At 55.8% G+C, this 56,511-nt stretch carries 54 protein-coding genes, 1 pseudogene and 1 riboswitch (1 of these 56 only partly in view); of the genes and pseudogenes, 20 read left to right on the forward strand and 35 right to left on the reverse strand.

Going from position 1 to position 56,511, the window contains the following annotated elements; genetic code table 11:
- Window positions 1-138: 138 nt before the first annotated feature.
- Entirely contained in the window at window positions 139-1,176 is a 1,038-nt protein-coding gene (locus tag V6940_RS19100) for a S66 family peptidase (protein ID WP_333496928.1), read from the reverse strand.
- Between the two features lie 77 nt (window positions 1,177-1,253).
- On the opposite strand from V6940_RS19100, the gene tam reads away from it, so the two are divergent.
- Window positions 1,254-2,018, forward strand: coding sequence for a trans-aconitate 2-methyltransferase (gene tam, locus V6940_RS19105; RefSeq protein WP_333496929.1), 765 nt, complete (start codon window positions 1,254-1,256; stop codon window positions 2,016-2,018).
- A gap of 41 nt (window positions 2,019-2,059) precedes the next feature.
- Here tam and V6940_RS19110 read toward each other — a convergent pair whose 3' ends face one another.
- The 4 genes from V6940_RS19110 to V6940_RS19125 all read right to left on the reverse strand — a co-directional run bounded on the left by V6940_RS19110 (window position 2,060) and on the right by V6940_RS19125 (window position 4,443).
- A complete protein-coding gene (locus tag V6940_RS19110) occupies window positions 2,060-2,773 on the reverse strand; it encodes an ArsR/SmtB family transcription factor (protein WP_333496930.1) in 714 nt (237 codons plus the stop codon).
- Entirely contained in the window at window positions 2,766-3,149 is a 384-nt protein-coding gene (locus V6940_RS19115) for an amino acid-binding protein (protein WP_333496931.1), read from the reverse strand. The genes V6940_RS19110 and V6940_RS19115 overlap by 8 nt, the downstream gene beginning before the upstream one ends.
- On the reverse strand, window positions 3,142-3,465 hold the full coding sequence (locus tag V6940_RS19120; protein ID WP_333496932.1) for an antibiotic biosynthesis monooxygenase family protein: 324 nt from the start codon (window positions 3,463-3,465) through the stop codon (window positions 3,142-3,144). The genes V6940_RS19115 and V6940_RS19120 overlap by 8 nt, the downstream gene beginning before the upstream one ends.
- A gap of 84 nt (window positions 3,466-3,549) precedes the next feature.
- Entirely contained in the window at window positions 3,550-4,443 is an 894-nt protein-coding gene (locus tag V6940_RS19125) for a LysR family transcriptional regulator (RefSeq protein ID WP_333496986.1), read from the reverse strand.
- A 148-nt stretch (window positions 4,444-4,591) separates the two neighbouring features.
- On the opposite strand from V6940_RS19125, the gene V6940_RS19130 reads away from it, so the two are divergent.
- Window positions 4,592-5,569: an NAD(P)H-dependent flavin oxidoreductase gene (locus V6940_RS19130; RefSeq protein ID WP_333496933.1), complete on the forward strand. Its 978-nt coding sequence runs from the start codon at window positions 4,592-4,594 to the stop codon at window positions 5,567-5,569.
- A gap of 45 nt (window positions 5,570-5,614) precedes the next feature.
- Here V6940_RS19130 and V6940_RS19135 read toward each other — a convergent pair whose 3' ends face one another.
- The 4 genes from V6940_RS19135 to V6940_RS19150 form a co-directional block, all read right to left on the reverse strand.
- Entirely contained in the window at window positions 5,615-6,019 is a 405-nt protein-coding gene (locus tag V6940_RS19135; protein WP_333496934.1) for a thioesterase family protein, read from the reverse strand.
- Complete coding sequence (locus V6940_RS19140) at window positions 6,016-6,771, reverse strand: class I SAM-dependent methyltransferase (RefSeq protein ID WP_333496935.1); 756 nt, start codon at window positions 6,769-6,771, stop codon at window positions 6,016-6,018. Before V6940_RS19140 ends, V6940_RS19135 begins: the two co-directional genes overlap by 4 nt.
- Window positions 6,768-7,238: a MarR family winged helix-turn-helix transcriptional regulator gene (locus V6940_RS19145; protein WP_333496936.1), complete on the reverse strand. Its 471-nt coding sequence runs from the start codon at window positions 7,236-7,238 to the stop codon at window positions 6,768-6,770. The genes V6940_RS19140 and V6940_RS19145 overlap by 4 nt, the downstream gene beginning before the upstream one ends.
- Before the next feature lie 65 nt (window positions 7,239-7,303).
- The gene (locus tag V6940_RS19150; protein WP_333496937.1) at window positions 7,304-8,089 is read right to left on the reverse strand and encodes a helix-turn-helix transcriptional regulator; all 786 of its coding nucleotides are present in this window, start codon (window positions 8,087-8,089) and stop codon (window positions 7,304-7,306) included.
- Window positions 8,090-8,191: 102 nt separating this feature from the next.
- Between V6940_RS19150 and V6940_RS19155 the strand changes: the two genes are divergently transcribed.
- The gene (locus tag V6940_RS19155; protein WP_333496938.1) at window positions 8,192-8,950 is read left to right on the forward strand and encodes a class I SAM-dependent methyltransferase; all 759 of its coding nucleotides are present in this window, start codon (window positions 8,192-8,194) and stop codon (window positions 8,948-8,950) included.
- Here V6940_RS19155 and V6940_RS19160 read toward each other — a convergent pair.
- The gene (locus V6940_RS19160; protein ID WP_333496939.1) at window positions 8,931-9,899 is read right to left on the reverse strand and encodes an AraC family transcriptional regulator; all 969 of its coding nucleotides are present in this window, start codon (window positions 9,897-9,899) and stop codon (window positions 8,931-8,933) included. The genes V6940_RS19155 and V6940_RS19160 overlap by 20 nt on opposite strands.
- A 63-nt stretch (window positions 9,900-9,962) precedes the next feature.
- On the opposite strand from V6940_RS19160, the gene V6940_RS19165 reads away from it, so the two are divergent.
- Window positions 9,963-10,988 carry an SDR family oxidoreductase gene (locus V6940_RS19165; RefSeq protein ID WP_333496940.1) on the forward strand — a complete coding sequence of 342 codons (1,026 nt, stop codon included), beginning with the start codon at window positions 9,963-9,965 and terminating at the stop codon, window positions 10,986-10,988.
- A gap of 149 nt (window positions 10,989-11,137) precedes the next feature.
- On the opposite strand, the gene V6940_RS19170 is transcribed toward V6940_RS19165, so the two are convergent.
- Entirely contained in the window at window positions 11,138-12,184 is a 1,047-nt protein-coding gene (locus V6940_RS19170; RefSeq protein ID WP_333496941.1) for an NAD(P)-dependent alcohol dehydrogenase, read from the reverse strand.
- Between the two features lie 296 nt (window positions 12,185-12,480).
- Between V6940_RS19170 and V6940_RS19175 the strand changes: the two genes are divergently transcribed.
- Both V6940_RS19175 and V6940_RS19180 read left to right on the forward strand, forming a co-directional pair.
- Window positions 12,481-14,175, forward strand: a complete 1,695-nt coding sequence (locus tag V6940_RS19175) for an NAD-dependent malic enzyme (protein WP_333496942.1) — start codon at window positions 12,481-12,483, stop codon at window positions 14,173-14,175.
- 407 nt (window positions 14,176-14,582) lie between these two features.
- Complete coding sequence (locus V6940_RS19180; protein WP_333496943.1) at window positions 14,583-16,295, forward strand: ATP-binding cassette domain-containing protein; 1,713 nt, start codon at window positions 14,583-14,585, stop codon at window positions 16,293-16,295.
- 77 nt (window positions 16,296-16,372) lie between these two features.
- Here V6940_RS19180 and V6940_RS19185 read toward each other — a convergent pair whose 3' ends face one another.
- A complete protein-coding gene (locus V6940_RS19185; RefSeq protein ID WP_333496944.1) occupies window positions 16,373-16,972 on the reverse strand; it encodes an inorganic diphosphatase in 600 nt (199 codons plus the stop codon).
- Between the two features lie 218 nt (window positions 16,973-17,190).
- Between V6940_RS19185 and adhP the strand changes: the two genes are divergently transcribed.
- Window positions 17,191-18,201 (forward strand): alcohol dehydrogenase AdhP, encoded by a 1,011-nt coding sequence (adhP, locus tag V6940_RS19190; protein ID WP_333496945.1) that lies wholly within the window; start codon window positions 17,191-17,193, stop codon window positions 18,199-18,201.
- Between the two features lie 30 nt (window positions 18,202-18,231).
- Here the strand turns inward: adhP and araJ are convergent, their stop codons facing one another.
- Window positions 18,232-19,404 carry an MFS transporter AraJ gene (gene araJ / locus V6940_RS19195; protein WP_333496946.1) on the reverse strand — a complete coding sequence of 391 codons (1,173 nt, stop codon included), beginning with the start codon at window positions 19,402-19,404 and terminating at the stop codon, window positions 18,232-18,234.
- Between the two features lie 254 nt (window positions 19,405-19,658).
- Here araJ and V6940_RS19200 point away from each other — a divergent pair, with 254 nt between their 5' ends.
- Both V6940_RS19200 and V6940_RS19205 read left to right on the forward strand, forming a co-directional pair.
- Window positions 19,659-19,850, forward strand: a complete 192-nt coding sequence (locus V6940_RS19200) for a hypothetical protein (protein ID WP_333496947.1) — start codon at window positions 19,659-19,661, stop codon at window positions 19,848-19,850.
- Window positions 19,850-20,173: a CcdB family protein gene (locus V6940_RS19205; protein WP_333496948.1), complete on the forward strand. Its 324-nt coding sequence runs from the start codon at window positions 19,850-19,852 to the stop codon at window positions 20,171-20,173. The genes V6940_RS19200 and V6940_RS19205 overlap by 1 nt, the downstream gene beginning before the upstream one ends.
- 85 nt (window positions 20,174-20,258) lie before the next feature.
- On the opposite strand, the gene fdnI is transcribed toward V6940_RS19205, so the two are convergent.
- The 3 genes from fdnI to fdnG are packed head-to-tail and all read right to left on the reverse strand — an operon-like array spanning window position 20,259 to window position 24,854.
- Window positions 20,259-20,915 (reverse strand): formate dehydrogenase-N subunit gamma, encoded by a 657-nt coding sequence (gene fdnI / locus V6940_RS19210; protein ID WP_035896970.1) that lies wholly within the window; start codon window positions 20,913-20,915, stop codon window positions 20,259-20,261.
- The gene (fdxH, locus tag V6940_RS19215) at window positions 20,908-21,795 is read right to left on the reverse strand and encodes a formate dehydrogenase subunit beta (RefSeq protein ID WP_333496949.1); all 888 of its coding nucleotides are present in this window, start codon (window positions 21,793-21,795) and stop codon (window positions 20,908-20,910) included. Before fdxH ends, fdnI begins: the two co-directional genes overlap by 8 nt.
- Before the next feature lie 11 nt (window positions 21,796-21,806).
- A complete protein-coding gene (fdnG, locus tag V6940_RS19220; protein ID WP_333496950.1) occupies window positions 21,807-24,854 on the reverse strand; it encodes a formate dehydrogenase-N subunit alpha in 3,048 nt (1,015 codons plus the stop codon).
- A 220-nt stretch (window positions 24,855-25,074) separates the two neighbouring features.
- On the opposite strand from fdnG, the gene yddG reads away from it, so the two are divergent.
- Window positions 25,075-25,953: an aromatic amino acid DMT transporter YddG gene (yddG, locus tag V6940_RS19225; RefSeq protein WP_333496951.1), complete on the forward strand. Its 879-nt coding sequence runs from the start codon at window positions 25,075-25,077 to the stop codon at window positions 25,951-25,953.
- Here yddG and V6940_RS19230 read toward each other — a convergent pair.
- From V6940_RS19230 to V6940_RS19260, 7 genes are all read right to left on the reverse strand, one after another.
- The gene (locus V6940_RS19230; protein WP_333496952.1) at window positions 25,950-26,723 is read right to left on the reverse strand and encodes a 1,6-dihydroxycyclohexa-2,4-diene-1-carboxylate dehydrogenase; all 774 of its coding nucleotides are present in this window, start codon (window positions 26,721-26,723) and stop codon (window positions 25,950-25,952) included. The two genes, yddG and V6940_RS19230, sit on opposite strands and share 4 nt — an antisense overlap.
- Window positions 26,724-26,732: 9 nt before the next feature.
- The gene (benC, locus tag V6940_RS19235; RefSeq protein WP_333496953.1) at window positions 26,733-27,749 is read right to left on the reverse strand and encodes a benzoate 1,2-dioxygenase electron transfer component BenC; all 1,017 of its coding nucleotides are present in this window, start codon (window positions 27,747-27,749) and stop codon (window positions 26,733-26,735) included.
- 9 nt (window positions 27,750-27,758) lie between these two features.
- Window positions 27,759-28,244, reverse strand: coding sequence for a benzoate 1,2-dioxygenase small subunit (benB, locus tag V6940_RS19240; RefSeq protein ID WP_333496954.1), 486 nt, complete (start codon window positions 28,242-28,244; stop codon window positions 27,759-27,761).
- The gene (locus V6940_RS19245) at window positions 28,244-29,626 is read right to left on the reverse strand and encodes a Rieske 2Fe-2S domain-containing protein (RefSeq protein WP_333496955.1); all 1,383 of its coding nucleotides are present in this window, start codon (window positions 29,624-29,626) and stop codon (window positions 28,244-28,246) included. The genes benB and V6940_RS19245 overlap by 1 nt, the downstream gene beginning before the upstream one ends.
- 102 nt (window positions 29,627-29,728) lie before the next feature.
- Window positions 29,729-30,655 (reverse strand): catechol 1,2-dioxygenase, encoded by a 927-nt coding sequence (catA, locus tag V6940_RS19250; RefSeq protein WP_333496956.1) that lies wholly within the window; start codon window positions 30,653-30,655, stop codon window positions 29,729-29,731.
- Window positions 30,656-30,724: 69 nt separating this feature from the next.
- Entirely contained in the window at window positions 30,725-31,015 is a 291-nt protein-coding gene (gene catC, locus V6940_RS19255) for a muconolactone Delta-isomerase (protein WP_110276564.1), read from the reverse strand.
- Between the two features lie 12 nt (window positions 31,016-31,027).
- Entirely contained in the window at window positions 31,028-32,146 is a 1,119-nt protein-coding gene (locus tag V6940_RS19260) for a muconate cycloisomerase family protein (RefSeq protein ID WP_333496957.1), read from the reverse strand.
- Window positions 32,147-32,366: 220 nt separating this feature from the next.
- Here V6940_RS19260 and V6940_RS19265 point away from each other — a divergent pair.
- Window positions 32,367-33,204 (forward strand): annotated as a pseudogene (locus tag V6940_RS19265) (IclR family transcriptional regulator domain-containing protein).
- Between the two features lie 3 nt (window positions 33,205-33,207).
- Here V6940_RS19265 and V6940_RS19270 read toward each other — a convergent pair.
- The gene (locus V6940_RS19270; RefSeq protein ID WP_333496959.1) at window positions 33,208-34,698 is read right to left on the reverse strand and encodes an MFS transporter; all 1,491 of its coding nucleotides are present in this window, start codon (window positions 34,696-34,698) and stop codon (window positions 33,208-33,210) included.
- 124 nt (window positions 34,699-34,822) lie between these two features.
- On the opposite strand from V6940_RS19270, the gene V6940_RS19275 reads away from it, so the two are divergent.
- The 7 genes from V6940_RS19275 (at window position 34,823) to V6940_RS19305 (ending at window position 45,186) form a co-directional block, all read left to right on the forward strand.
- Window positions 34,823-35,404 (forward strand): TetR family transcriptional regulator, encoded by a 582-nt coding sequence (locus tag V6940_RS19275; RefSeq protein ID WP_333496960.1) that lies wholly within the window; start codon window positions 34,823-34,825, stop codon window positions 35,402-35,404.
- Between the two features lie 176 nt (window positions 35,405-35,580).
- A complete protein-coding gene (locus tag V6940_RS19280; RefSeq protein ID WP_333496961.1) occupies window positions 35,581-36,966 on the forward strand; it encodes a NarK family nitrate/nitrite MFS transporter in 1,386 nt (461 codons plus the stop codon).
- 137 nt (window positions 36,967-37,103) lie between these two features.
- Complete coding sequence (locus V6940_RS19285; RefSeq protein ID WP_333496962.1) at window positions 37,104-40,844, forward strand: nitrate reductase subunit alpha; 3,741 nt, start codon at window positions 37,104-37,106, stop codon at window positions 40,842-40,844.
- Entirely contained in the window at window positions 40,841-42,367 is a 1,527-nt protein-coding gene (gene narH / locus V6940_RS19290) for a nitrate reductase subunit beta (protein ID WP_185666286.1), read from the forward strand. Before V6940_RS19285 ends, narH begins: the two co-directional genes overlap by 4 nt.
- Complete coding sequence (gene narW / locus V6940_RS19295) at window positions 42,367-43,062, forward strand: nitrate reductase molybdenum cofactor assembly chaperone (RefSeq protein WP_333496963.1); 696 nt, start codon at window positions 42,367-42,369, stop codon at window positions 43,060-43,062. The genes narH and narW overlap by 1 nt, the downstream gene beginning before the upstream one ends.
- On the forward strand, window positions 43,059-43,739 hold the full coding sequence (gene narI, locus V6940_RS19300; protein ID WP_333496964.1) for a respiratory nitrate reductase subunit gamma: 681 nt from the start codon (window positions 43,059-43,061) through the stop codon (window positions 43,737-43,739). Before narW ends, narI begins: the two co-directional genes overlap by 4 nt.
- A gap of 194 nt (window positions 43,740-43,933) precedes the next feature.
- Window positions 43,934-44,118, forward strand: a riboswitch (M-box (ykoK) riboswitch).
- A 54-nt stretch (window positions 44,119-44,172) separates the two neighbouring features.
- Window positions 44,173-45,186 (forward strand): magnesium transporter, encoded by a 1,014-nt coding sequence (locus V6940_RS19305; RefSeq protein ID WP_333496965.1) that lies wholly within the window; start codon window positions 44,173-44,175, stop codon window positions 45,184-45,186.
- Between the two features lie 146 nt (window positions 45,187-45,332).
- Here the strand turns inward: V6940_RS19305 and V6940_RS19310 are convergent, their stop codons facing one another.
- The 6 genes from V6940_RS19310 to V6940_RS19335 all read right to left on the reverse strand — a co-directional run bounded on the left by V6940_RS19310 (window position 45,333) and on the right by V6940_RS19335 (window position 51,125).
- Window positions 45,333-45,854: a shikimate kinase gene (locus V6940_RS19310; RefSeq protein WP_333496966.1), complete on the reverse strand. Its 522-nt coding sequence runs from the start codon at window positions 45,852-45,854 to the stop codon at window positions 45,333-45,335.
- A 41-nt stretch (window positions 45,855-45,895) separates the two neighbouring features.
- Window positions 45,896-46,687 carry an MBL fold metallo-hydrolase gene (locus V6940_RS19315; RefSeq protein ID WP_333496967.1) on the reverse strand — a complete coding sequence of 264 codons (792 nt, stop codon included), beginning with the start codon at window positions 46,685-46,687 and terminating at the stop codon, window positions 45,896-45,898.
- 102 nt (window positions 46,688-46,789) lie between these two features.
- Window positions 46,790-47,635 (reverse strand): N-hydroxyarylamine O-acetyltransferase, encoded by an 846-nt coding sequence (nhoA, locus tag V6940_RS19320; RefSeq protein ID WP_333496968.1) that lies wholly within the window; start codon window positions 47,633-47,635, stop codon window positions 46,790-46,792.
- A 78-nt stretch (window positions 47,636-47,713) separates the two neighbouring features.
- The gene (locus tag V6940_RS19325) at window positions 47,714-49,366 is read right to left on the reverse strand and encodes an ABC transporter permease (RefSeq protein WP_333496969.1); all 1,653 of its coding nucleotides are present in this window, start codon (window positions 49,364-49,366) and stop codon (window positions 47,714-47,716) included.
- A gap of 98 nt (window positions 49,367-49,464) precedes the next feature.
- Window positions 49,465-50,424: an ABC transporter substrate-binding protein gene (locus V6940_RS19330; protein WP_333496970.1), complete on the reverse strand. Its 960-nt coding sequence runs from the start codon at window positions 50,422-50,424 to the stop codon at window positions 49,465-49,467.
- Complete coding sequence (locus tag V6940_RS19335; RefSeq protein ID WP_333496987.1) at window positions 50,421-51,125, reverse strand: ABC transporter ATP-binding protein; 705 nt, start codon at window positions 51,123-51,125, stop codon at window positions 50,421-50,423. Before V6940_RS19335 ends, V6940_RS19330 begins: the two co-directional genes overlap by 4 nt.
- Before the next feature lie 209 nt (window positions 51,126-51,334).
- Here V6940_RS19335 and V6940_RS19340 point away from each other — a divergent pair, with 209 nt between their 5' ends.
- A complete protein-coding gene (locus V6940_RS19340; RefSeq protein ID WP_333496971.1) occupies window positions 51,335-51,916 on the forward strand; it encodes a flavin reductase family protein in 582 nt (193 codons plus the stop codon).
- Between the two features lie 94 nt (window positions 51,917-52,010).
- Here the strand turns inward: V6940_RS19340 and pptA are convergent, their stop codons facing one another.
- Window positions 52,011-52,238: a tautomerase PptA gene (gene pptA, locus V6940_RS19345; protein ID WP_220440057.1), complete on the reverse strand. Its 228-nt coding sequence runs from the start codon at window positions 52,236-52,238 to the stop codon at window positions 52,011-52,013.
- 71 nt (window positions 52,239-52,309) lie between these two features.
- A complete protein-coding gene (locus tag V6940_RS19350) occupies window positions 52,310-52,864 on the reverse strand; it encodes an AAA family ATPase (RefSeq protein WP_333496972.1) in 555 nt (184 codons plus the stop codon).
- Window positions 52,865-52,966: 102 nt separating this feature from the next.
- On the opposite strand from V6940_RS19350, the gene V6940_RS19355 reads away from it, so the two are divergent.
- Complete coding sequence (locus tag V6940_RS19355; protein ID WP_333496973.1) at window positions 52,967-53,857, forward strand: LysR family transcriptional regulator; 891 nt, start codon at window positions 52,967-52,969, stop codon at window positions 53,855-53,857.
- Between the two features lie 45 nt (window positions 53,858-53,902).
- Here the strand turns inward: V6940_RS19355 and paaY are convergent, their stop codons facing one another.
- The 3 genes from paaY to paaK form a co-directional block, all read right to left on the reverse strand.
- Window positions 53,903-54,499: a phenylacetic acid degradation protein PaaY gene (gene paaY / locus V6940_RS19360; RefSeq protein WP_333496974.1), complete on the reverse strand. Its 597-nt coding sequence runs from the start codon at window positions 54,497-54,499 to the stop codon at window positions 53,903-53,905.
- An 11-nt stretch (window positions 54,500-54,510) separates the two neighbouring features.
- Entirely contained in the window at window positions 54,511-55,437 is a 927-nt protein-coding gene (gene paaX, locus V6940_RS19365; protein WP_185666271.1) for a phenylacetic acid degradation operon negative regulatory protein PaaX, read from the reverse strand.
- Between the two features lie 157 nt (window positions 55,438-55,594).
- A protein-coding gene (gene paaK, locus V6940_RS19370) for a phenylacetate--CoA ligase PaaK (protein WP_185666270.1) crosses the window boundary here: on the reverse strand, window positions 55,595-56,511 show its 3' portion. It continues 400 nt past the right edge of the window; the window shows 917 of its 1,317 coding nt (coding positions 401-1,317); the start codon falls outside the window, past its right edge; it ends in the stop codon at window positions 55,595-55,597.

Below are 56,511 nucleotides of genomic sequence, written 5' to 3' on the forward strand. Positions count from 1 at the left end.
CAGCCATTTAACATGTTCAATACATTATGCGCACTAATGTAGAATCAGGCCAAATCCAGGGTTTTGCGGCTGTGATTGTGTTCCTCGAAATCCGGCTTATTTTAGCCTTACAACCACAGCCTCACCGAAAAATTCATCCTACAGCTGCTGTTTTACCAATCCACCGTTATCGCTAAACGTTACCCATGCCATCGCACCATTCACCAACGACATCTGCGGCGGCACGTGTCCGATATCAACATCGTACAGCACCGGGATGTTCACATCCCCCAATGCTGATTGCAGCGCATCGAGATAATTTTGTTGATTAGCATCGCTGGCATTCGGTCCGGCACTTCTGCCAATCATGATACCGTTAAGGTTTTTGAACCAACCCTGAAAACGTAAACTGTATAGCGCCCGCGTTAATTCGCACGGTGCCATTTCGACGTTTTCAAAATACAGAATTACGCCGTCATCGCTATGCTGTTTTTTAAACGACACCATGTCGCCGTACTCAGTACCGGCAAGCCTGGCGATAATATCGAGACAGCCACCAATTAACCGCCCGTGAAATGTTACGTTCTCGCTTTGGCCATCAAGACGCTTCCACTGCGTTAGTTGTGTCAAATTAAAGCTGGCGTCTGTTGCCGTGCCCCATTGGTTAACTTCAACCTGATACTTATCTGAGGCATATTGCGTTACCGTGCTCCCGCGTTCGGACTCCAGTATTTCCCATACTGATACCGTGGTTTTATCCAGTTCTCTGGCACCCAGCTCCATCAGATTGGGACCATGCAATGTCGCCCAACCGCACAAGGTGGTCAGCGGTAAATGTAGCGTAGAGAGATCGGAAAAGCCGCTAAACCATTTTGGTTCAATGTCCTTTAACTTGTTGAAATCAATAAGCTCTAATAGCTCCATGGCCAGTTCGCCTCCCCAGGGTGGCATCACGGCTTTCACGTCAGGATCGCAAAGAAAATGCATTAATTCGGCTGCACGCTGATGCTTATCGGCGCTTTTATTCTTATGCTGATGACGTAAACAGCGTCCCTCGATCACCTTGAATCCCTTATCCCGTAGTGCGCTAATGGCGAGATCTAACCGGGGATGCAGATATGCAGGAACGCCAGATGATGGTGCGGTAATCGCGATGATATCGCCAGAAACTAACCTGGACGGAATGCGTATTTTCATGGAATATTTCCTTATTAACACTTTAAGAACATATCCCATAAACAACATGCTCCACAACGTCGCTAAGGAAATTGATGATGTCTGACTGGAACCCAACGCTGTATCTGCAGTTTGGCGCAGAACGCTCGAGACCTGCCGCTGAACTGCTGGCTCGTGTTCAACTGAATGATGTTGCTTCCGCAATCGATCTTGGCTGTGGACCCGGCAACAGCACGGCGTTATTGCATCACCGCTGGCCGAACGCCAATATCACCGGGATTGACTCATCGCCATCGATGCTTGAAGAGGCGCGAAAGCTACTGCCTGGCTGTCATTTTATTGAAGAAGATATCCGCCACTTCCAGCCGCAAACGCCTCCAGATGTGATTTATGCCAACGCTTCACTCCAGTGGATTTCCGGTCATGATAAGCTGCTTCCGTACCTCGTTAGTCTGCTGAAAGATAAAGGATTTCTTGCTGTTCAGATGCCCTATAACTGGGATGAACCTTCCCACGTATTGATGCGTGAAGTGGCTCAGGAACAAGGGCATGCGAATCGTGGGCGCGATCCGCTGCCCAGCGCGCACGCTTATTACGACATCCTCAGCAATGCAGGCTGTGATGTCGATATCTGGCGTACGACCTACTATCACAAAATGGATTCACATCAGGCGATTATTGATTGGGTCAGCGCGACGGGGTTACGGCCGTGGATCCAGGATCTGAATGAGCACGAAAAGCAGCAGTATCTTGCGCGTTATCATCAACGCCTGCAGGAGTGTTATCCGAAACAAAACGACGGAAAAATACTGCTGGCCTTCCCGCGCCTCTTTATGGTGGCGCAGCGAAATAGCGGTAGGTAAACGTATCAGGTGATACCGGGCTTCCGGTATCACTATCCTGGTTAAATATCGTGAATCGCAAAAATTCGCGCCAGCGCCCTTCTTCCCTCGCGGGTAAAACGGACTTCACGATAACCTTCAATACGCTCAACCCAGCCATGAGATTCAAAAGCGGCCAGCAGCGCGGCGCCAGCACTGCCGCCCAAATGTGGCCGACGCTCGCTCCAGTCGAGACAGGCACATGCGGTTTTTCGTCGGGTTTTGGTTTTTAACGTCGCGCCGATCTGTTGAAAGCCAGTGAGCCCCACGGGCGAAAGCGCGGTTCCTTCTGAGGTAAGCCAGCCTTGTTCCTGCATATACGCGTAAATACTGACGGCAACCTCACCGGCCAGGTGATCGTAGCAGGTGCGCGCCTTACGTAAATGTATCGGCGTGCTGATTTTCATCGCCGGCTGTGCGCGCATGGAAACGCCCATCAGCGTCTCCAGTAACGTCGCCACCTCGCTGCTAGCCAACCGATAATAGCGGTGTCGTCCTTGTGACAAACAGCCGATAAGTCGCCCCTGCACCAGTTTTGCCAAATGCGCGCTGGCGGTGGATGGCGCAACGTCGGCCACCGCGCTTAACTCCGTTGCGGTCCAGGCTCTGCCATCCATTAGCGCACACAACATGCTAACACGCGAAGGATCGGCAATTGCAGCAGCCACTTCTGACATGGCGCTTTCAAGCACCTCGGCGTCATTCTGCACCGGGGAACTGCTGAGGGGTTTATTCATCCCATTGTCCGGTAATGTGAGCGGCAAGATCGTTATTGTCCGTCAGTAAAATTAATCTATTAGCGTGATCGCTGTACTGCACACAGATGTTAACTCCCTGCTCTGCCAGCACGCTGGTTATCTCACCCAGTTCACCAGGACGAGCCTGCTTTAACCGCCGAATCAGCGGTTTAGTCACGGCGGCTACCGGTATTCCAGCAAGCTCCAGCACCTGCCGGGCGCGCTCGCCGTCCTCAACCAGAAAATGGGCATGAGAGTGGTCGCCAATGCTAAAAAGACCACCACCTTCAAGCCCGATACCCTTTTCCCCAAGGATTGAACCTAGCCGTGCGAGCTCTCCGGGAATATTACGCATAATAACGTGGATATCATACATGATGGGACTGCCTCATTTCAGATGAATACTCGCGGATTACCTGAACCACCCGAATACGGTAGCTGGCAAAGATCGTTTGCTGCCCTTCACGCTGTGCGGCCTGATGCAGAACGTTGCGTTTCCAGGCGAGAACCGCTTCTTCGTTTTCCCACCAGGAAAGCGATAGAATTTTTCCCGCGGTGCTCAGGCTCTGAAAGCGTTCAATATCGATAAATCCCTCGATTTTATCGAGTTCCCGACGAAGTTCAGCGGCAAGTTCAAGGTAGCATGCTTGCCTTTCGGCAACGGCGTGGGCTTCAAAAAGTACGGCAATCATCGCGATCTCCTGTCGGTGGAATAAGCCCACTATAACGTGCAGAAAGCTTGATACTTCGATGGGGAACGAAATGTGAATGCCGCGTTAGCGTAAATCATCCAGTAGGCCATCCACCCATGCGGCAAACACGCGAACCTTATGTGACAAGTGGCGGTGCGGGTACATCAGCGACAATCGTCTCCGCGGGCATGGGAAATCAGGCAATACTTCAACCAGCTGGCCACTGTCGATGTAGGGCTGTAAAAAGAAGTTCATCCCCTGTAATAATCCTAATCCCGCCAGTCCGGCGGCAATGTACACCTCGGAATTATCGAGGATAAGCTTACCCGGTAGCGCGATCTCCTCCACGCCCGTCGACGATTCAAAACGCCAGGGCATCACCTGCCGACTACTACTGTTGATCCAATTGACGCCCTGGTGATGTGCCCGAAGGTCGTCCAGCGTTTGTGGCGTTCCGTGGCGGACAAGGTATTCAGGGCTAGCGCAGGTTGTCATTTTGATATTGCCGAGGCATCGCGCGACATAATCGCCATCATCCAGGTCACCCATTCGCAATACGCAGTCCAGCCCATCCCGCAGCATGTCTCGCCGCATGTCGGAGCTGCTGAGGATAAGCTCAAGATTCGGATGTGCAGCATACAAGGAAGGCAAATTAGGCACGACTACCAGGCGGGCGAAGGCGATAGGCATGTCTACTCGCAGCTGACCGTGCAGCGGACGGTCAGGTGAAAATGACTCCAGCAGATCGTCGGCCTGTGCCAGCAGTGGCTTACTGCGACGGTAAAATTCTTCCCCTTCCGGCGTCAGATAGATACGTCGGGTCGTGCGCTGCAATAGCCGTACTCCACTCTCTTTTTCCAGTTGCTGAACCGCTTTAGTGACCGCCGGACGGTGAATCTGCAGGTTTTCGGCGGCCTGGCTGAAGCTACCGGCATCCACAATCTCAATAAAAATTTTAATGTTTTCAAACAGATTTATCTGCATGGCGACAAACATCCAGAACGAGGCATTGATTATTATCCATTTAATAATAGTGATGCACAATTTTCACTATTTTTCAGAACAATAAACACGCCTACACTGCACGCATTCCAGCACATTCGCGCTGCAAAAAGGAAATAAGATCATGAAAAATAACCGTATATGTGAAATTCTCGGCATTGAAAAACCGGTAATTCAGGGCCCGCTCTCCTGGTTGACCGATGCTCGCCTGGTGGCGGCTGTGAGCAATGCCGGAGGCCTTGGCGTGCTAGGGCCAAACGCCGGGTTAACCGCAGAAACCGCTGTTTCAACCCCGGAAGCTACGGCGGAGAAAATGCGCGAAGAGATCCGTAAAACCAAAAAACTAACCGATAAACCGTTTGGCGTGAACCTGATCCCAAGCGCGGAAAACGATATCTGGACACCTGCAATTCTGCCGGTTATCAAAGAAGAAGCGGTGAAAGTGGTGGTTTATACCGGGTATGGCGACGGCACAATTATTCCGGCGCTGTTTGACGAGCTAAAAGCGGCGGGCATTACCATTATTTACCGTGATATTAACCCCACCCCTGAAAATACCCGTGAGGCGGAACGTGCCGGAGCAGACATTATCGTGGCAACGGGATTTGATGAAGGCGGCACATTGCCTGGTACTATTCTGGGGACGTTTTCTATCGTGCCTTTGATTGCTGACGCAGTGGAAAATGTACCGGTACTGGCAGCCGGAGGCATCGTTGATAAACGTACGGCTCGCGCGGCGCATGCGCTGGGCGCAGAAGGCGTTTTTGCCGGCACGGTCTTTATCAGCACTGAGGAGAGTCGCGTACCACCCTCGTTGAAGGATAAGATCGTCGCCGCCAACGGCCTGGACCTGAGCCTGTTCCGCACCCTACCAGACTACTACCGTTCACTACCGGGAACGCTGACAACCACGCTGGTCGAGATGGACAAAGCGGGTGCCAGTAAAGAAGAACTCGCCAACACCATGGGCGGCCTGCGTGGCCTTCGCGTGGGGATGCTGGAAGGTAATACCGATGACGGCTATGTCTCTTTAGGAACCGGGATTGGTGGCATTCGTAAAGTGGCGAGCGTCGCCGAAGTGGTTGAGCAACTCACAGCCTAAGCAAGGATGAAGACGGCCAGGTTAATTCCTGGCCGTAGCGCCGTGTTATCTCGCCATCAATCGCTGCATAAACCTCGCCGGGTCAATCATCGCCCGCTGATGCGTACCCTCGCCAATCAGCCCATGATCGTCATGACAACTGACGTGAAACCGCAAAAAACGCCCGTCGACATTTTCCAGCGTAACGGTCGCCGTCACGGTATCGCCTGCCAGCGTTGCCGCCACGTGCCGGACCTCCACGCCGGTACCAACAGTATGTTCGTTAGCCGCCAGATAGGGCCGCAGCGCCTCAACGCAGGTCTGCTCCATAAAACCAATCATCATCGCCGTTGCCAGTACCGGCGGCATGTCTGCAAAACCCGGCCAGTCCGGGTCGACCGCGGGAACGGTGTGTTTTGGCTGTACCGTGAATTGAGCCTGGTAGTGAATACCACTTTGTAGTTGAGTCATAGCGCGCCTACCCGCATGTTAATGGGCCAGACAATCTGCCGTAACGTCTCCGGGTTACCCCACAGGCGGCGTATGTCCTGACTGAACGCCTCAATCAGCGTCGATTTTCCCGCATCCTGCACCTTTTTCACCGCCGACCACGTGGAGATATACCCCAACAACCCTTCCAGTGGCCACGCCAGATTGATGCTCATCGCCTCTGTCGGGAACGCTGTAAACGGAAATGCCAGCGTGCGGTAACCCTCATCCACTAACCGACGCTCTGCCGGCCAGTACGGGCCAATTTCATCGTAGTAAAAGGTCTGAAAGCGTTGCTGGAGTTCCTCATCCAGTTGCATCACGCCATAGCTTATCAAGGCCAGTATGCCGCCCGGCGCGCTGACTCTTCGCGCTTCACGGTAAAATGCGTCGAGATCAAACCAATGAGCGGCCTGCGCGACGGTGATGAGGTTAAAACCGGCGAAATCCTCAGGCAACTGTTCTGCCGGTGCTGCGACATAACGGATCGTCGGATGCGGCTCTACGCTGGCTAATTGGCTTGCGCTAGGGTCGGCGCCCACTACGCTTGTGAAATGTTCAGCCAGTAATCTGGTCAATTGGCCCGTACCGCAGCCTACGTCAAGCGCGCTGGCACGGTCAGTCACCAGGCTCGCCAGATAAGCCCCCAATGCCGCTGGATATTCGGGCCGAAAGCGTGCGTAGTCGCTGCCACCCTGAGAAAACCAATTTTTAAACGTGACGTTGTCACTCATTGTGTGCCTCCCTGTGCTTTCGCCTCCGAGATACGTTGGGCAAAATCCTTCTCTTCTAGTGCGTGAGCCGTCTGTTCCAGCACTTGTAAGAGCGGCCATCCGACCTCTTTCTCAAGCTGATGAATGGCGATAAAAAGGGTTTGCCAGTGAGATTTGAGCTGGCTGACCAACGCCTCACCGCTGTCGGTCAGGTGCAAGCCGCTTTTTCGCCCGTCTTCAAGAGGGCCACGACGCAGAATGCCGTCCTGCTCCATTAGCGAGACGGATTGGCTCACTGCCCCCTGCGTCAGATGAGTCATGGCGGTAATGTCGGTGACGGTCATCGCCCCCGCTGCCAGTGCGCGCAGTACGGGGGTATAACGTGGCCGATAGTTGAGGGACATCTCGCGGTAGGCGGCTTGCGAACCGCTATCGATCAGCTCAGCGGTATAGCGAAGTAATTCACCTAAGCCAGGGGCATTTTTCATACGTCACGGTGCTCATTCATGGATTGAATGAAAATACATTAGCGCTAATGTATTTTAAATGCAAATCACCGCGACTCAGGAACCAGCATGATCATTTTAAGCGCTCGGTTGCTCGCTAACTGCCAACTCAGCTGGCGATAGGTCAAATCACCACGCGTAGCGTGATGAAAAATACGCTCGCCCCCTTCCCGCACGATCACCTGTTGCTGCGACCAGAATTCACGAAAATCGCTGCTGTTATCGCTGATCTGTTGCACAAAGGCATTAAGCGTTGCGTCGTTAGGATAGTGAATTGCGTCGGACCGCAATTCGGCGACGATACGGCGGGCGCGGACCTCCCAGTTGTCAACCAACTCACGCGCCAGCGGGTTCTGGAACATAAAGCGCATCATATTCGGCTCTGAATCTACGTCCAACCACCCGGCAAAAAGCGTCCCGGCGCCGGGATTCCAGGAAAGAACCTGCCAGGTGAGATCCAACAGATAGCAAGGTTCAGATACCGCGTTGACGGCGGACAAAATCGTCTGCTCTACCGCCGGAACCTGCTCAACCAGCGGGTCACTTTTATGAGCGAGCAGAAACAGGTACTCTCGTTCCGCCGGTTTAAGCTGAAGCGCGAAGGCAATCCCCGACAGGGTTTGCGCCGAAACGGTGATGTCGCGTCCCTGCTCAAGCCAGGTGTACCAGGTGGTGCTGATCCCACTCATCTGCGCCACCTCTTCGCGCCGCAGCCCTTTGGTTCTGCGCCGTGACAGTATCGGGATCCCCAACATTTCCGGTGAGGTATTTTCCCGTTTGACGCGTAAAAATGCCCCTAGCGCCTCAGGCCCTTTCAGTCCTGTGTTGTCCATGGTAGTAACTCGATATACCAGTATAAATGGCAATATTGTACCCGTATTAATCCCGGCGTATAGTCCGTTTTAACAAGAACATAACAACAGAGGAAGACCGGTATGAGCAACCATCATGAAGCATTGGTAAAGTCACAGTTTAGCGGCCAGGCCGCTGCGTATTTACAGAGTAATGTCCACGCCCAGGGTGCCGATTTACGTCGTTTGGCCGAATGGCTGAGCGATGACGCGCAGGCGAGTCTGCTGGATGTTGGCTGCGGTGCCGGGCACGCCAGCTTTACCGCCGCCCCGCTGGTTGCAGAGGTCACTGCCTATGATTTATCCGAAGGGATGCTGGCGGTTGTGGAGCAAGAGGCAAAAAATCGTCAGTTGCCGAACATCCGCTGTGCGCAAGGCCCAGCAGAAGTACTGCCGTTTGCCGATAACCGTTTTGACATTGTGATTAGCCGCTACTCCGCACACCACTGGCACGATATTCAGGCCGCGCTGATGGAAATCCGTCGCGTTCTGAAACCCGGCGGGCGTTTTATCATGATGGACATCGCCTCACCGGGTAAACCGATGCTCGATGTCTGGCTGCAAACCATTGAGATGCTGCGCGACCCGTCCCACATCCGCAACTACTCACAGGGTGAATGGCTGGCGATGGTCAACGGGCGCGGCATGATGATTGATAAACTGGTCGGGGATACGCTGCACCTGGAATTTTCATCCTGGGTGGCACGTATGAAAACCCCAGAAAACATCGTCAGTGCTATTCGCTACCTGCAGGATAAAGTCTCCAACGAGGTACGCACGCACTTTGACATCGCCGCCGACGGGAGTTTCGTCAGCGACACCATCATGTTCCAGGCGCGCTAAAAGCAGTTTGTCGCCATGCTTTAGGCGATAAACCGGTTTCCCGCTTAAAGGCGTTGCTAAATGCGCTAACCGAGGCGTAACCGAGCGATTGGGCCACTTCCGCCACCTGCTCGCCCGCTTCGCTTAGCGCCTGTTCTGCCAGCCGCATACGCCACTGGGTCAGATAGGCAATGGGCGTCATGCCAGCCGTTTCACGGAAGTGCTGAGCAAATATCGTTCGCGACATTGCGCAGGCCTTGGCCAGTTCATCGAGATGCCAGGCGCGCGCTGGCTCGCCATGTATCAATTGCAAAGCCGGGCTCAAACGACGATCGCTCAATACGCGCAACCAGCCGGCGGGTAACGCGTCGTTATTTTGCAGATGGGCGCGTAAAATCTGCACGAAAAGCAGTTGCGCCAGCTGCGTTGAAACCAGCTGTGAACCAGGCTGATGCTGAAGACGTTCCTGCACCAGTTGATCCAACAGCCAGCGGAATGAGGTGGCCTGCGGCGAGTTTGCCGCAACGTGGATCCACGGCGGCAGGACGTGCGTCAGTAGTTTACCGCTGGTTGGGTTCAGCAGCACGTGGCCGCCAATATGTTCAACGTCATTCCCTTCACCAATAGGCGCATGGGGTTTACCTGGACCAAAGAAAACGCTCATGGCGTCAATCGGCTCAACCTCCGGGTCGCTCGCCAGCACGAATGCCCGCTTAGCGCTTAACAGGCCAACGTCACCGGTGGAAAACAGAATCGGTTGCGGCTCACCTTCCAGTAATACCCAGCACTGGCCGCGAAGAATGGCGAAGAATTTGATTTTATCCGGTGCAGGAAAACGCAGCGCCCAGCGGCCACCGGCGGTAAACCCACCGGTCACCAGTGATTCGGCGCGCGTCAGTTTGAGAATGTCAGAAAACGGGTCAATGTTCATTTCCGTACTATCGCGCAACTCAGACGGACTATCAAGCATTCACAATACGCCTGTAGCGGCTTACTCTATTCCTCAAGCCCATCGTATAAAGAGAATTGCATCATGAGTAAAGCACGCGTTTTAGTCACCGGCGGCACAGGTTTTATTGCCCAACACTGTATTATTGCCCTACTCAATAGCGGATATCAGGTACGTACCACAATTCGTAGCGCAGAGCGTGAAGAAGAAGTGCGCCGCAATTTACAGCAAGGCGGCATTGAGCCTGGCGCAGACCTGTCGTTCGTGGTGGCAGATCTGACCGCTGACGATGGCTGGGACGATGCCGTTGCGGGCTGTCGCTTCGTGATGCACGGCGCATCGCCAACCCCTTCCGGCGGCCAGACCAAAGAGGCCGATTGGGTGAATCCGGCCATCGACGGCAATCTGCGCGTGTTGCGCGCCGCCCGGGATGCGGGTGTACAGCGCGTGGTGCTAACCTCGGCGTTTGGCGCTATCGGTGTGGGCCATCCGGCGGATTACCCTCGCCCATTTACCGAAAACGACTGGAGCGACGTCAGCGGTGATGTCTGGCCGTATCAGAAATCAAAAACGCTCTCCGAACGCGCCGCGTGGGAGTTTATTGCCCGCGAAGGCAACGGTCTGGAATTGTCCTCCATTAACCCGGTCGCAGTGCTGGGGCCGGTATTAGGCGCCGACTATTCCCACTCCACCCGCATTATCAAAAATATGCTGGAGGGTGAACCAGGTTGCCCGAATATCAACTCCTGCTTCGTTGATGTGCGTGATGTTGCCGACCTGCACCTGCTGGCGATGACGCATCCTGCGGCCAAAGGCGAACGCTTTCTTGCCAGCGCCGGACATAGCCTGACAATCCTCGAGGTAGCGCAAACGCTAAAACACTCGCTGGGTGATGCGGCAAATAAGGTATCGACGCTGCCAATGAGCGATGAGATGGTTCGCGCCGCGGCGCAGAAAAATCCGGTGATGCTGGGTATGGTGAAACTGTTGGGGGTTGACATGAATGTGAGCCATGAAAAAGCGACAACGTTGCTGGGCTGGAAACCGCGTGACCCGCAGGCGGCAATTGTTGCCACCGCTGAAAGCCTTATCGCGCTTAATCTGGTGTAGGCCTGACAAGCGCAGCACCATCAGGCTTTGTCTTGCTCATCGCCTGATGACGGTGAAATCTTATCTGGCTTCCGATAGCGGATGGGATGGGTAAATTGGCAATGTATTTGTGACAACGTCACGGGTCCATGCGGACCCGTGACGAAGCATCAGGCCGTCAGCGAAGCCATATCGATGACAAAACGGTACTTCACATCGCTTTTTAGCATCCGCTCAAACGCGGCGTTAATGTTATGAATATCAATCACCTCCACGTCAGCAACAATCCCATGCTTGCCGCAGAAATCGAGCATCTCCTGCGTCTCAGCGATGCCGCCAATGCAGGAGCCAGCGACAGATCGGCGGCCCAGCAGCAGCGGCATTGTGCTGGTTTCTGGCATATCGCCCAGTAGACCTACGAAGACCAGCGTGCCGTCAAGCGTCAGGGTTGGCAGATAAGAATTCACCTCATGAACGTACGGCACGGTATCAATAATCAAATCAAACTGATTTTGCACGTTGGCCATCTGCGCCGGGTCGGTAGAGACCACCACATGATGAGCACCCAGACGGCGAGCATCGGCTTCCTTACCCGGCGAACGGGTAAACAGCGTCACTTCCGCACCCAGCGCGCTGGCAAGCTTGATGGCCATGTGCCCCAACCCGCCTAAACCGATGACGGCTACCTTACTGTTGGCGTCTACCTTCCAGTGACGCAGTGGCGACCAGGTGGTGATACCAGCGCACAGCAGAGGCGCTGCGCCTTGCAGATCCATATTTTCCGGCACGTGCAGAACAAAATCCTGACTGGCGACAATCGACTGTGAATATCCGCCGTAGGTCGTGGAGTGGTCGTGACGGTCCTGGCCGTTATAGGTCTGGACGTTACCCTCTTCACAATATTGCTCCAGCCCGTGCTGGCACGGCTGGCAGACACGACAGGAGTCGACCATGCAGCCAATAGCAGCCAGGTCGCCCTGCTTAAATTTGGTCACTTCACTGCCGACTGCACGTACGCGGCCCACAATTTCATGGCCTGGAACAATGGGATAGGTGCTGAACCCCCAGTCGTTACGCGCCTGGTGCAGATCTGAGTGGCATACGCCGCAGTAGAGAATATCAATAACTACGTCATCCGGGCGCGGCTCGCGGCGCTCAAAGGTGAATGGCGCTAGCGGTGTCGACGGGTTTGTCGCAGCATAACCTAACACTTTCATGACGTTACCTCTCATTTCGTGTTTAACTTTCAGCCAGAGTACAACCTATCGCACATTCTCCGCCGACACTATGCCCGCTAGTGCAATACCGTCATGAGCTTAGTTCATGAATAACCGCCCGCCTCGACCATCGCACAAAGGGTTAATTGGCGAAGTTGTAAACGATCGTGCGCTTTTTTGTGCCTTGCCTGCCAATTTGTCAGCATCACGTTAACCATTGCTCTATAATCTTGCGCGCTGCAGTTTCTGCCGGCCCGCTAGAAGGGCTGGAGTGAAAGACAACGGAGTTACGTAAGATGTTACCAGGCAATAAAAATCGTTCCCTTTATATTCCCTACGCGGGACCTGTTCTGTTGGAATTTCCCCTGCTGAATAAAGGCAGCGCGTTCAGCATGGAAGAACGCAGCAACTTCAACCTGCTCGGGCTGCTGCCTGAGGTTGTTGAAAGCATTGAGGAGCAGGCCGAACGCGCCTGGATCCAGTACCAGGGTTTCAAAACTGAAATCGATAAGCACATTTACCTGCGCAATATTCAGGACACTAACGAAACCCTGTTCTATCGCCTGGTTGAAAACCATCTCGATGAGATGATGCCGGTGATTTACACCCCAACCGTTGGCGCCGCCTGCGAACGTTTCTCTGAGATCTACCGCCGCGCGCGCGGTGTGTTTATCTCCTACCAGAATCGTCACAATATGGACGATATTCTGCAGAACGTGCCAAACCACAATATCAAAGTGATCGTGGTGACCGACGGTGAACGTATTCTGGGTCTGGGTGACCAGGGGATCGGCGGTATGGGCATTCCTATCGGCAAGCTTTCACTGTACACCGCCTGTGGCGGTATCAGCCCGGCCTATACGCTGCCGGTGGTGCTCGACGTCGGAACCAACAATCAGCAGCTGCTGAATGACCCGCTCTATATGGGCTGCCGCAACCCACGGATCAGCGACGATGAGTATTATCAGTTCGTGGATGATTTCATCCAGGCCGTAAAACACCGCTGGCCAAACGTGCTGCTGCAGTTCGAAGACTTCGCGCAGAAAAACGCCATGCCGCTGCTTAACCGTTACCGTGATGAAATTTGCTGCTTTAACGATGACATCCAGGGTACCGCGGCGGTCACCGTCGGCACGCTGATTGCAGCCAGCCGCGCGGCGGGTAGCCAGCTGAATGAGCAAAGAGTGGTCTTCCTGGGCGCAGGTTCTGCAGGCTGCGGTATCGCTGAGCAGATCATTGCCCAGATGCAGCGTGAAGGCCTGAGCGAAGAGCAAGCACGTAGCCGCGTGTTTATGGTTGACCGTTTCGGTCTGCTGACTGACCAGATGCCTAACCTGCTTTCATTCCAGAGCAAACTGGCGCAGAAACAGGAAAAAATTCAGGGCTGGCAGCATGACAACGACGAGATCTCCCTGCTCGACGTTGTGCGCAACGTGAAGCCAAACATTCTGATTGGTGTTTCCGGCCAGACCGGGCTGTTCACGGAAGAAATTATTCGTGAGATGCATAAGCACTGCCCGCGTCCAATCGTGATGCCGCTGTCGAACCCAACGTCACGCGTTGAAGCCACGCCGCAGGACATCATCAGTTGGACTGACGGCCAGGCGCTGGTCGCTACCGGTAGTCCGTTCGCACCGGTCAGCTGGAAAGACACCGTCTATCCTATCGCCCAGTGCAACAACTCCTATATCTTCCCGGGTATTGGTCTGGGCGTGATTGCCTCCGGTGCGTCGCGTATTACCGACGAGATGCTGATGTCTGCCAGCGAAACACTGGCAAAGCATTCCCCGCTGGCTAACCACGGTGAAGGTCTGGTGCTGCCAGAGCTGAAAGATATCCATAAAGTCTCTCGCGCCATTGCGTTTGCGGTCGGCAAAATGGCACAGCAACAAGGTGTCGCCACCAATACCTCCGCCGATGCCCTGCAAGAAGCCATTGATGAGAACTTCTGGCTGCCGGAATATCGCAGCTACCGTCGAACTTCTATCTAACACACTCTGTAGCCCGGCCAAGCGCAGCGCCGCCGGGTTTTTCCTTGCTCTCCTGTAGAACAAATGATGATTAGCACAGTGCTTAATCTTGCGTGATTTACATCCTTCTATAATGTATGTTGTAACTAATGATATATTCACTAGATTAATATTCACACTGCCGCTACACTGCCATCACCTTTCAACCTGACAACACTAAAAGGAGGCTAATTATGCTGTACTGTGAAATTTTCAATGTTTCACATACATTTGGTGATCGCACCAGCTCAAGCGTTATCGGTATCGTGCTGCGATAACTTCTGCTTGAGCGAAGACACCAATCCCTAAACCCTTCCCTCGGGCTTACCAGGTTATCGTCAGCGATGTTTGACGAGGCATTCCCATGCCTGTAACTCTTGAGTAAGCAAATGAGCACATTACTAACTGCACAATCTCTTCACGTTGAGACGGCGTTCGGCCCTCTTTTTACTGACCTCTCCTTTACCCTGAAAAAAGGTGACCGTATTGGCCTTATCGGCTACAACGGTTGCGGCAAAAGTACCCTGTTACAGGTACTGGACGGCACGCTAATTCCCTCTTCCGGGCGCGTCGCGTTAGCCAGCCATTGCCTGATGGCGCGCGTAGAACAGCATCTTCCTGATGCGCTACTCGACCAGCCGCTGATTGAGGCCGTACTGGCACAGCAGCCCGCTTCGCAGCATGAAAGCCAGCGCTGGCAGGCAGAACGTCTGTTGATGGAGATGGGCTTTGCACCCAATGAGATTGATCATCCTGCCGCGACGCTCAGCGGTGGCCAGCATACCCGGCTGTTATTAGCGCGAGCGTTGATGCTGCAACCAGACCTGCTACTGCTGGATGAACCGGGCAACCACCTCGACTTGCCAACACTGCTATGGCTGGAGAACTTCCTGAATAGCTGGAGCGGTAGCTTCGTGCTGGTTTCACACGATAATCCCCTGCTGGATGCGGTCACCAATACCAGCTGGATATTACGTGATAAGACCCTGCACGCCTTCTCACTGCCCTGCACCGCCGCCCGTCAGGCGCTGGAGGAACAGGACGAAAGCGATGCGCTGCGTCATCAGGCTGAACAGAAAGAGATCGACCGCGTCACCGCCAGCGCCAAACGGCTGGCCACCTGGGGACGGGTGTACGACAACGAAGATCTCTCGCGTAAAGCCAAACAGATGGAAAAACAGGTTTCACGTTTAAAGGAGAGTCAGACGGAGCTCACCTCCGGTACGCCGTGGACGCTCGCACTCCACGGTGATGCGCTGCGGGCAGACCGGCTGCTTGAGATGGATACCCTGCCAGTGCCGCCAGCTCCGGGACTTCCACCGCTGTTTACCACCGGTATTACACGGTTACAAAGCGGCGATCGCGTGGCCATCATGGGCCGCAACGGCGGCGGTAAATCCTCGCTGTTACGCCTCCTCTGGCGGCAAATGCAGCAAGAATCAGCGGAGACCGGGCTGAAGCTGCACCCACGTCTGAAACCCGGGTATTACGACCAGACGCTGAACCAGTTGGCAGATAATGACAGCCTGCTGGATGCACTGGAACCGTTCGAGCCCTATGCGGAAACGCGTAAACGCGCGCTGATTTCCGCGGGCTTTGGCTGGGCGCGTCACGGGCAAAAGGTCAGTACCTTAAGCGGCGGCGAGCGCTCTCGTCTGCTGTTTATCGGACTATCGCTTGCTCGTTACAGCCTGCTGCTGCTCGATGAACCGACAAACCATCTGGACATCGATGGCAAAGAGGCGCTGGCGCAAACGCTGCGAGAATATCCTGGCGGCCTGCTGTTGGTCAGCCATGATCGTCAGCTGATCAGCAATAGCTGCAACCGCTTCTGGTTAATTGACGAAAACGGGTTAAGCGAGTGGCACGATGCGGATGAAGTGTACGAGCAGCTTCGTCACCGCATCTGCCCTGATGCTGCGCGAACGACAGCAAAACCAGAAGAGAAAATCACCTCGGAAGCAGATGACCTGCTGGAGCGCTTAATTGAGCTTGAGTGGCGATTAGCCGAAGACCTGGCGCGTAAGCCGAAACATCAGAAACCGCAGTTGCAGCAGCGCTGGCGAGAGGAGATTGCCAATATCAATAATCAGTTAAGTTAACCTACCCATAGCCCGGCCGAGCGCAGCAACGCCGGGTTTTCCCCGGAGTCGGCGTTCCGCCTCGTCCGGGCTACATTTTACTGTGGGTGCTTCTCTTTCCAGGCGTCCCACGCCTGTTTGATTTCCTGCTTCGCGGCAGCGGCATCGTTGAAGCCGTTCAGCTCTACCTTTTTACGCCCTTCCGGCAGCTGTTTGTAGACGCGGAAGAATGCCTGCAGACGCTCCTGTTCTACCTTCGGCAAGTCGCTGACGTTTTTGATATCGTCATAGGTCGGGTCAATCTTGCTGGTTGGCACGGCGATAATCTTGTCGTCTTTCTCCCCGCCATCAATCATCTTCAATACGCCAATGGCGCGCAGTTTGATTAGCGTACCCGGAGCCATTGGCGCTCGGGTATAGAACACCACGTCCAATGGGTCGCCATCTCCCGCCAGCGACTGGGTCAGCGAGCCGTAGTTGGCAGGATACGCCACCGGCATCGACTGGAAACGATCGGCGACCAGAAAACCGGTTTTGGCGTCGGTTTCATATTTAATAATGCCACCGGCCGGGATCTCCGTTACCGCATAAAACTCTTCCGGGTTGTTCTCCGGCTGCGGGAAGTCGAGCACATTGTGCGCCTGCACGGCGGCGGAAAGAAACAGGCTTGTGGCGAGGATAGTTTTTACCAGATGCATTGTGCGTTCACTCTATCGTTATAAGAAAAGCAAAAACGACACGGTAGAGTTTACTGATGAATAAATGATGACCGCAGAATGACAGAATGGTGAACGCTATGTGCTATCAATATGAAAAACCACCAGATTCTTCCCTCCTCCGGCCTTGCTTTTTATCTCCCCATGACTAATCATTAATGAGTATTATTATCAAATACATATTAACCAGGAGTAGGATTATGAAGGCTGCTGTCGTCACGCATGACCATCAGGTAAACGTCACCGAAAAAACGCTGCGCCCACTGCAGCATGGTGAAGCTCTGTTATCCATGGAATGCTGCGGGGTCTGTCACACCGATCTGCACGTCAAAAACGGCGATTTCGGTGACAAGACCGGGGTGATCCTCGGCCATGAAGGTATTGGGATCGTGAAAGCGATCGGTCCTGGCGTCTCCTCTCTGAAAGTGGGTGACCGTGCAAGCGTTGCCTGGTTCTTCGAAGGCTGCGGCCACTGCGAATACTGTAACAGCGGCAACGAAACGCTGTGTCGTTCGGTCAAAAACGCCGGTTACAGCGTTGATGGCGGCATGGCTGAAGAGTGCATCGTCACCGCTGATTACTCGGTTAAAGTACCGGATGGTCTTGATTCTGCGGCGGCCAGCAGCATTACCTGTGCCGGCGTCACCACCTATAAAGCGGTGAAAATTTCGAAAATCAAACCGGGACAGTGGATTGCGATTTACGGTCTCGGCGGTCTGGGCAACCTGGCGCTGCAGTACGCTAAAAACGTCTTTAATGCCAAAGTGATTGCCCTTGACGTTAACGATGAACAGCTGAAGCTGGCCAAAGAGATGGGCGCGGATCTTACCATCAACTCCCGCAGCGAAGATGCGGCGAAGCAGGTTCAGGAACTGACCGGCGGCGCGCATGCCGCGGTCGTTACCGCCGTCGCTAAAGCGGCCTTCAACTCCGCCGTTGACGCTGTGCGTGCCGGTGGCCGCGTGGTGGCCGTTGGCCTGCCGCCAGAAGCGATGAGCCTCGATATTCCACGTCTGGTGCTGGACGGTATTGAAGTGGTCGGTTCGCTGGTTGGTACCCGTCAGGATCTGACCGAGGCCTTCCAGTTTGCCGCTGAAGGGAAAGTGGTGCCGAAAGTGGCGCTGCGTCCGTTAAACGACATCAACGCTATCTTTAAAGAGATGGAACTGGGCCAGATCCGTGGCCGTATGGTTATCGATCTTCGCCATTAATACGGTGAGCCTCTCCCGCTAAGGGAGAGGCTACTCTAAGGCAGCCACCAGCTTTTGTTGCTGCTGTTGATAACGCGCATAAAGCAGCAGAGACGACATCGCCAGGAACGACAGCGCCGCCGCCGGTAGCGCCACCGAACTCCAGCCAAAATTCATCGTAATCATCAACCCGCCAAAGAAAGCGCCAATTGCACTACCGAGGTTAAAGGCAATTTGCCCACCAGCGGCCCCGAGCATTTCACCGCCCTTCGCATTTTGCAGCAGCAGGATTTGCAGCGGCGCCGACAGCGCGAACAGACCGGCGCAACAGATAAACGCCAACGTCAATGACGCCACCTTAAAGCCGCCGAGGGCAAAGATAAGCAGCAGCGCCACCACGATAACGAAATCGGTCGTTGCCGCAATACGCAGCGGACTGTAGCGTCCGGAGAGCTTACCGCTGAGGATATTGCCCAGCACCATACCCAACCCCACCAGCATCATAATGAACATAATGGCCCCTTCCTGGAAACCAGAGACGTTCATCATAAACGGCTTGATATAGCTGAACCACGCAAATACCCCAGCGTTACCGAACATGGTCGCCGCGAAAATAAGCCACGGTGCAGGGCTTTTCAAAAAGTGGAACTGCTCGCGAAGCCGCGCGTCGGATTTATCAAACAGCGTCGGCACCCAGGCTACAATCGCCACCAGCACCGCCACGTCAAATAGCGCAATCGCCAGGAAGGTATAGCGCCAGCTAAACTGGTGCCCCAGCCATGTTCCCGCTGGCACCCCCACCAGATTTGCCACCGTCATCCCGGCGATCATCCCGGCTACTGCCGCCGTCACCCGGCCACGAGGCGCAATCTTCGACAGAATAATCGCCCCCACGCCAAAGTAAGCCCCGTGCGGAAAGCCCGAAACCAGACGGCCAATCGCCAGCATCACATAGCTCGATGAAAAGGTAAAAATGATGTTGCCGAGCACGCAGAGCGCCGCCAGCAGCAGCATGATGGATTTCAGGGAGAAACGTGTGGAAAACAGCGCAATAATCGGCGCACCGATCACCACGCCGAAGGCATACCAGGAGATCATATTGCCTGCCGCCGGGATCGAGATCCCTACGTCATGCGCCAATTCCGGCAGCACGCCCATAATGCCAAATTCCGCCATCCCCAGGCCAAACGTGCCTAGCGCCAGCGCAAAAATTGTCTTTTTCATCCCTCTAATCACTTGTTTCTGTTGAGTTTGCAGAGAGGCATTATTGACCATTCATGGGGTACAGACCAGCCTAAAACGCCTAACAACGTATTTATCCATATATACAGCGCGAATGGTTCATGTTCGAGGCCGAGATGAGTGCGTAGGCAACTGGACAATATTTTCTGGAAGGCGGCGCGCAAAGGCGGAATCAGGCTAATTGTGTTTTAGCAGGAACGGTGGATAATCGTGCTCTTCTTCACAAGGAGGTCATCATGAAATCAAACAACACAGTTAGGGAAATACCGAAAAATGGCATGGCAAACGGTTCAGCGAATAACGCCTCGCCTGGCGATATCGAACAGTACAACAGTGCTAACGAAGATCGTGAATTTATTAACAGAATGAACGCGTTTACGCAATTAACAGGGCTGTTAACCGACGATCCCTTTTATGAGGTACTTTAATGTGCCGCCAATTTGATGTTTATCGAAATCCGTCTGAAAGAACCCGTCATATTCATCCGTATATTATGGTGATCCAACATGACTATTATGGCAATCTTTCAACACGGCTAGTGCTTCCTTTAAGTCGTCATGCTTATTTAAACGGTTATTACCATCAGGCAACGCCGTTGGTGAATATTGACTTCCAGACAGTGGTAATCAATACACCATCAATAACCAGCATAAATAAAGGTAAGCTCAATAACCGACATTTTATCTGTAATTTACGCAGTGAACGCTCAAGCGTAATCTCAGCTATTGATGCTCTCGTTACAAACACATGAGTCCTGCAATACCACACACAAAAAGAGCGGCTTAACGCTCCCCCTCAAGGGACATCAAGCCGCTCTTCACTTACAGAAAGAACCCTTACTTCATCCCTTCCGAACTCTCTTTCTTCGCCTCTACTCGCTCAACTTCACGATACCAGCGCGGATGGTGTTTCTGCGCCCAGCGACGGCTGACTTTGCCTTCAATCATCCCTTTAATTGACCCTTTAACCCAGAACGCCATATACATATGGATAAGGATCGCGTGGATCAGAATGATGGCTGAAGCGGCATGAATCAGCAGCGCGTAGCGAATCACCTGAATCGGGAAGAACGGCGCAAAATAAGGGCGCCAGATAATCACCCCGGTCACTAGCAGCACAAAAATCATGCTCATGATGGTCCAGAACATCATCTTCTGCCCGGCGTTATATTTCCCGACCTTCGCCACTTTATGCTCGTTACCCTTCAGGACTTCGACAATCCCCAGCACCCACGGAATATCCTGCTTATCCGGAATGTTGTGATGTACGAAGCGGGCAAACATAAACATCAGCACCACGAAGATCAGTACGCCGAAGAACGGGTGCAGAATACGCCCCATCTGCGGCGTACCGAAGGTTTCGGTCAGCCATTGCAGCGTCGGGAAAAAGAACGAAATCCCCGATACCGCCACCAGGAAGAAGCAGATAGCCACCGTCCAGTGACAGGCGCGATCGACAAACTTCGTGCGCACAATCATTTTCGACTTACTCATGGCCATCCTCCTCTTCGTCATCGTCCACTTCTTTGTTCGGGCCAATACCAATGTAGTGATAAATCAGCCCGGCAAAGGTGGCGATAAAGCCCGCGGCGGAGAGTGGTTTCAGTGCCCCTTTCCACAGATTGATACTGGTATCGATAGCCGGATCCTTCGGCAGCTTGTGATACAGCTCAGGCTGATCCGCATGATGCAGCACGTACATCACATGGGTGCCGCCCACGCCTTCCGGATTATAGATACCGGCATGCGGATAGCCGCGTTTCTTAAGCTTTTCGACGCGCTCCTGCGCTACGTCCAGCATCTCTTTCTTGGTGCCGAAGTGAATCGCTCCGGTCGGACAGGTTTTCACACAGGCCGGTTCCTGACCCACACTCACGCGGTCTACGCACAGGGTGCATTTATAAACGCGGTTATCCTCTTTGCTGAGGCGCGGAATATTAAACGGACACCCGGCGATGCAGTAACCACAGCCGATGCAGTTTTCCTGCTGGAAATCGACGATCCCGTTGGCGTACTGAATAATTGCCCCGGCGGACGGGCACGCCTTCAGGCAGCCCGGATCCTCACAGTGCATACAGCCGTCTTTACGAATCAGCCACTCCAGCTTGCCGTTCTGTTCGGTTTCGCTAAAACGCATCACCGTCCAGGACTTAGCGCTCAGATCCGCCGGGTTATCGTAAACCCCAACACAATGCCCCACTTCGTCGCGAATATCATTCCACTCGGAGCAGGCCACCTGGCAGGCTTTACAGCCCACGCAGGAGGAGACATCAATCAGCTTGGCAACTTCTTCCTTATAGTCCCGCGCACGAGGCGCGGGGGTAATCGGGTTAGTTGCAGAGCGTTTAATAATGTCTTGTGTTTCCATCGCCATTTAAACGCTCCTTACGCTTTCTCGATGTTAACCAGGAACGCCTTATACTCCGGCGTCTGCGAGTTGGAATCACCCACGTTCGGCGTCAGGGTATTGGCGATATAACCTTTACGTGCGACACCTTCGTAACCCCAGTGCAGCGGGATACCGATGGTCTCCACCTGCTGACCGTTCACGTTCAGCGTCTGCAGACGACGGGTTACCACCGCCACGGCGCGAATAAAGCCACGCTTGCTGCTGACGGTCACACGGTCACCGTTGGCAATCCCTTTGGCCTTCGCCAGCCCTTCGCTGATTTCCACAAACTGCTCCGGCTGCGCAATGGCGTTGAGACGCGCATGCTTAGTCCAGGTATGGAAATGCTCGGTCAGACGATAGGTGGTGCCAACATATGGGAACTTGTCTTTCTTCCCAAGGCGCACGGCATCTTCTTCGTACAGACGCACTACCGGGCTCGAAATAACGTTCGGATGCAGTGGGTTAGTCCCCAGCGGCGTTTCCATCGGCTCGTAGTGTTCCGGGAACGGCCCTTCTGCCAGCTTATCGAGGGCAAACAGACGACCCAGACCTTCCTGCTGCATGATAAACGGATTGGTTTTGCTTCCCGGAGGTGCGGTATTAAAGTCCGGGATATCGTTACCCGTCCATTTCGTGCCGTTCCACTGGATAAGCATCCGTTTTGGATCCCACGGTTTGCCGTTCACGTCCGCCGAGGCGCGGTTATACAGCACGCGACGGTTCAGCGGCCAGGCCCATGCCCAACCCAGCGTATTGCCCAGCCCTGATGGGTCGGCGTTATCGCGGTTGGCCATCTGGTTACCCTGTTCGGTCCAGCTACCGGTATAAATCCAGCAGGAGGATGCCGTGGTACCGTCATCGCGCAGCAGCGCAAAGCTATTGAGCAACTGACCCTTCTTCGCCACCAGCACGCCGTTGGCGTCATACAGATCGGCCAGCGCGTAGCCGTTGTTCTCTTTCGCGACTTCTTCCGACTCAGGATGGTCCGGCTGTTTGTAGTTCCAGCCCATCTTCAGCAGCGGCTCAACGCCCTTACCGCCTTCGTTGCGATACATTTCGCGCAGACGATGGTAAATACCGGCCAGAATTTCGCCGTCGTTGCGCGCTTCACCCGGTGCTTCCTGACCTTTCCAGTGCCACTGCAGCCAGCGACCGGAGTTAGCAATAGAACCGTCTTCTTCTGCAAAGCAGGTCGACGGCAGACGGAACACTTCGGTCTGAATCGTTGATGGGTCAACGTCGTTAGACTCGCCGTGGTTCTGCCAGAAGGTAGACGTTTCGGTCACTAACGGGTCAATAACCACCATGTACTTCAGCTTGCTTAAGCTGCGCACGACTTTGTTTTTATCCGGGAAGGACGCAACCGGGTTAAAGCCCTGGCAGATGTAACCGGTGACTTTGCCGTTATCCATCATGTTGAAGTATTTGATAACGTCGTAGGCCTGGTCCCATTTCGGCAGCCAGTTAAAGCCCCAGTCGTTATCCTTCGTCGCCGCGTCGCCGTAGAACGACTTCATCAGGCTGACGAAGAACTTCGGATAGTTGCTCCAGTAGTTCACCTGATCGGGCAGCAGCGCTTTCGGCGTATTGGCAGTCAGATAGGTTTGCAGATCCGCCTGCTTGTCCGACGGCAGCGTCAGATAACCGGTCAGGCTGGACGACAGCAGACCTAAGTCGGTTAAACCCTGAATGTTAGAGTGACCGCGCAAGGCGTTCACGCCACCACCAGCCATCCCCATGTTGCCGAGCAGCAGCTGGATCATCGCCATGGTGCGAATGTTCTGCGCCCCAACGGTGTGCTGTGTCCAGCCCAGCGCATACAGGAAGGTGGTGGTACGGTCTGCCGCACTGGTGGAAGCCAGCACATCGCACACTTTCAGGAAGTCCGCTTTCGGCGTACCGCAAATGTTCTCCACCACGTCCGGCGTATAGCGCGAAACGTGCTGCTTCAGCAGGTTCCACACGCAGCGCGGATGGGTCAGCGTTTCATCGCGTTTGGCGTAGCCGTTTTCATCGTACTGATAGTTCCAGGACGATTTGTCGTACTGACGTTTCTCGGCGTCATAGCCGCTAAACAGGCCGTCTTCGAAGGCAAAGTCATCTCGCACCAGCAGGCTGGCGTTGGTGTAATGCTTCACGTATTCGGCGTTGATCTTATTGTTTTCGATAAGATACAGCAGTACGCCCGACAGGAAGGTAATGTCGGTACCGGAACGAATTGGCGCATAGATATCGGCCACCGACGCCGTACGCGTAAAGCGCGGGTCGACAACGATAAGCGTGGCATCGTTATTGTTCTTCGCTTCCATCGCCCAGCGGAAACCCACTGGATGGGCTTCAGCGGCGTTACCGCCCATCACCATCACGACGTTAGCGTTTTTGATATCAACCCAGTGGTTGGTCATCGCACCGCGACCAAATGTTGGAGCAAGACTTGCTACCGTTGGTCCGTGTCAGACGCGCGCCTGGTTGTCTACCGCCAGCATGCCAAGCGAGCGCACAAACTTCTGCGTCAGCATGCCGGTCTCATTACTTGCCGCGGATGCGCACAGCATCCCGGTGGAGAGCCAGCGGTTAACCGTAACGCCCTGCTCATTCTTCTCAATAAAGTTGGCGTCGCGGTCGGCCTTCATCAATTTTGCGATGCGATCGAAGGCTTCACTCCACGAAATACGCTGCCATTTATCTGAGCCAGGTGCGCGGTATTCCGGATAGCGCAGGCGACTTTCGCTGTGTACATAGTCCAGCAGCCCCGCGCCTTTCGGGCACAGCGCGCCACGGCTTACCGGATGATCCGGGTCACCTTCAATGTGGTAAATTGATTCCCGGGTATTTTTGGCTCCATCGCCCAGGCTATACATTAATAGCCCACAACCTACGGAGCAGTATGTGCAGGTGTTACGAACTTCTTTAGCGCGCAGTAATTTGAAATTTCGCGCCTGTGCTAACGCCATTTTCGGGGCAAACCCTAATGCCGCAGCCGTCGTCCCAGCCATACCGCCCGCGCAGATTTTAAAAAACTTTCTGCGGCTGACGTCCATTGTTTTCCTCATCGTATGGATGTACTTCGAGAAGGAAACTAACAGCAATGCCCCTGTTTTTTTTGCGTCAAATCAATGTCGAAAACTGAGCCCCCCTTAATAGTCAGGGTTACCGAATTTCATTAATCCTTTAGGGTTAGGCGTCGCGGAAAAATATCACCAGCAGCGGCAAAAAAATGCTATAACCGCAGACTTCGTTTGTAAAAGCATCAGGTTAGAGATGGATAAAAAGAGAGCGACGCTGACGGGACTCACCGCCATCGTATTATGGAGCACCATGGTGGGGCTGATTCGCGGCGTCAGCGAAGGGCTTGGCCCGGTGGGCGGTGCAGCAATGATCTACAGCCTGAGCGGCCTGTTGCTTATTTTTACCGTCGGTTTCCCGCAGTTGCGTCAAATCCCGCCGCGTTATCTTGTAGCCGGCAGCGTGCTGTTTGTTAGCTATGAAATTTGTCTCGCGCTTTCACTTGGCTATGCGGGCACCCGCCAACAGGCGATTGAAGTCGGCATGGTCAATTATCTCTGGCCGAGCCTGACCATTTTGTTTGCTATTCTGTTCAACGGCCAAAAAAGCAGCTTATGGGTGATTCCAGGTTTATTGCTCTCGCTATTCGGCGTGACCTGGGTACTAGGCGGCGAACACGGTCTGGATATCGCAGAAATAACCCGCAATGTTATCTCAAGCCCGCTGAGCTATATTCTGGCCTTCGTTGGCGCATTTATCTGGGCGGCCTACTGCACCGTCACCGCCAGATATGCCAAAGGCAAAAATGGTATTACGCTGTTTGTTTTATTAACGGCGCTCAGCCTGTGGGTGAAATTCCTGCTAAGCGAACAGCCACCGATGATCTTCAGCTGGCCGGTGGTGATTAAACTGGTTCTGTGCGCACTGGCATTAGGATTAGCCTATGCAGCGTGGAACGTCGGCATTCTGCACGGCAATGTCAGTCTGCTGGCCGCCGCCTCTTACTTTACACCGGTGCTCTCCTCAGCGCTGGCGGCCGTTCTGCTCAGCGCCGCACTTTCGTGGTCATTCTGGCAGGGAGCCGCCATGGTCTGCGCGGGCTCCCTGCTCTGCTGGTATGCCACCCGGCGTTAGCCTAGGTCGCCTCCCGCTACCGGCAGCGTCACCCCGGTGATGTAGCTGGCCTCATCGCTGGCGAGAAACAGGATAGCATTTGCCTGTTCCGCCAGCGTGCCGTAACGATGCATCAGGCTGCTTGCCACCGTTTGATCCACCACCTGCTGATACCACGCCTTTTCCTGCTCTGTCGGCTGCTCGTCATTACGTGGCGTCAGGCGTGCCGGTGCATCGGTGCCTCCCGGCGCAACGGCGTTAATCCGAATACCGCTATCGCTATATTCAAGGGCCAGCGAACGGGTCAGCGCGTTCACGCCGCCTTTCGCCGCCGAATAAGGAACCCGGTTCACCCCAGCCGTCGCCACCGATGAGATATTCACGATACTGCCTTTACCCTGCTTCAGCATCCACGGCAGCGCCGCCCGGCAGCTCCAGAGCGTAGGGAACAGCGAACGGCGGATCTCTTTTTCAATCTGATCCGGCAGATATTCCGCAAATGGTCGTGCCCAGATGGTTCCGCCGACATTATTAATCACCACGTCCAGGCGGCCAAAGTGCGCCACGCCGTCGGCAAATACCCGTTCGGTGCTCTCCCACTGCTCAAGGTCGGCTTCCAGCGCCAGCACGTCACAGCCGGCGGCGGCCAGCGTCGCCGCCAGTTCGTGCACGTAGCGTGAACGATCAATCAATAGCAGACGCGCGCCTTCACGAGCAGCCTGTTCGGCGGTCTGACGACCAATGCCCTGTGCGGCGCCGGTGATTGCCAGCACTTTATCGGTAAATCGCATGATTGCTCCTTATGCCGCCGCGCTCTGGCTGGCGATAAACTTCTCATACCAGAACCCCGCAGGCGAGATCCCCCGTTCACGCAGCGCCGTAGAGACGGCGTTAACCATCGGCGGCGGGCCGCACAGATAGATATCGACGTCACCGTCGTTCAGCATGGCCTCATCAAGATGCTCGGTCACAAAACCGCGCTGCGGGCATGCGCTCTGCGCATCGGCCACCACCGGTAACCAGCGGTACCCCGGCAGTTGAGCGACAAAGGCGTCAAGCTCTTGCGTCTTGACCAGGTCACCGTCACGGGTCACGCCGTACAGCAGCGTCACCGGACGACTGCTTCCCTGTGCCGCCAGAGTTTGCAGCATCGACAATAGTGGTGCCAGGCCCGTTCCCCCCGCTAACATCAGCAGCGGGCGTTCACCGTTTCGCAGATAGAAGCTGCCCATCGGGCCGCTCAGCGTCAGCCGATCGCCCGGACGGGCGCGCTGGGTCAGCCACTGGCTCATTAGGCCTCCCGGCACGTTGCGAATCAGGAAGCTGCCCACGCCTGCGCCGGGCAACGAGCTAAACGAATAGGCACGAACCTGCGGCGTGCCGGGCACCTGAATATTGATGTACTGTCCGGGCAGAAACGCGAGCGCATCGTCGAGTTTAACCACCAGCTCAATGGCGGTGTCGGAGAGCAAATTCACCTGCTGCACCTCCGCCCCTAGCGTCGCCAGCGCGGTTTTGCACTGCGCGGCCGCCACCGGCACATCAATCACGCAGTCGCTGGTCGGCACCATCTGGCAGGTCAGCACCTGGCGTTCGTCGGCTTCCTCTTCGCTTAACGCCTCTTCGAGATAATCGTCCCCCAGACCATACTCCCCGCTGGTGCAGTGACACTTACAGGTTCCGCACACGCCATCGGAACAGTCCATCGGCAGATTCACCTTCTGGCGATAGGCGGCATCCAGCACTTTCTCACCAGCGTTACACTGAATAAAACGGGTGATGCCGTCCTCAAAATTGAGCGCAATGTTAAAGGTCATAGGCACCTCTTAAATGTGGTAAACGTCAATCACCTGACGGATGTAGTCGTTATTCAGGCGCACGGTTTTGCGGATGATTTGCGGCTGCCCATCGTTGTCGACCAACGTGCAGCAGGTCGAGCCAAACCATGCATCGGTATGCTGATAGCGATGGCAATAGGTCACCCAGTTGTAGCGCACCTCCATGCCCTGCTCGGTTTCCCCCAGCAGCTCAACGTTGCTGATCATATGGGTGGTGCGCGGCTCGGGCGTGCTCGCCCCGGAGCGTTCGGTCTTAATGCGGTATATCCGGTCTTCCAGACCATCGCGGCTCGGGTAGTAGATCAACGAAATTTCACGCTGCGGGTCGCGGGTGAGCTTGTCGTCGTCGCCCCAGGCGGGCATCCAGTACACCACCTTCGGGCTGTAGCAGTTCAGCCACTCATCCCACTGACGATCGTCCAGCAGTCGGGCTTCGTAATAGAGAAACTGGCGAACCTGTTCGAGGGTCAACATCAGGCCACCTCCACACGTTGGGTAATTGACTGGTCATAACGCTGCTGCTCTTTTTCCAGCACCGCCAGCATCACGTTCTGCCAGTGGTGATGATGGGCGATATAGAGCGCTTCATCTTCCGATTTCACGCCGCTCAGCAGCGGGCGGAATCCCGATTGCTGCGCATGCTCATCCGGGCCATCGACCCAGTGCAGCGCACCGCGGCTCAGATCGCTCCACGGCAGATTTTCGCCGTGATAGCCGCGCTGGCAGGCGCTGAACTCTTCGAGATCGTCCGGTGTTCCCATGCCACTGACGTTAAAGAAATCCTCGTACTGACGAATGCGCAGCGCGCGCGCCTGGTCAGATTCACCCTTCGGCGCAAAGCACCAGATGGTGACTTCGGTTTTATCCACTGAAATCGGGCGGATCACGCGGATCTGAGTGGAGAACTGATCCATCAGGTAGACGTTGGGATAGAGACACAGGTTGCGCGTTTCGTTGACCATTTGGTCGGCGCGGGAGTCACCAAACTCGGCCTGCAGGCGCTCACGATGTTCATAAACCGGGCGCACTTCCGGGTTCAGCGCCCGCGTCCACAGCAGCATATGGCCGTTATCAAAGCCGTAGCCGCCGCCGATGCTTTTCGACCAGCCGTTAGCATCCACCGCATGGGTGCCTTCCGCTTCGTAGTTGCGGCGCGACATGGTTGAGGCATAGTTCCAGTGCACCACGCTGACGTGATAACCGTCGGCCCCGTTTTCCGCCCCGAGCTTCCAGTTACCTTCGTAGACATAGCTTGAGGAGCCGTTAAGTACTTCCAGCCCTTCCGCCGCCTGGTCAACGATCAGGTCGATAATCTTGCAGGTTTCCCCGAGATACGCCTCCAGCGGCTGAACATCGTCGCTCAGGCTGCCGAACAGGAACCCGCGATAGGACTGGAAACGCGGTAATTTTTGTAAATCGTGCGAGCCTTCATGCTTAAAGCTTTCCGGGTAGCCGCCGGTACTTTCATCTTTGGCTTTTAATAGCTTGCCATTATTACTGAACGTCCAGCCGTGGAATGGACAGGTAAATGAATTCTTATTCCCGGTTTTGCGTCGACATAGCATCGCGCCACGGTGGGCGCAGCTATTAATTAACGCATGGAGCTCGTTCTTTTTGTCACGGGTAATCATCACCGGTTGGCGCCCCAGGGTCAGCGTATAATAATCACCCGCTTCGGGTATTTGGCTTTCATGGGCCAGGAACGCCCAATTACCTTCAAAGATGTGCTTCATTTCAAAATCAAATAACTGCTGATCGGTAAATATTGAGCGATGACAGCGATAAATATGATTCTCACGATCCACAATTAACGCATTGTTGATTTTATCTTTCATCGTGGTGAACATTTTTTGCATGAGTCGTCCCCTCCTGCATCTTTCAGGAATAAAGTGTAATATTCAGAGATGGTCATTATTCCCCGGCCATATAAAGCCGGAGAATAAAATGAACGCAGCGAATTACTCTTGTGCGCGCAGGCGCGTACCGCGATGTTCTTCGTCGGTGCTGAGCGCTTTACACAGGGTCAAATCAAAACGCACTTCGGTATGTTCACCGTCCAGTTCACGCTGCTGAATCAGCGTGCGGTCGGTCACTTTAACCGGGTCGGCAATCAGCCCATCACGGGTGGCAAAAGCAAAATCATCCCACAGATATTTATCACCGTTGAGGTTAATCTGGCTGGTCAGATGCTTATGGCCAGGCGCAGAAACGAAGAAGTGAATATGCGCCGGACGATTGCCGTGACGACCCAGACGGTCAAGCAGCTTCTGGGTTGGGCCGTCCGGCGGGCAGCCATAACCGGATGGCATAATGCTGCGCACGCTGTAGCGTCCATCCGCGCCGGTACGAATACGGCGGCGCAGGTTGTATTCGCTCTGGCTCTGGTCAAAGAAGGAGTAGTTGCCGAGGGTATTGGCGTGCCAGATATCGACGATCGCGTTAGCCACCGGGCGGCCCTGGGTGTCGTTAACCTGCCCGTACAACCACATCACTTCACCGGCATCTTTACCATCATCCATACGGGTATATCCATCGGCCAGCGGCGCGTTCGCGACGTACAGTGGGCCTTCGATGGTACGCGGCGTACCGGTTTCCCGCTGAGCGGCGGCGTCAATGGCATCCTGGCGTAGGTCGAGGAAGTGTTCAAGACCCAGCCCCGCCGCCAGCAGCGCAGCCTCCTGGCGGCCCCCTAATTCGTGGAGGTAATTCACCGCGTGCCAGAACTCCTCTTCCGTCACGTTATAGTCATCAATCAGCGTGCAGATATTTTCCAGCAGGCGATGAACAATCGATTTAAACCGCTCGTCGCCGCCTTCCACATTTAAACCAGCACCTTCACGTAATAATTTCTGCATAGCATCTTGTTTTACGAATGCATTACTCATAATTATTCTCACTTATTATCGTAGGATATTCGCCGGTTTAACCCGGCGCGAGGTTAGCTTTTCTTATTATTAACGGTCGTCTTCGCGAATCGATGAAGGATGGCGGCAAAGCGCCTCCACGCGAATTTGCATAAAGGGATACAGCGGTAAAGCCATTAATATCTGATGCAATTCTTCGGCATCTTTCACATCAAAAATACTGACATTGGCGTAAAGACCGGCAACGCGCCAGATATGCCGCCATTTCCCTTCTCGCTGCAACTGTTGCGAATAATTTTTCTCCCGCAGTTTTATTTCCTCAATTTCAGCAGCAGGAAATCCCAGCGGAATATTCACGGTCATATCAACTTTAAATAACATCATGCTCTCCCATTACGCTTTACGGCTGTAATAGCGCAGTTTGTCTTCATCCAGTTCTACGCCCAGACCCGGCGTTTGCGGCAGCGTCACCACACCTTCGGCAAAAGTGAGCGGGACGCTGACAATGTCATCTTTGAGCAGCAGCGGGCCAAACATCTCGGTGCCCCACTGCAGCGGTAGCGTTGACCAGGCGTGCAGCGAAGCAACGGTACCGACAGTGCCTTCCAGCATGGTGCCGCCATATAGCCCTACGCCCGCGGCCTTAGCCACGTTAGCCAGCGCCAGCACGCTTTGCGGGCCACCGGCTTTGGCTATTTTCAGCGCATAGGCACCGCTAAAACCCTGCTGTGCTAGCCGGTAGCCGTCGTAATGGGTCGATACCGCTTCATCGGCCAGAATAGCGGTTTCAATCTGATGGCTCAGCCGTACCAGCGCGGCGTTGTCCTGCGCGCTGACCGGCTGTTCAATCAGATCGACGCCCATCGCTGCCAGTTCACGGCAGCCTTTTGCGGCTACCGTCGCATCCCACGCCTGGTTAACGTCAACGCGAATACTGGCCCGGTCGCCCAGCGCTTCCACAATGCTACGGGTGTGGCGCAGATCGGTCGCCAGTTCGCGGGCACCAATCTTTAACTTGAAGGCCTGGTGACGTCGCTCCGCCAGCAGCCTTTCGCCCTCGGCGATATCTTTTGCCGTGTCGCCGCTGGCCAGCGTCCACAGCACCGGCAATGATGTGCAGAGCGCCCCGCCCAGCAGCGCGGAAACTGGCAGCCCCAGCGCCTTACCCTGCGCATCCAGCAGCGCAGTTTCGATGGCCGATTTGGCAAAAGTGTTGCCCCTGACCGCGCTGTTCATTCGCGCGGTCAGCGCATTGAGATTATCGGCGGGCTGACCTTTGAGTAACGGCAGCAGATAATCGTTAATCGCCGAGGCGATCGCCTCCGGGCTTTCCACGCCGTAGCTCAGGCCACCAATGGTGGTCGCCTCTCCGATACCGTCGATGCCATCCGAACGCGTTAATCGGATAATCACCAGCGTCTGGCAGCCCATGGTGGTCATCGACAGCTTGTGTGGCCGAATCGTCGGCACATCCACCAGCCAGCTTTCAATATGTTCTATGGTCGCGCTCATTTTCTCTTCCTGCTCATCAATTGCGTCACGTCTAATGCCCCTGAATATCACGTGGGGTAACGATGCTTTTGACAATAGGTCTGGGCGAGGAAAACGGTCAACGGCGGTCATCGAAATGTTGTGCGATAATCGACGCGCTTGTTAAATTGCGGTTAATAATGTGATCGCAGTGGGAAAACCAGCACGCCAAATCGCCGCGGTTTTTCCCCACGATATAGTGATGCTCAGTGAGCCTATAGCTTTTGTCGTAGAGGGATGAAATGAGCGATAAAAAAACGGATACCCTTAGTGCCCGCCAGGCCGAACACAACCCTAATTTTATGCTTTCACTGGCGCGAGGGTTGGAAGTGCTAAGCGCATTTACCCCACAGCGCCAGCGTCTGACCATCTCCCAGCTCAGCCAGAAAACACAGATCTCTCGCGCGGCGGTTCGCCGCTGCCTGTATACCCTGGCGGCACTCGGCATGGTGCATAGCCCGGATGGCCGTAGCTATGAACTGCTGCCGCGCGTGCTGGCGGTCGGTCATGCTTATCTGGCAGGTACGCCGCTGGCGAAGGTAGCGCAGAGCGCGCTGGACAGTCTGGGTAAAGCGCTGGGCGAGTCCTGTTCCGCCGCAACGCTGGACGGCGATAACGTGCTCTATATCGCCCGTTCAGCGGTGAATAACCTGCTCAGCGTGGATATTGGTCGCGGCAGCCGCCTACCCGCGTGGGCAACTTCAATGGGGCGCGTACTGCTGAGTGCGCTGCCGGAAGAACAATTAGAAGTGACGTTGTCACGTGCGAATTTGATTCGTTATACCCCGCATACCCTGTGCGATGTGGTGAGCTTACGCGAAGAAATAGCCCGCGTACGTATGCAGGGCTACGCGATCGCCGACCGGCAAATTGAGGTGGGATTGTGTTCGTTAGCGGTACCGTTGCTCTCGCGGAGCGGACAAACGGTAGCCGCATTGAACGTTGGCGTGCCGGCTGGCTCTATCAACGCAGCCGCGCTGAAAGAGAAAGCCCTCGCACCGCTGCGACGGGCAGCGATGGAGCTTTCTCTTCAGCTTTAAGGGTTAATTTAACGCGGGTGCTTTCGCCAGACTGCGCCAGATACCGGCAGCCAGCAACAGAAGCAGCACCCCCGCCGTCGCCAGCACGATGCTGTGTGAGTTGATAAACGCCGTTTTGGCCGCGTCAATCAGGCTTTGCGCCGGAATGGCGGGCATCGACTGCGCCAGCTTTATCGCTTCGCTAATCGACGATGCCGCCTGCTCGGTCGCCGCACCGTCTACCCCAGCGGGAAGTACAATTGACGAGGTGTAGCTGCGGGTCAGGATCAGGCCAAACAGCGCAATACCCAGCCCCGCGCCCAGCTCGTAGGCCATGGTTTCAATGGCCCCTGCGGCCGCCGCTTTCTCTTTCGGTGCCGCCGCCATAATCGCCGAGCTGGAGGCCAGCAGCGCGCTGGCAACGCTAAAGCCCAGCAGCGTCATCAGCCCCCACGCCTGCCATTGCTGAGTGCTGAAATCAGTCATCGACAGGCCAAGGAAGCTCAGCGCGCTTAACAGCATCCCGCCGGTAGCCACTTCACGTAGCCCCAGCTTTGACACCAGCATCCCGGCAATTGGGCCGCTGAATCCGCTTGCCACCATCACCGGTAGCATAAATAGCCCAGCTTCAAACGGCGTTTTGCCATGCACAAACTGCAATTCCTGCGCCATCAACAATTCAAACCCGACCAGGGTAATCAGCGCCGTCATCGCCATCATGACCCCGCTTAAAATAATACGATGGGTAAACAGGCGCATATCCACCATCGGGCGGGTCGCCGAGAGCTGCTTACGGACAAACCAGTACAGCATGCCGGCACCGGCAATTGCCACCATCGCCACCAGCCACAGCGCAAGCTGCCCTTTCAGCGCTGATTTGGCGCTAAACACCAGCATCAGGATGGCGGCAATCAGCACCAGCGCCTGGAAGAGATTCAGCGGCTGCTCGCGTCGCGCAGGCTGGCGCGGCACCACTCTGGCATTAATAGCAATCACCACCAGCACAATCGGCACGTTGATCAAGAACACCGATCCCCAATAGAAGTGCTCCAGCAGCATACCGCCCACCAGCGGGCCGAACGCCGCACCGCCGGAGCCAACGGCCGCCCACAGCCCCAGCGCCATATTACGATGACGGGCTTCAGCAAAGGTGGTACGGATCCCGGCGAGCGTGGCCGGTACAATCATCGCCGCACCAATCGCCAGCATTGCACGTGAAGCAATCAGCGTTAGCGCAGTCGGCGAAAACGCCGCGGCCAGCGATGCCAGACCAAAGATCCCGCTGCCGAGCAGCAGCAGGCGTTTAAAACCAATCTTGTCGCCGAGCGCGCCCATCGGCAGCACCATCCCGGCCATTACCAGTGAATAGATATCAATGATCCACAGCAGCTCATTGCCGCTGGTGCCCAGCGCGACGCTCAGCGTCGGCGCAGCCACGTGCAGCACGGTGGCATCAATCGCCACCGGGATATAGACCATCAGGATAGCCATGAGCGTTAACCATTGGCGTGACATTTTTCCGTTCCTCACTTCATTTTTCAGTGTTGGACATACGTCCAGGAACGAGATCCTGCCGGATTGTTGAACGCATGTCCAATTTTTTGTTATTCTCAACTAAACCCTACTTAAACGAAGAAAAATGAACTATTTAACCCGAGAAGAACGGCGGGAAGAGATCCTTAAAACCGCCATGCAGGTGGCACTAAGCGGCGGCTTCAGCGCCATGACCGTACGTAATATCGCCAGCGTTGCCGGGGTCTCCAGCGGCCAGGTGCATCACCACTTCACCTCTATTGGGGAACTCAAATCCCTCGCCTTCGTCAGGCTGATCCGTGAAATGCTCGATATGCCGCTGGTGGCCGATGATGCCAGTTGGCACGACCGCCTCTTTTCGATGCTTGGCAGCGACGATGGCCGTCTTGAACCCTACGTCCGTCTCTGGCGAGAAGCACAATTACTGGCGGACAGCGACAGCGATATTAAAGGTGCTTATCTGCTGACGATGGATATGTGGCATAAGGAAACCGTATCGCTGATTTTACAGGGCACGGAAGCCAATGAATTTCGTCCAATTGATAGCGCAGAAAATATTGCCTGGCGATTAATTGCATTAGTATGTGGACTAGATGGAATTTATGCACTAGGGATGGCGGAAATTAGCGATGAGATCTTCGCTCGTTATATACAACATTATATTACGTTAGAGCTTAACCCCACTTAATTTACATTTAGTAACAATTAACAACGTTTTATTCACGGCGCGTTTTCTTACAACGCGCTTTTTTTATCTATTCTTCAACGATAAAGCGATAAAACGGCCTGGCATTAATAATCCCCTCTCCCTACATCGCTGTTTTTCCTTTGTTTCTTTTTTATGACGCGTTCCCCGAGGGTTATATGGCAAATAATGAGAAAGAGAATCATTATCTTTTAAAAGAGTGGAAACCTGAGAATCCCAGCTTCTGGGAAAATAAAGGAAAATCAATTGCGAGGCGAAATCTGTGGATTTCCGTTGCCTGTTTATTACTCGCCTTCTGCGTCTGGATGTTATTTAGTGCCGTTGCGGTGAATCTCAATAAAGTTGGTTTTAATTTCACAACAGACCAACTCTTTTTATTAACCGCATTACCTTCGCTTTCTGGTGCAATATTACGCGTGCCCTACTCCTTTATGGTACCCATTTTGGGTGGGCGCAAATGGACGGTGTTAAGTACGGTCATTCTGGTGGTACCGTGCATCTGGCTGGGTATTGCCATTCAGAACACTTCTACTCCTTACGAAGTATTTATCATCATCGCACTGCTGTGCGGTTTCGCTGGGGCCAACTTTGCTTCCAGTATGGGCAACATCAGCTTCTTCTTCCCGAAAGCGAAGCAAGGCAGCGCGCTCGGCATTAACGGTGGGCTCGGCAACCTTGGCGTCAGTGTGATGCAGATGGTGGCACCTGCGGTGATCTTCCTGCCGATCTTCACCTTTCTTGGCGTTCACGGCGTTGCGCAGGAAGACGGTTCTATCCTGTCGCTGGCCAACGCCGCCATTATCTGGGTGCCTCTATTGATTATCGCCACCATCGCGGCCTGGGTGGGGATGAACGATATCGCCAGCTCAAAAGCCTCGGTGCGCGACCAGCTTCCGGTGCTGAAGCGCCCGCATATGTGGTTATTGAGTCTGCTTTATCTGGCGACCTTCGGCTCATTCATCGGCTTCTCTGCTGGTTTTGCGATGCTGGCGAAAACCCAGTTCCCGGACGTTAACATTCTCAAGCTGGCCTTCTTCGGGCCGTTTATCGGCGCGCTAGCGCGTTCATTCGGCGGTGTGATTTCCGATCGTCTCGGCGGCGTGAAGGTAACGCTGGTGAACTTTATATTGATGGCAGTGTTTACCGGCCTGCTGTTCCTGACGCTGCCTGGCAGTGGCTCCGGTAGCTTCCTCGCCTTCTACGTGGTGTTTATGGGCCTGTTCCTGACCGCCGGTCTCGGCAGTGGCTCCACCTTCCAGATGATCGCGGTGATTTTCCGTCAAATCACCATCGATAGCGTCAAAAAACGCGGCGGCACGGATGAAGAGGCCCAGCACGAAGCGGTTACCGATACCGCCGCCGCGCTCGGTTTTATCTCCGCTATCGGCGCGGTCGGCGGCTTCTTTATTCCGAAAGCCTTCGGCACCTCTTTAGCCATGACCGGTTCACCGGTTGGCGCCATGAAAGTGTTCTTTGTTTTTTACGTCGTCTGTGTGCTGGTGACGTGGTTGGTCTATGGCCGACGCACACCGGCAAAAAAATAACGAGAAATTTGCCGGATGGCGGCTAACGCCTTATCCGGCCTACGGGGTCGAGTGGTCTTGTAGGCCGGATAAGATGCGCGAGCATTGCCATCCGGCAAAGGCACGATGCCGAACATTATCGAAGCAGGAGAAATGTCATGAGTAAATTACTGGATCGCTTTCGCTACTTTAAGCAGAAACGCGAGACCTTTGCCAACGGTCACGGACAGGTCTACGACAACAACCGTGACTGGGAAGACAGCTATCGTCAACGCTGGCAATTCGACAAGATCGTTCGCTCGACCCACGGGGTGAACTGTACGGGTTCGTGCAGCTGGAAGATTTACGTCAAAAATGGCCTGGTCACCTGGGAAACCCAACAGACTGACTATCCCCGCACCCGCCCTGACCTGCCTAACCACGAACCACGCGGCTGTCCGCGCGGCGCCAGCTACTCCTGGTATCTCTACAGCGCCAACCGTCTGAAATACCCGCTGGCGCGTAAAAAGCTGATTGAGCTGTGGCGTGAAGCCCTCGCCGAGCACCCGGACCCGATGGTGGCCTGGGACAGCATCATGAAAGACCCGGAAAAGACCCAGAGCTACAAACAGGCACGCGGTAAAGGCGGCTTTGTACGCTCCTCGTGGAAAGAACTTAACCAGCTGATTGCCGCCGCCAACGTCTGGACAATTAAAAAGTACGGCCCCGACCGCGTGGCGGGCTTCTCGCCGATCCCCGCGATGTCGATGGTCTCCTACGCCGCCGGTACCCGCTATCTCTCCTTGATTGGCGGCACCTGCCTGAGCTTCTACGATTGGTACTGCGACTTACCGCCCGCGTCACCGATGACCTGGGGCGAGCAGACCGACGTGCCGGAATCCGCCGACTGGTACAACTCCAGCTATATCATCGCCTGGGGCTCTAACGTGCCGCAGACCCGTACCCCGGACGCCCACTTTTTCACCGAAGTGCGTTACAAAGGCACCAAGACCGTCGCCATCACCCCAGACTTCTCGGAGGTCGCCAAGCTTAGCGACCAATGGCTGGCACCGAAACAGGGTACCGACAGCGCACTGGCCATGGCAATGGGCCACGTGATCCTCAAAGCGTTCCACCTCGACAACCCAAGCGAGTACTTTATCAACTACTGCCGTCGTTATACCGACATGCCGATGCTGGTGATGCTCGACAGTCGCGATGACGGTTCGTATACCGCAGGCCGGATGCTGCGCGCCTCGGATCTGGTGGATGGGCTGGGCGAAGCCAATAACCCGGAATGGAAAACCGTGGCCTACAATCGCGACGGCGAACTGGTGGTGCCAAACGGCTCTATCGGCTTCCGTTGGGGCGAAAAAGGCAAATGGAACCTCGAGTCGCTGGCCTCTGGCAAAGAGACCGAACTGACCCTGTCGTTGCTGGACAACCGCGATACCGTCGCGGGCGTGGCGTTCCCCTACTTTGGCGGCAACGAAAACCCGCACTTCCGCAGCGTCAAACAAGACCCGATTCTGGTGCGCAAGCTGCCGGCAAAACAGCTGACCTTTGCCGATGGCAGCAGCCGTCTGGTGGTGAGCGTCTATGACCTGGTGCTGGCCAACTACGGCCTTGACCGCGGTCTGGATGATGAGCTGGCGGCGAAAAGCTTCGATGAGGTGAAAGCCTACACCCCGGCCTGGGGCGAGCAAATCACCGGTGTATCGCGCCATAACATCGAAAAAATTGCCCTTGAGTTCGCCGACACCGCGCACAAAACGCACGGTCGCTCGATGATCATCCTCGGTGCCGGGGTCAACCACTGGTACCACATGGACATGAACTACCGTGGGATGATCAACATGCTGGTGTTCTGCGGCTGCGTCGGACAGAGCGGCGGCGGCTGGGCGCACTACGTGGGCCAGGAGAAGCTGCGCCCGCAAACCGGCTGGCTGCCGCTGGCCTTCGCGCTGGACTGGAACCGCCCACCGCGCCAGATGAACAGCACCTCCTACTTCTACAACCACGCCAGCCAGTGGCGCTATGAGAAGCTGACCGCACAGGAACTACTCTCACCGCTGGCCGACCCGAATAAATATACCGGTCATCTTATCGACTTTAACGTCCGCGCCGAACGTATGGGCTGGCTGCCTTCCGCACCGCAGCTCAACCTCAACCCGCTGACCGTGAAGGCGAAGGCCGCAGCGGCGGGCATGACGCCGCAGGAGTACACCGTTCAGGGGCTGAAATCCGGCGATATCCGTTTTGCCAGCGAGCAGCCGGACAACGGCGCAAACCACCCGCGTAACCTGTTTATCTGGCGCTCCAACCTGCTGGGTTCCTCCGGTAAAGGCCACGAATACATGCTGAAGTACCTGCTCGGTGCGGACAGCGGGATTCAGGGCGAGGATCTCGGCTCGACCGACGACGTCAAACCGGAAGAAGTGGAATGGCAGACTGCCGCCATAGAGGGCAAGCTCGACCTGCTGGTGACGCTCGATTTCCGTATGTCCAGCACCTGCCTGTTCTCCGATATCGTCCTGCCGACCGCCACCTGGTACGAAAAAGACGATATGAACACCTCGGATATGCACCCGTTCATCCACCCGCTCTCCGCAGCCGTTGACCCGGCGTGGGAATCAAAAAGCGACTGGGAAATCTACAAAGGTATCGCCAAAGCGTTCTCGGAAATCTGTCAGGGCCATCTTGGCGTCGAAACCGACGTGGTGCTGCAACCGCTACAGCACGACTCCCCGGCGGAACTGGCGCAGCCGTTTGCCATTCAGGACTGGCGTAAAGGCGAATGTGACCTGATTCCGGGCAAAACCGCGCCGAACATTATCGCGGTCGAGCGTGATTATCCAGCAACCTACGAGCGCTTTACCTCGCTCGGACCGTTGATGGACAAACTCGGCAACGGCGGCAAAGGCATCGGCTGGAAAACCCAGACCGAAATAGACTTCCTCGGCAAGCTCAACTACGTCAAGCTCGACGGCCCGGCGAAAGGCCGCCCGTGCATTGAGACGGCGATTGATGCCGCCGAAGTCATCCTCACCCTCGCGCCGGAAACCAACGGTCAGGTGGCGGTGAGAGCCTGGGAAGCGCTGGGCGAGTTTACCGGCCTCAACCACACCCATCTGGCGACCAATAAAGAAGACGAGAAGATTCGCTTCCGCGATATTCAGGCGCAGCCGCGCAAAATCATCTCCAGCCCAACCTGGTCTGGCCTTGAAGATGAACACGTCTCCTATAACGCGGGTTACACCAACGTCCACGAGCTGATCCCTTGGCGTACCGTGTCGGGCCGCCAGTCGCTGTATCAGGATCACCCGTGGATGCGCGATTTTGGCGAGAGCCTGGTGGCCTATCGTCCGCCAATCGACACCCGCAGCGTCAGCCACATGAAGGAGATTCCGCCAAACGGCTTCCCGGAAAAGGCGCTGAACTTCCTGACGCCACACCAGAAATGGGGCATTCACTCCACCTATAGCGAAAACCTGCTGATGCTGACGCTGTCGCGCGGCGGGCCAATCGTCTGGCTGAGTGAAACCGACGCTAAAGAGCTGGGGATCGCCGACAACGACTGGATTGAAGCCTTCAACGCCAACGGTGCGCTCACCGCCCGTGCGGTTGTGAGCCAGCGCGTACCGCCGGGTATGACCATGATGTACCACGCCCAGGAACGTATCATGAACATTCCAGGCTCGGAGGTTACCGGACGACGCGGGGGGATCCATAACTCGGTCACCCGTATCTGCCCGAAACCGACCCATATGATTGGCGGCTATGCGCAGCTTGCCTATAGCTTCAACTACTACGGAACGGTCGGTTCGAACCGTGATGAGTTCATTATGATTCGCAAAATGAAAAACATTAATTGGCTGGATGATGAAGGCAATGACCAGGTTCAGGAGGCAGCAAAATGAAGATACGCTCACAGGTTGGGATGGTTTTAAACCTTGATAAATGCATTGGCTGCCACACCTGCTCCGTGACCTGTAAGAACGTCTGGAGCAGCCGCGAAGGGATGGAATACGCGTGGTTTAACAACGTCGAGACCAAACCGGGCATCGGTTTCCCGAAAGACTGGGAAAACCAGGAAAAATGGCAAGGCGGCTGGGTTCGCGGCATCAGCGGTAAACTGACCCCGCGCATGGGCGGCCGTCTGGGCGTGCTGTCGAAAATCTTCGCCAACCCGCTGATCCCAGGCATTGACGATTACTACGAGCCGTTCACCTACGACTACCAGCATCTGCACAATGCGCCCGAGGGCAAAAACCTGCCGACCGCCCGCCCGCGCTCGCTGATTAGCGGCCAGCGGATGAACAAAATTGAGTGGGGCCCGAACTGGGAAGAGCTGCTCGGCGGCGAGTTTGAAAAACGCGCCCACGATCAGAACTTTGCGGCGATGCAAAAGGAGATGTACGGCCAGTTCGAAAACACCTTCATGATGTACCTGCCGCGTCTGTGTGAGCACTGCCTGAACCCAAGCTGTGTTGCCACGTGCCCGAGCGGGGCTATCTACAAACGTGAAGAAGACGGCATCGTGCTGATTGACCAGGACAAGTGCCGCGGCTGGCGTATGTGTATCACCGGCTGCCCGTACAAAAAAATCTACTTCAACTGGAAGAGCGGCAAATCCGAAAAATGCATCTTCTGCTACCCACGTATTGAATCCGGCCAGCCCACCGTCTGTTCGGAAACCTGTGTGGGTCGTATTCGCTACCTCGGCGTGCTGCTCTATGATGCCGACCGCATAGAAGAAGCGGCCAGCACCGAGCACGAAACCGATCTCTACGAGCGTCAGTGCGACGTGTTCCTTGACCCGCATGACCCGGCGGTGATTGAAGAAGCGCTGAAACAGGGCATCACCCAGAACACACTGGACGCCGCGCAGCGTTCACCGGTCTACAAAATGGCGATGGACTGGAAGCTGGCGCTGCCGCTGCACCCGGAATACCGTACTCTGCCGATGGTCTGGTACGTGCCGCCTCTGTCACCCATTCAGTCCGTTGCCGATGCCGGTGGCCTGCCAAAAACCGACAGCGTTCTGCCTGCAGTGGAAAGCCTGCGCATTCCGGTACAGTACCTGGCCAACATGCTCAGCGCGGGCGACACCGGCCCGGTACTGCGCGCGCTGAAACGTATGATGGCGATGCGTCACTACAAACGTTCTCAGACCGTTGAAGGCGTGACCGACACCCGCGCGATCGAAGAAGTCGGCTTGAGCGAGGCACAGGTTGAAGAGATGTACCGCTACCTGGCGATCGCCAACTACGAAGACCGCTTTGTGATCCCAACCAGCCACCGCGAAATGGCGGAAGATGCCTTCCCGGAAAGCAAGGGCTGCGGCTTCACCTTCGGCGATGGCTGCCACGGGTCGGACACCAAGTTCAACCTGTTTAACAGCCATCGTATCGACGCCATCAATATCGGGGAGAAAAACTAATGCGGATCCTTAAAATCATCGGGCTGCTGATGGAGTACCCCGATGAGCTCAGCTGGGATAACAAGGATGAGCTGTTTGCGTTAATCGACAGCGACGCCCCAGCGCTGCGCCCGTTCCTCGAGCAGCATCTGGCGGTTTCGCTGCTCGATAAGCAGGCCGAATGGTGTGAGATTTTTGAACGCGGACGCGCGACCTCGCTACTGTTGTTTGAGCACGTGCACGCGGAGTCCCGCGACCGGGGTCAGGCGATGGTTGAGCTGATGACGCAGTATGAACAGGTCGGCCTGCAGCTGGATTGCCGCGAGCTGCCCGATCATCTGCCGCTTTATCTGGAGTATCTCAGCATTCTGCCGCCGGCTCAGGCGCAGGAAGGCCTGCAAAACGTGGCGCCGATTCTGGCGCTGATTGGTGGTCGGCTGAAGCAGCGCCAGGCACCGTGGTATCAGCTGTTCGATACCCTGCTGGCATTGGCGAATACGTCATTATCAAGTGACAGTGTCACAAAACAGGTGGCGGGAGAAGCACGAGACGATACCCGCCAGGCGCTGGATGCGGTCTGGGAAGAGGAACAGGTGAAGTTTATCGAAGATAACGCCACCGCCTGCGACAGTTCCCCGCTGCAAAGCTATCAACGACGCTTTAGCCAGGACGTGGCGCCACAGTACGTGGACGTCCGTGCGGGAGGCCCGAAATGATACAGTACCTCAACGTCTTTTTTTACGATATCTACCCTTACCTTTGCGGTACGGTGTTCCTGCTGGGCAGTTGGCTGCGCTACGACTACGGTCAGTACACCTGGCGAGCCTCCTCCAGCCAGATGCTCGACAAGCGCGGAATGGTGATTTGGTCCAACCTGTTCCACGTCGGTATTCTGGGGATCTTCTTCGGCCACTTCTTCGGCATGCTAACGCCGCACTGGGTGTATGAATCCTGGCTGCCGCTGTCGCAGAAACAGCTGATGGCAATGATTCTCGGCGGTGCCTGTGGGGTGTTGACGCTGGTCGGCGGCGCAGGCCTGCTGATTCGTCGTCTGTTCAACCCGCGTATTCGCGCGACCTCATCGACGGCGGATATTCTGATCCTCAGCATTCTGCTGATCCAGTGCTGCCTCGGTCTGACCACCATTCCGTTCTCCGCACAGCATCCGGACGGCAGCGAAATGCTGAAGCTGGTGGATTGGGCGCAGGCGGTGGTCACCTTCCACGGCGGCGCCTCCGCGCACCTGGACGGCGTGGCCTGGGTTTACCGTGTGCATCTGGTGTTGGGCATGACTATCTTCCTGCTGTTCCCGTTCACCCGCCTGGTGCACGTCTGGAGCGCGCCGGTGGAATACCTGACCCGTCGTTATCAGGTGGTACGCTCACGCCGATAGTTCCGTTATCATGATCTTACCCGGCCGAGCATCGCGACGCCGGGTTTTTTATGCCATAAACAAAATAGTAAACCTATTCTCAACCACTTTATCTTTCACCACCACAATGCGTAATAACGCGCTATATTACGCTCGTTGAATTTACCGTGGCACCTGAGGCACACGGAATATATAAATTCACTTAGCATCGTAATTAATAATCTTGTTATGGCGAGGCTCCTGAATAAACATAAGTTATCGCCCTGGTGGTATCGAGAGAGACCATCACAGGGAAATACAGGCATCCATCGAATCAAGGTGTTGCCAAGATAACTTCTGACGGCTCAAAGGCCGTGCAGATACGTTGTTCAGTGCTAAAACCGGGACGTAGGGATTTCTCTGTGCATTTCCAGTTTTGATCGCCCTATATAGAATTTCTATAGGGAACATTTTGATGTCTTATATTCATGCCACTGCGCCGCACTACCCAACCGCTCCAGCTACGGGCGATATTATCTCAAGCTACATGTCGAAAACGTTTATTTCGTTGCCGGAACCGCTTAGCGTAAAAGAAGCACGCGAAATGTTCCTGCGGCAATTAAATGACGACCATTTCCCCTGCGCCGTATTCGTGGTGTCCGGGGACAATCTGCGTGGAATATTATCGACACGCACGCTGTTACAGGCGTCCGACGATAATCAGCCGGTCGCACAACTGATGACCACCACTTTATTCCACGTCAGCCCAGATGATACCCGGGACGTGGCGGCGGGACTGATCGAAAAGCACCGCCTGACGCTGCTGCCGGTGATTGAAAACGGCAAGCTGATTGGCTGTCTGAATGAAAAAGAGATAGACCAGCTGTTAGCGGATGAAATCACCGAAGACGCGCAGCTTCAGGGGGCGACGTTACCGCTTGAAAAACCGTATCTGGAGATAAGCCCGGTGACGCTTTGGAAAAAACGCGCCGTCTGGCTGCTGCTGCTGTTTATCGCCGAAGCGTACACCAGCACCGTGATTCAGCACTTTGAAGAAGCGCTGGAGTCAGCCATTGCGCTGGCGTTCTTTATCCCGCTGCTGATTGGCACCGGGGGCAACAGCGGTACGCAGATCACTTCAACGCTGGTGCGCGCCATGGCGCTGGGCGAAGTGGGCCTGAGGGATCTGGGGCGTATTCTGCGTAAAGAGATGTCGACAGCGATGCTGGTCGCCATCACCCTCGGCGCGGCAGGCTGCCTGCGGGCGTGGATCATGGGCATTGGCCCGGAAATCACCTTTATCGTCAGCCTGACGCTGGTGTGCGTCACCATCTGGAGCGCGGTAGTCTCCTCGGTCATTCCGCTGGTTATCAAACGCATCGGTATCGACCCGGCAGTGGTTTCCGCGCCGTTTATCGCCACGCTGATTGACGGCACCGGGCTGATTATCTACTTCAAAATCGCCCAGCATTTCTTAGGGTTAAACTAACCCGTTGAGATCGTAAATGCCTGCAGCTCTGTTCGTTATCTTTCCGGGGCTGTAGGCTGGATAAGGCAATGCCGCCATCCGGCAATGTGCGGCGGGTTACCTGATGACGCTACGCTTATCAGGCCTACAAGCTTTAAATTACCCGCCTACAGTGCAGCCATAATTTTGTGAACAATGACTTCCGGTGAGCCCATGGCGAAAATCTGGATATCACCCAGCGCTATATAGTCGGTAAATCGCTGGCGAAATTTGGCTTCTTCTTTATCCCGAACGAGTCCAAATCCGCGCTTAAGCTGACGTGTAACGATGCAGCCACACGCAACATCAATATCCTTTGATGGCATAAGCAGAATCGAACGCCCGCCTTCTCGCACGCGCTGGCGGTTGCGTTCGACAATGTCCGGGCGAATATCAGTGGCAAGAAATCCGGAAGACAGCGCAAAAACCACATTCTGATGACACCGTTCAACCAATAGCGTTTCAAAAAGCGCGGCATTTTGCTCGAGATAGGTTTCATAGCCGTCAGATTTCAAGTACTCGCGGATGTTCGCAACACGCTCACAAAATTGCGCATCAAGATCGACAAACGTATACCCCAAACAAACGGCCAGTTTCTCCCCGACAGTGCTCTTTCCTGCACCACCCGGACCAATCAGAAAAAGATGCATTATTTCCCCATAAGTTAATTCGAAAAACGCCGGAAATATTGCTATTCAAACACAAACGTGTCGCCGGTTGCTGGGGAGATAATCTCCGGCAGCCACAGCTTGGCCCACGCACCGGTGCAGTGGCAACCCATCACTTTGTCGGGCTTTAGCTGCTGTAAAAACTGCCTGACCTGCCATAGCGTGCGCGGTGAAGCGCAGCGCAGATGAAAGCCGCCGATAATCGCGTGAACCTTGTCAATTCCGGTAATCCGCTGGCAGTGTCGCACAATGTTGATAATCCCACGGTGCCCGCAGCCGGTAATAATCACCAGCCCGTGCTCAGACAGGTAAATCAACACGCCCTCATCAATCACGTAATCCGTTTCATCGCCGGTTACGCCATAGGCTTGCGGTTTATCCACGGCGATTTCACCCGACCAGATAAAACGGTCGCTAATGTGCAGCGGCGCTCGGGTGTACTCCATACGATGGCGAGCGTAATCAATCTCCAGCGAAAGCTTTTTGATTTTATGGCTGCGTCCCGCCACGTTCAGCACGGCATAGCGCTCGTTACCGATGGTCGGGTGACAAATAATGCGGCTATTGTCCGGCAGCCAGGGGACGCCGCCGCAGTGATCGTAGTGACCGTGCGAGAGCACCGTCGCCGTGAGATTGTCCAGCGAAATACCCATCTGTGTAGCATTGTGCAGGAAGCTGTCATCGGGGCCGGTGTCGAAAAGAATGGAGGAAGTTTCATCCTCGAGCAGCAGACTTAATCCCGCTTTGGCTCTCAGACCGCTATCGGCACCGCGAGCCAGATGGTTTTCAAGTAATACACGAAGCGTTAATGCCATATCATCTCATCCCTGAAATATTGTAGCCCGGCCAAGCGAAGCGCCGCCGGGAAGTAGCACGGTCCTAAACCCCGGCGGCGCTTCGCTTGGCCGGGCTACGGGTTATTTCCCAGCGTCTGGATGGGTGTCGAATGCCGCCATAATGGCCGCCAGTTCGCTGACGCTAAAGCCGTATTTCGGATCGGTCACGCCAAGTCCGAAGCGGGTTTGCAGCGCTTCGTAGAGCGCGGGCACGTCCGGGAAATCAATCTTCTCGACCACATGGTTGTTATCCCAATGGGTAAAGTGGAAATTGGTCAGCGTCATTTTGCCGCCGTCCGGCAGATGGCGACACATCAGCAAATGGTGACGGAAATGCGACTGCGGCCAGTGCGCCGACCAGAAGTTGCCCATCACATAATCCGACGCGTACTGACGGCCTAAATCGAAGTGATACATCGACTGCCAGTGGTCGTGGTGGCTGAACTGTAAAATCCACTCCTGATTTTCATACAGCAGACGGTAGTCACCGTGCGGCGTGCTCTGGGTAATATCCGCCAGCAGCTTGATTGGCGCGGTCAGCGTCTGCCCGCCAAAGCCAACGTCGGCAATCCAGCGCTCGCCATCGACGTCAACCAGCAGCAGGCGGTGGGTTCGCGGCGGCATCTGCGGCGGATGCGATAACACCACGCGCCCCAGCAAGCTGCGCACGTGAAAACCGAGTTCACGCAGCACGCGCTCAAACAGACCGTTTTGTTCAAAGCAGTAGCCGCCACGACGCGCGTGAACCAGCTTATCTTCCAGTGATTGATCGTCGAGGTGCATCTCGCGCGGTAACAGCACGTCAAGGTTCTCAAACGGAATGGCGCTGTTGTGGTGAATATGCAAACTGCGCAGCGTCTCAATCGATACGTCGGGGGTTCCCGTCCAACCGAGACGAGCAAAATAAGCGCTTAAGAAAGGGGTCATCAAAGCCTCCAGCGTTGGTGTCCGTTCTTTATAACCTATTTTGCCCTGCCCACTGACCGATTTGTGCGATCGGTTAACCTACCGTGTACTTCGCTGCATTAGCCCCAGCGCGGTCAACATTAACCCCAGACCGACGAACAGCGTCAGACTCGCCATCGCCATCCCCTGACCGACCGAACCCTGCTCAAACTGCCGCCAGATAAACACCGCCACGGTCTGCGTTCCCGCAGGTGCCAGCAGCAGTGAGGTCACCAGCTCACGGGAGGCGACGGCAAATACCATCAGCATCGCCGCCAGCAGTGCCGGAAACACCAGCGGCAGCACAATCAGCCGTAGCGCCTGCCACGGCGACGCACCGTGCACCCGCGCCGCCGGTTCCAGGTTATTCCCCAGTTGACGCAGCGCGCTGCCGACATAGCGCACCGGCCACGGCAGCAGCAGGCAGCAATACGAGAGCAGCAGCATAAACCACGTATTGTAAGGCGAGACCGGCCAGAACGGCTGGTTCCACAGCAGAATCAGCCCAACGCCCACTACCACTCCTGGCAGCGCCGCGGGCATCAGCGACAGCGCGTCAATCAGCGCGCTGCCTTTGATTTTCTGAACCAGAACCAGCCAGGCCGCCACCAGCCCGAGAAGCCCGACAATCAGCGCTGACGCCAGCGCCAGCGATAAACTGGTGCCCAGCGCCGACAACGCATCGCCCTGCTGCGCGAACAGCGCGCTAAAGTGCTTCAGCGTAAAGTTGCCCATGTTCAACCCGCCAGAGAGCGTCCCCATTAGACTGGTTGCCACCATCGACGCGCCGGGAAGCAGTACCGCCAGACCACCTACGCCTCCCATGACCAGCAGCGCGGGCAACGTCATAACACCAAGCGACGCCCCGCTGTTCTCCCCCGGTTTTCCGGTAACGCTGGTGACCTCCGTCGTTCCCGTTAGCCGCTTTTGCAGCCACCAGGCGAGCAACGCCACGGTAATCAACAGCACCGAGAGCAGCGACGCGCCGGTGAGATCGATAGGCCAGTCCGCCAGTTTTTTCTCAATACCCACGGTGAGCATCACCACGCCAGCCCTTGAGCCCAGTGCCGCAGGTACGCCGTACTCTTCAATCGCCAGGGTAAAGGCCAGCAGCATCCCCGCCGCCAGCGCCGGAGAAAGCATCGGCAGCGTGACGTGCCAGAATGCCCGCCAGGCGCTCGCCCCATGAACCCGCGCAACGATAGCCAGCCGCTGCCCGCTCGCCAGCAGGCTACGCGAGACGGCAAAATAGACCACCGGGAAGATGTTCAGGGTCATCACCAGCACGATCCCGGTGCGGCTAAACAGCAGATCGTTCAGATCCCAGCCGGTCAACTGCTGCAGATAACCGTTATGCTGGAGTACCAGCATCCAGGACAGCGCGGCAATATACGGCGGCGTGAGAAACGGAATTAAAAACAGCAGATCCCACAGTTTTGGCAGCGGCAGGTTAAACAACCCGCGCAGCACGCCAAGGGGCAGACCGATAATCACGCTCATCAGCGCCACGCCGCAGGCAATCCACAAGGTTCCACCGAGCATCGGCATCAACTGGGGATCGTTGATTAAAGAGGCTATTCCACTAAACGGCTTATGCAGCGAACCGGCGCTGAACTGCGGAAAAATAGCCTGTAACAGGATGAAAAAGAGCGGTAACGCCACCAGCGCCACCAGGGCGATGAGGGTGACGAGAGAGAGGGATTTTTGTTTCACCCGAAATTCCAGATTGTAGCCCGGCCGAGCGAAGCGCCGCCGGGGTTGTGCACCATGCTAACTCCCGGCGTCGCTTCGCTCGGCCGGGCTACGGAAATTTACTGCCCGAACAGCGTATTAAACCGAGCCAGAACGGCGCCGCGCTCGCTGCTACCGTCGCTGGTGGTTGGCAACACTTTCAGGTCGTTCAGCAGCGGACGTTTGGCGGACACATCGCTGCGCGCAGGCATCAGCCACGCCTCGGCCACCATCGACTGACCTTCCGGCGACAATACATAGTCAACAAAGGCTTTCGCCTCATCCGCATGCTGCGTCGTTTTGAGGATCATCATCGGGCGCGGCGCAATCACCGTACCGCTTGCCGGGAAAATCACCTTCAGCGATTCCCCCTGGTCGATATTGCCGTAGGAGACATAGTCCACCGCACCGAATACCGCTGCTTTCGCCCCCTGCATCACCGGCGTAACCGCCTGCGCGTTCGGCCCGCTCACCACCATGCCGTTCTTTTTCAACGCATCAAACAGCGCCCAGGCCTTATCACCCATGCCATTCTGTAACCCGATCAGCAAATCAAGCGAGGCACCGGAGAGCGCCGGGTCCGGCGTAGTGACTTTGTCTTTAAACGCCGCTTCGGTCAGGTCACGCCACTCTTTCGGCTCAGGCGTCCCGCTTTTGGTGTTCCAGACAATCCCCAGCGCCGAAATACCCTGCGCAACATAGTCGGCTGATTTCAGCGCCGCTGGCACCTTATCGGCATTCCCACTCTGGTACGGCAGCAGCCAGCCGCGGCCGTGCAAATCTTCGGCGGTGTCCCATGACGCGGAAATCAGCACGTCTGCCTGCGGGTTAGCCTGCTCGGCCTCCAGACGCGCCATCACCTTGCCGGTGGTGGCCTGGAAGATATTCACCTTCACGCCGGTTTTCTTTTCGTAGCCGCTGGCCAGATTCTTAGCCAGCGAACCTGGGCCTGCGGTGTATACGGTCAGCGCATGGGCGCTGGAAATCATCGAAGCAGATAACATCATCACGAGCGCAACGCCTTTTTTAACGGATTTCATACAAGTTCCCCTGAGGTAGAAGCAACGGTGCGAACAGCAGCAATGCTGCCCGCAGAAAGGTGCACAATTCGGTCAGCCAACAGTTCTGCCTCGCGGCGGTCGTGAGTGACGTACACGGCGGTGATGCCGAGCTGGCGCAGCAGTCGGCTCATCTCCAGACATAACGATTCACGCAGCTCGCTATCGAGGTTGGAAAGCGGTTCATCAAACAGCAGTACCCGCGGTTCGGCGACAATCGCCCTTGCCAGCGCCACGCGCTGCTGCTGTCCGCCGGAGAGCCCGGAAGGCTTACGTTCGCCGAAGCCAGAGAGACCGACCATCGCCAGCGCGTCATTAACCCGACGCGTCCGCTCATCGCGGGCCACACCGCGCATTCGCAGCGGAAAGGCGACGTTTTCAGCGGCGGTCATGTGCGGCCACAGCGCGTAGTCCTGGAAAACCATGCCGATATCCCGCTGCTCGGGCGGTAGCCCCCAGCCGGGTCTGGCAATCAGACGGTCGCCGAAATGGATTTCACCTTCAGCGGGAACGGTGAGCCCTGCCAGCAGGCGCAGTAACGTGCTTTTGCCGCAGCCGGAAGGCCCAAGCAATGCCACGATGCTGCCCGCATCGATCTGCAGGTTGATGTGATTAAGAACGGTGGTGGCACCGAAAGCGAAGGAAACGCCATCGAGCCGAATGCCAGTCAGCGCGCGCATTATCGCCCTCCCCAATTGGAAAGCGGTGCTTCACCCGTGGTCGAACGCCGACGGGCCGCGCTCACCTGCATAAACATCAGGGGAGCCAACATATTGTTATCCTCTTTGGGACTTAGTGCTGGCGACTATAGGCAGGTGATATGACGTATTGATTACGCTTTTATTGCGATTTAGTGTGTAGCTAATTGCATCCTACTATTCAGGAAATCCCTATGAGCCGTTTTCGCCCCGTTGAACTTCATCACGCCAGCCGCCTGCTCAACCACGGCCCGACGATCCTCATCACCAGCTTCGACGTCGACTCACAGCGCCGCAATGTGATGGCCGCCGCCTGGTCAATGCCGGTTGAGTTTGAGCCGCCGCGTATCTCCATCGTGGTCGATAAGAGTGCCTGGTCGCGGGAAATTATTGAGCGTAATGGCACCTTCGGCATCGTGGTACCGAGCGTCGCCGCTGCCAGCTGGACCTACGCGGTAGGTAGCATCAGCGGGCGCGAGGAGGATAAATTCAACGCCTACGGTATTCCGGTGGTGAAAGGCCCGGTGCTGGGGTTGCCGGTGATTGAAAAGAAATGTCTGGCATGGATGGAGTGCCGACTGCTGCCCGCCACGGCCGCCGCCGGGCAGTACGATACGCTGTTTGGCGAAGTGGTTTCCGCCGCGGCGGATGAACAGGCGTTTGTTGCCGGACGCTGGAATTTCGACGACGATAAGCGCAATACGCTGCATCATCTCGGCGCGGGAACGTTTGTGGCAAGTGGAAAACAGATCCGAGCAAACACGCCTGAGGAGTAACCTGATACTGGTAGCCCGGCCAAGCGAAGCGCCGCCGGGAATAGCTCCGAGCCTACCCGGAGTCGGCTAGTGCCTCGTCCGGGCTACGAATGGCTTACATGCTGTAGCCTGGCTTTTTAATCAGCTCATCCATATGTGGGGCAATCTCGGTGTCCCACACCTGCTGCCAGTCGCTCTGCTGTACCTGATTCAGGGCAACGCTAACCGCGCCCTCTTTGCTATTCAGATGGCGAATCAGCACTTCGGTGATGTCCGCTGCCAGCGCGGTTTTTTGCTCTTCGTTCAGGTCGCGGGGAAAACATTTGATATCAACGTGTGGCATCTGCAGGGCTCCTTATGGTTAGAGCCATAAAGCTACCATAGCCTGGCGTAAACCACTGCCTTTTCGTGCGCTTAAGCGGCAGATTGCTGCGCTTTTTCCGCCTGTAATTGCATGATAAACGCTTCGGTTTCACGCTGATTGCGCAGCCGCACAAAGCGGATATGCTGCCAGGCGGGATCGGTCATATCCCGCAGATAACGCTCGCGGTTTGGCCGCCAGGTTTTCAGCGTCCAGAGGATGATGGAGTCACGGCTGAAGAAGGAACGCCGGAAGCTCTCCCGGTTACCGGTGCCCGGCCACAGCTCCTGCTGCCGCCACGCGCGGCTTGCGGCACGCCAGACTGCCTGACGGAAAGTGCGCCAGAAGCTGTAATCGACCCACACCACCACATCCACCTCACGCCACTTTACCGGACGACTACGATTGTAGTTCCCGTCCAGCACCCAGCCGGGCGCCGCGGTTGCCTGCGTCAGCGCGGCAAAGAGTTCCTCATCGCTAACGCCCTGCCAGTCTGGACGCCAGTAAAGCGTATCCATTTCGATATAAGGCACGCAAAACAGCGTCGCCAGACGCTTGGCCAGGGTTGATTTCCCCACGCCGCTGGTGCCTACCACGTTGATTTTCATTGGCCTCTCACTCACGTTTCCGGGTTGCATATCACGCGACGAACATTAAACTAAAAAAATCCTTCTGGAGCTATGAACCAGATTCATTAATGGCCACATCCCATGCTGAAAGACAACATCAACGATCTCATCTCTTTTATGGTCGTGGCGCGCGAGCGCAGTTTTACCCGCGCCGCGGCGCAGTTGGGCGTATCACAGTCGGCGCTGAGCCATGCCATGCGCAATCTGGAAAGCCGTCTCGATGTGCGCCTGCTGACGCGCACCACCCGCAACGTGGCGCCAACCGAGGCGGGCGAAAAGCTCTATCAGCGTCTGAGCCCACATTTGCAAGAGATTGCGCAGGAGATTGCCGCCCTGCGCGATTCCCGCGAGCGCCCGGCAGGTAACATTCGCCTGACGGCGGGCGAGCACGCCATGAACACCATCATCTGGCCGCGCATTAAGCCGTTTATGCAGCAGTACCCGGATATCAATATCGAGGTCACCGTCGATAACGGCCTGACGGATATTGTCGATGAGCGGTTTGATGCGGGCATTCGCCTGGGAGAACAAGTGGCGCGCGATATGATTGCCGTGCGCATCGGCCCGGATATGCGCATGGCGGTGGTCGGTTCGCCGGAGTATCTGGCACATCACGGGATACCGCAGACACCACATGAGTTGCAGCAGCATCGCTGTATCAATATGCGTCTGCCAACCAAAGGCGGGCTGTATGCGTGGGAGTTTGAGCACGACGGCGAGCCGCTGCGGGTGCGGGTTGAGGGACAGTTGACGCTTAACTGCTTGCCGCAGCGTATCGAGGCTGCCGAGGCGGGATTAGGGCTGGCCTATGTACCGGAAGATACGATCGCGGAGGGCGTTGCCGCCGGGCGCTTGCAGCACGTGCTGGCCGACTGGTGCGTGCCGTTTGCGGGTTATTATCTTTATTATCCTAGCCGTCGGCAGCACACCACCGCGTTTGCACTGCTGGTGGAGGCATTGCGCTATTCTTAGGCTCAAAGTCGTCCCGGCGTCGCGTTGCTCGGCCGGGCTACAGGCCTACATAGCGGATTTCGGCTGCAGGTTTTCGTCAAACGCCAGACGCTTACGGTCCGGCTCGGCTTCAGTTAGCGGCTCAACGGCAACCAGCGTTTTCTGGCAACGATCGACCAGTACCTGATACTCGCGAGTCCCCTGCTTTTTCCACTCAAGCTCCTGCTCGGTTAAGCTGCGAATCGCCTTCGCCGGGCTGCCGATGATCAGATGGTTGGCGGGCATTTCCGCCCGCGCTTTCACGAACGCACACGCGCCAACGATACTGTTCTCACCGATGGTCGCACCGTCGATAATCACCGCGCTCATGCCGACCAGCGCATTACGGCCAATCACGCAGCCGTGCAGAATCGCGCCGTGGCCGATATGCCCGTCTTCCTCCACCACCGTATCCTGGCCGGGAAAACCGTGCATCACGCAGTTATCCTGGATGTTAGCGCCATCTTTGACCACGATACGCCCAAAATCACCGCGCAGGCTCGCGTTTGGCCCAACATAAACCCCTTTGCCAAGGATCACATCGCCAATCAGTACGGCGGTCGGGTGAACGTAGCTTTCCGTCGGAACCACCGGGGTCATTCCGTCCATCTGATAAATCGGCATGGCTTCTCCTGTTACGCTTCGGGCAATCCCCCAAAACGCTGATAATAGAGCGGCCCCGGCGCGGGCAGTTCGCCCACCGAACTTTCGCCCTTTTCACTGACGAAAGCCTGCGCCCCTGGGGCCACGCGTTGATAGATGTTGATACAGAGCTGGCGCGCGGTCTGGCCAAGCCAGTGGGCGGGAAGCAGCTCTTCTGGCAGCAGCGGATCCTTCAGCACCACGCGGCGATAGAAGTGGATCAGCAGCAGGCGAATCTGGAAGCAGCGCTCCGGCGTTAACTCATCGGCCTCGGCATCGCGCAGCAGCGGCAGCAACGGGCGAAATAGCGTGATAAACGCTTCGTACATGGCGTTCTGTTCGGTCAGATGCCAGCACTCCTCTACCCGCTCACGCAGCGCGGCGCGGGAGAGCGCCAGCGGCGAATGGGCTTCGAAGAAGATAACGTTCTCCGCCACGCCCGCTTCATGCAGCAGTGACTGTACGTCCGCCAGTTTTTGTGACGGCGAGGCCAAAAGGCTAGGCGCCAGCACACCAAAACCCTGCCAGATAAGTTGTTTTTTGACTTCGGCGAGGGTGTTTTTTTCCAGCCCTTCAGAAAGCAATAGCAGCCAGGTGCCGTCCCATTCCGGGGCGTTGGCGCGATAGATTTTGCTCTCAGCGCGGCGCGTCAGGCGTAGCCCTTTGTCGCTCAGGCGATAGAAGCTGCGGCGGCCGATACGCACAACGTCCAGCCACTCTTCTTTGTTGAGGCGAAACAGCGCAGTACGTACAAAGCGTTCACCAAAACCCAGCCCTTCAAGCAGCGCCGCCACGCTGCCAAGCCAGACTTCTCCACCGCGCTGGGATAAACAGTCACCGTACAGCGAGGCAATCAGCGAGGTGCCGCTAATGGGCATCGCGGTGACCGCCTGCTGGATAAAGCTATCGAGTTTTTCCATATGATTCATAGTGTTGTTATTTTTGTCCTTTTTGAATCATAGCACAGGAATAAAGCAGCGAAACGCCAGGAGTTTGTAGGCCGGATAAGGCAACGCCGCCATCCGGCAGCGTTGCGCCGTTCTGCCTGATGGCGCTAGGCTTATCAGGCCTATAGGTTTAGCCGTTGGCGGCGGCTTTACGCAGGTCAAATACGCGGCACGCCTTGCCTTCAGAGCGTGGAATGCTGCCGCAGTTGACGATGCTGACGTCCGTTGAAATGCCAACCATCGACTTAATGCGATGACGCAGGTGGTGGCAAATCTGACAGCGCTGTTCGTGGCTCAGCACCAGGCTACTCTCTTTCAGCTCAACGCGAATCGACAGTGAATCAAGATGCCCACGGCGATCGACTTCCAGCTGATAGTGCGGCGCTAAATGCTCGATCTTGAGGATCTCTTCTTCTACCTGTGACGGGAAGACGTTCACGCCGCGAATAATCAGCATGTCATCGCTACGGCCGCTGATACGATCCATACGGCGCATAGTGCGGGCGGTGCCCGGCAGCAGACGCGTCAGGTCGCGGGTGCGGTAACGAATTACCGGCAGCGCTTCTTTGGTGAGCGTGGTGAACAGCAGTTCGCCGTGCTCGCCGTCGGCCAGCGGCGTACCGTCTTCCGGGTTGACCACTTCCGGGAAGAAATGGTCTTCCCAGATGGTTGGGCCATCGGCGGTTTCAATACACTCCATCGCCACGCCCGGCCCCATCACTTCGGATAGCCCGTAGATATCCAGCGCAGTAATGCCGAGGCGGCGTTCAATCTCCGCCTTCATGCCGGTGGTCCAGGGTTCAGCGCCAAAGACGCCGGTACGCAGCGAACAACCGCGCGCATCGCCGCCCATCTGGCGTTCCAGCTCTTCAATCAGGTTCAGGCAGTAAGATGGCGTCACCATGATCATGTCGGGTTTGAAATCACGGATCAGCTGCGCCTGTTTCTCGGTCTGACCACCGGACATCGGGATCACCGTCGCGCCTAAACGCTCGGCACCGTAGTGCGCGCCCAGGCCGCCGGTGAACAGGCCGTAGCCGTAGGCCA

The organism is Kluyvera sp. CHPC 1.251 (genome assembly GCF_036759945.1).
Lineage (GTDB): Bacteria > Pseudomonadota > Gammaproteobacteria > Enterobacterales > Enterobacteriaceae > Kluyvera > Kluyvera sichuanensis.

What these genes read in the sequence shown, in the direction of transcription:
- V6940_RS19100 (WP_333496928.1), bottom strand. Translation starts at nt 1,176, where the DNA reads ATGAAAATACGCATTCCGTCCAGGTTAGTTTCTGGCGATATCATCGCG.
- tam (WP_333496929.1), top strand. Translation starts at nt 1,254, where the DNA reads ATGTCTGACTGGAACCCAACGCTGTATCTGCAGTTTGGCGCAGAACGC.
- V6940_RS19110 (WP_333496930.1), bottom strand. Translation starts at nt 2,773, where the DNA reads ATGAATAAACCCCTCAGCAGTTCCCCGGTGCAGAATGACGCCGAGGTG.
- V6940_RS19115 (WP_333496931.1), bottom strand. Translation starts at nt 3,149, where the DNA reads ATGTATGATATCCACGTTATTATGCGTAATATTCCCGGAGAGCTCGCA.
- V6940_RS19120 (WP_333496932.1), bottom strand. Translation starts at nt 3,465, where the DNA reads ATGATTGCCGTACTTTTTGAAGCCCACGCCGTTGCCGAAAGGCAAGCA.
- V6940_RS19130 (WP_333496933.1), top strand. Translation starts at nt 4,592, where the DNA reads ATGAAAAATAACCGTATATGTGAAATTCTCGGCATTGAAAAACCGGTA.
- V6940_RS19135 (WP_333496934.1), bottom strand. Translation starts at nt 6,019, where the DNA reads ATGACTCAACTACAAAGTGGTATTCACTACCAGGCTCAATTCACGGTA.
- V6940_RS19140 (WP_333496935.1), bottom strand. Translation starts at nt 6,771, where the DNA reads ATGAGTGACAACGTCACGTTTAAAAATTGGTTTTCTCAGGGTGGCAGC.
- V6940_RS19145 (WP_333496936.1), bottom strand. Translation starts at nt 7,238, where the DNA reads ATGAAAAATGCCCCTGGCTTAGGTGAATTACTTCGCTATACCGCTGAG.
- V6940_RS19150 (WP_333496937.1), bottom strand. Translation starts at nt 8,089, where the DNA reads ATGGACAACACAGGACTGAAAGGGCCTGAGGCGCTAGGGGCATTTTTA.
- V6940_RS19155 (WP_333496938.1), top strand. Translation starts at nt 8,192, where the DNA reads ATGAGCAACCATCATGAAGCATTGGTAAAGTCACAGTTTAGCGGCCAG.
- V6940_RS19160 (WP_333496939.1), bottom strand. Translation starts at nt 9,899, where the DNA reads ATGCTTGATAGTCCGTCTGAGTTGCGCGATAGTACGGAAATGAACATT.
- V6940_RS19165 (WP_333496940.1), top strand. Translation starts at nt 9,963, where the DNA reads ATGAGTAAAGCACGCGTTTTAGTCACCGGCGGCACAGGTTTTATTGCC.
- V6940_RS19170 (WP_333496941.1), bottom strand. Translation starts at nt 12,184, where the DNA reads ATGAAAGTGTTAGGTTATGCTGCGACAAACCCGTCGACACCGCTAGCG.
- V6940_RS19175 (WP_333496942.1), top strand. Translation starts at nt 12,481, where the DNA reads ATGTTACCAGGCAATAAAAATCGTTCCCTTTATATTCCCTACGCGGGA.
- V6940_RS19180 (WP_333496943.1), top strand. Translation starts at nt 14,583, where the DNA reads ATGAGCACATTACTAACTGCACAATCTCTTCACGTTGAGACGGCGTTC.
- V6940_RS19185 (WP_333496944.1), bottom strand. Translation starts at nt 16,972, where the DNA reads ATGCATCTGGTAAAAACTATCCTCGCCACAAGCCTGTTTCTTTCCGCC.
- adhP (WP_333496945.1), top strand. Translation starts at nt 17,191, where the DNA reads ATGAAGGCTGCTGTCGTCACGCATGACCATCAGGTAAACGTCACCGAA.
- araJ (WP_333496946.1), bottom strand. Translation starts at nt 19,404, where the DNA reads ATGAAAAAGACAATTTTTGCGCTGGCGCTAGGCACGTTTGGCCTGGGG.
- V6940_RS19200 (WP_333496947.1), top strand. Translation starts at nt 19,659, where the DNA reads ATGAAATCAAACAACACAGTTAGGGAAATACCGAAAAATGGCATGGCA.
- V6940_RS19205 (WP_333496948.1), top strand. Translation starts at nt 19,850, where the DNA reads ATGTGCCGCCAATTTGATGTTTATCGAAATCCGTCTGAAAGAACCCGT.
- fdnI (WP_035896970.1), bottom strand. Translation starts at nt 20,915, where the DNA reads ATGAGTAAGTCGAAAATGATTGTGCGCACGAAGTTTGTCGATCGCGCC.
- fdxH (WP_333496949.1), bottom strand. Translation starts at nt 21,795, where the DNA reads ATGGCGATGGAAACACAAGACATTATTAAACGCTCTGCAACTAACCCG.
- yddG (WP_333496951.1), top strand. Translation starts at nt 25,075, where the DNA reads ATGGATAAAAAGAGAGCGACGCTGACGGGACTCACCGCCATCGTATTA.
- V6940_RS19230 (WP_333496952.1), bottom strand. Translation starts at nt 26,723, where the DNA reads ATGCGATTTACCGATAAAGTGCTGGCAATCACCGGCGCCGCACAGGGC.
- benC (WP_333496953.1), bottom strand. Translation starts at nt 27,749, where the DNA reads ATGACCTTTAACATTGCGCTCAATTTTGAGGACGGCATCACCCGTTTT.
- benB (WP_333496954.1), bottom strand. Translation starts at nt 28,244, where the DNA reads ATGTTGACCCTCGAACAGGTTCGCCAGTTTCTCTATTACGAAGCCCGA.
- V6940_RS19245 (WP_333496955.1), bottom strand. Translation starts at nt 29,626, where the DNA reads ATGCAAAAAATGTTCACCACGATGAAAGATAAAATCAACAATGCGTTA.
- catA (WP_333496956.1), bottom strand. Translation starts at nt 30,655, where the DNA reads ATGAGTAATGCATTCGTAAAACAAGATGCTATGCAGAAATTATTACGT.
- catC (WP_110276564.1), bottom strand. Translation starts at nt 31,015, where the DNA reads ATGTTATTTAAAGTTGATATGACCGTGAATATTCCGCTGGGATTTCCT.
- V6940_RS19260 (WP_333496957.1), bottom strand. Translation starts at nt 32,146, where the DNA reads ATGAGCGCGACCATAGAACATATTGAAAGCTGGCTGGTGGATGTGCCG.
- V6940_RS19270 (WP_333496959.1), bottom strand. Translation starts at nt 34,698, where the DNA reads ATGTCACGCCAATGGTTAACGCTCATGGCTATCCTGATGGTCTATATC.
- V6940_RS19275 (WP_333496960.1), top strand. Translation starts at nt 34,823, where the DNA reads ATGAACTATTTAACCCGAGAAGAACGGCGGGAAGAGATCCTTAAAACC.
- V6940_RS19280 (WP_333496961.1), top strand. Translation starts at nt 35,581, where the DNA reads ATGGCAAATAATGAGAAAGAGAATCATTATCTTTTAAAAGAGTGGAAA.
- V6940_RS19285 (WP_333496962.1), top strand. Translation starts at nt 37,104, where the DNA reads ATGAGTAAATTACTGGATCGCTTTCGCTACTTTAAGCAGAAACGCGAG.
- narH (WP_185666286.1), top strand. Translation starts at nt 40,841, where the DNA reads ATGAAGATACGCTCACAGGTTGGGATGGTTTTAAACCTTGATAAATGC.
- narW (WP_333496963.1), top strand. Translation starts at nt 42,367, where the DNA reads ATGCGGATCCTTAAAATCATCGGGCTGCTGATGGAGTACCCCGATGAG.
- narI (WP_333496964.1), top strand. Translation starts at nt 43,059, where the DNA reads ATGATACAGTACCTCAACGTCTTTTTTTACGATATCTACCCTTACCTT.
- V6940_RS19305 (WP_333496965.1), top strand. Translation starts at nt 44,173, where the DNA reads ATGTCTTATATTCATGCCACTGCGCCGCACTACCCAACCGCTCCAGCT.
- V6940_RS19310 (WP_333496966.1), bottom strand. Translation starts at nt 45,854, where the DNA reads ATGCATCTTTTTCTGATTGGTCCGGGTGGTGCAGGAAAGAGCACTGTC.
- V6940_RS19315 (WP_333496967.1), bottom strand. Translation starts at nt 46,687, where the DNA reads ATGGCATTAACGCTTCGTGTATTACTTGAAAACCATCTGGCTCGCGGT.
- nhoA (WP_333496968.1), bottom strand. Translation starts at nt 47,635, where the DNA reads ATGACCCCTTTCTTAAGCGCTTATTTTGCTCGTCTCGGTTGGACGGGA.
- V6940_RS19330 (WP_333496970.1), bottom strand. Translation starts at nt 50,424, where the DNA reads ATGAAATCCGTTAAAAAAGGCGTTGCGCTCGTGATGATGTTATCTGCT.
- V6940_RS19340 (WP_333496971.1), top strand. Translation starts at nt 51,335, where the DNA reads ATGAGCCGTTTTCGCCCCGTTGAACTTCATCACGCCAGCCGCCTGCTC.
- pptA (WP_220440057.1), bottom strand. Translation starts at nt 52,238, where the DNA reads ATGCCACACGTTGATATCAAATGTTTTCCCCGCGACCTGAACGAAGAG.
- V6940_RS19350 (WP_333496972.1), bottom strand. Translation starts at nt 52,864, where the DNA reads ATGAAAATCAACGTGGTAGGCACCAGCGGCGTGGGGAAATCAACCCTG.
- V6940_RS19355 (WP_333496973.1), top strand. Translation starts at nt 52,967, where the DNA reads ATGCTGAAAGACAACATCAACGATCTCATCTCTTTTATGGTCGTGGCG.
- paaY (WP_333496974.1), bottom strand. Translation starts at nt 54,499, where the DNA reads ATGCCGATTTATCAGATGGACGGAATGACCCCGGTGGTTCCGACGGAA.
- paaX (WP_185666271.1), bottom strand. Translation starts at nt 55,437, where the DNA reads ATGGAAAAACTCGATAGCTTTATCCAGCAGGCGGTCACCGCGATGCCC.